This window comes from Streptomyces roseicoloratus (assembly GCF_004117935.1).
GTDB classification, from domain to species: domain Bacteria; phylum Actinomycetota; class Actinomycetes; order Streptomycetales; family Streptomycetaceae; genus Streptomyces; species Streptomyces roseicoloratus.
In genome coordinates, this window is sequence record NZ_SDOY01000112.1 from 56,333 (window position 1) to 112,183 (window position 55,851).

Below are 55,851 nucleotides of genomic sequence, written 5' to 3' on the forward strand. Positions count from 1 at the left end.
CTGCGTCGCGGCGAGGAGTTGCTGCACGCCTACGAGCAGCTGGCCGTCGACTGGCGACTCGCGCTGGCGAGGGAAGGGACGGACGTCCGATGAACGACCTGTCCGTGGGAGAGCTCGCGCTCACCGGAGGCGAGCCCGTGCTCGGAGAACTGGCCCCGGTGGGCTGGCCGCTGACGACCGACGCGGACCGGGCGGCGGTGCTCTCGGTCCTGGACTCGAACGTCTTCGTCTCCGACCGGCCGAACGAACCGACCGCGGTCGAGCGGCTGGAGAGGTCCTGGGCGGAGTACCTGGGCGTGCGGCGCTGCGTCGGCGTGAGCAACGGCACCACCGCGATCGAACTCGCCCTCCTCGCGCACGGAGTGGGCCCCGGCGACGAGGTCGTGGTCCCCGCCCTGACCTTCGTCGCGACGGCGATGGCCGTCGTGCACGTCGGAGCGACGCCGGTGTACGCCGATGTCGACCCGGTGACCTTCACCATGTCCGCGGACAGCCTGACCGCGCTGATCACGGAGCGCACGAAGGCCGTCGTCCCGGTCCACCTGCACGGCCTCAGCGCCGACATGGACGTGATCGACGGCATCGCGCGCCGGCACGGCCTCGTGGTGATCGAGGACGCCGCGCAGGCCCAGGGCGCCCGCTACCGGGGCACTCCGGTCGGCGCGTCCGGCAACACGGCGACGTTCAGCCTGCAGATGACCAAGAACCTCCCCACCTGCGGGGAGGGCGGTCTCGTCGTGACCGACGACGACGGCGTGGCCGACCGCATCGTGCAGCTGCGCCAGTTCGGCGAGACGATCCGCCCCGACCGGCCCCGGCGCTACGTGAGCCACCGGCTGGGCTTCAACGCGAAGCTCAACAACGTCCAGGCGGCCTACACCTCCAGCCAGCTGGAGCGTTTCCCCGAGTACCACGAGGCCCGGCGGGCCAACGTCGCGGCCTTCCTGGACCGGCTGCGGGACCTGGACGACCTGTTGTGCCCCTCGGAGCCGGACGGCTACGAGCACGCGTGGCACATCCTGCGCTTCGTCCCCGACCTCGACCGGATCTTCCCCGGCACGGACACCGCGTCCGCGAGGAACCTGCTGATCAGGGCCCTGCGCGCGGAGGGCCTGCCGGCGACCCGGTACCAGATGATGCCGCTTCCCGAGCAGCCCGCCCTGCGGTCGGTGTGCCGGCAGGAGCGGGGCTCGTGGCCGGTCACCCAGGACGTGGTCGACCGGAGCTTCACCCTTCAGCAGCGCCACCTGGCGCCGGACTCCGGGCCCCTGCTCCAGAGCTTCGCCGACGTCATCGAGAAGGTCTGGTCGCAGCGGAAGGTCCTGGCGGAACTCGCGGAAGGTGCGGACCGCTGACCAGGACCGTGGACAAGCCGACGCCCGGAGAGATGGAAGTCCACGCGCACCGCGTCCGCGAGCACATCGTCGACATGTGCTCGGGGCCCGAAGGCGGCCACCTGGGAGGCTCGCTGTCCGCCGTCGAGATCCTGGTGGCGCTGTTCTTCCACACCATGGACCTCGACCCGGCCGATCCGGAGTGGAAGGACAGGGACGCCTTCGTGCTCAGCAAGGGACACGCGGCGATGGCCCTCTACGCCACGCTCGCGGAACGGAACTTCATCGAGGCGGAGGAGATCGGCACCTTCTGCCGGACCGGCAGCCGACTGGCCACGCACGTCAACGTGGCCGTCCCGGGCGTCGAGTTCGCCACCGGATCCCTCGGCCACGGCCTGGCCCTGGCCAACGGCACGGCCTGGGCGCAGCGCCAGGCAGGCGGCCGGCCCGCGCGCACCTTCGTCCTCGTCGGCGACGGCGAGCTCCAGGAGGGCTCGGTCTGGGAGGCGGCCCAGGTGGGCCGGGCCCTGGACGCGGACAACCTCGTGGTGGTGATCGACGCCAACGAGTTCCAGCAGACCGGCGCCGTGCGCGACGTGAGCGACGGCGCGCCGATCGCCGGCCGGTGGGCCGGCTTCGGCTGGCACACCGTCGAGGTGGACGGGCACGACCTGGCGGCGCTCTGCGCGGCCTTCGACGAGGCGGCGCGGACGGAAGGGCCGACGGCGGTGGTCTGCCGGACGCAGAAGGCGAAGGGCGTGGGCGTGCTCGCCGGCCGGGCCGTCTCCCACTTCGTCCGTCTCGACGAGGCGAAGCTCCGGCGGATCAGGGCCGGCATGCGCCGCCCCGTCCAGCACGCGGCGACGACGGAGGAGACCGGCCGTGCCTGACATCGCACCGGAGCGGGTGAGCACGCGCGCCGCGTTCACCGACGCCCTGCCGGAACTCGCCGTACGGCACGGCGTGCTCGTCGTCGACACCGACACGGGAAGCATCAAGCCGACGCCCGGAATGGACTACCTCAACGTCGGCATCGCGGAGAACGCCGCCATCGGACTGGCCGCCGGTGCCGAACGCTGGGGACGGCGGGCCCTGGTCTGCACGTTCGCGGCCTTCTCGGTGAGCCGGGCGTACGAGTTCATCAAGCTCGACGTCGCCTACCCGCGGCGCCGCATCTGTGTCGTCGGCACCCACGGAGGCGCGAGCGGCGGCTGGCTGGGGCCGACGCACCACGCCACCGAGGACCTCGCGCTGATGAACGCGCTGCCGCACATGCGGGTGGTCGTCCCGGCCGACGCGCACCAGGCCGTGTCGCTGCTGGAGCAGTGCCTCCGGTACGACGGCCCGACCTACCTGAGGCTCGGGCGCAAGGATTCGCCGGTCTTCGGGGGACTGCCCGAACCGGAGCTCGGAATCCCGCAGGAGGTGCGCCCGGGACGGGACATCGCCCTGGTCGCCACGGGGCCCGAGATCCTGGCCACCGCACTGGAGGTGGCCGACCGGCTCGCCGGCGAGGGATACGACGCGCAGGTCGTCAACGTGCACACCGTCGACCCGGAGTCCGCCGACGCGGTCGGCCGGACGCTCGCCGGGTCGTGCCGGTGGCTGGTCACGCTGGAGGAGGCGTGGACCTCGGGCGGCATGGGCGCGCAGGTCGCCGCGGCGATCGGACACCGGGGCATCCCGTGGCTGCCGCTCGGCGTCAACGGCTTCCTTCCGCCGGGGACGCACGCGTCCCTGCTGGAAGAAAGCGGACTCACCACGGAGGCCGTGGTCGGCCGAGTGCTGAAGTTCGTCACCGCATCGCAGTGATCGAGAAAGGAAACGAGGACATGGATTCACAGTGCGTCAGCTGCTCCGGCGAGCTGCAGATAGCCGAGGACAGCTACGAGGGCGAGATCGTGAGCTGCCCCGGCTGTGCGGCGGAGCTCGAGATCTACTCGACGAACCCGCTGAAGCTCGTGATCGCCCCGGAGCCCGAAGAGGACTGGGGTGAGTGACCGGGGCGAGCGGAGGGGACGGCCGATGGGTCTCGGCATCCTCCTCTCCACCGTTCGCTACGAGGAGCGCCGGCTCCTGTCCGAGCTGGACCGCCGTGGTCTCCACGCGGTCCGGCTGGACCCCCGGACCCTCTCCTTCGGTCCGGAGGACACGGAGGGGTTCCGGGGCATGACGGTGCTCAACCGTGAGATCTCCAGCCAGCGGGCGGCGCTCGCGGCGGAGTCGCTCGAAGCCTTCGGCGCCCGTCCCGTGAACGACGCGTCGTCGACCCGGCTGTGCGGCAACAAGTGGTCCACGTACCTGCGGCTGAAGCAGTGCGGCGTTCCCACGCCGACCACGCTGCTGGCTCCGTCGGTGGAGGCGGGGACGAAGGCGATCGCATCGCTCGGCTACCCCGCCGTGGTCAAGCCGCTGAGCGCCTCCTGGGGCAACCGCGTCAGCCTGATCACCGATCGGCACGCGGCGGACGCCGTCCTGGAGCACTGCGCGGCGATGCCGTCGGCGGTCGCGAGGACCGTGATCGTCCAGGAGGCGATCCGTCCGGGTGCCCCGGACATGCGGGGGATCGTGGTCGACGGCGTCTGCGTGGGCGTCATCTCCCGGTCGGGCGGCGACTGGCGCAACAACGTGGCCAGGGGGGCGACGGTGGAGCACCTCGCGCCGGACGAGGAGATCCACGGGCTGTGTGTCCGGGCGGCGGTCGCCGTGGGCGCGCGGATCGCCGGCGTGGACCTGGTCCGGGACGCGGACGGAGGACTCATGGTGCTCGAGGTGAACTCCCGCGTGGAGTTCCAGGGATTCGAGGATGCGACGGGCGTCGACGTGGCCGCGAGGATCGTCGAGGCGTGCGCATCGGAAGCGATCGACGTGAAGGAAGCGATATGAAGCGCGTCGTAGTGGTGGGCGGCAGGGGTTTCGTGGGCGGTGAGCTGCTTCGCCTACTCGTCCACCACCCCGAGGTTCAGGTCACGGGCGTCACCTCCGACACCCAGGCCGGCCGCGCGGTGGAGAGCGCGCACCCCCCGCTGAGGGGAAGCGGTCTGCGGTACAGCCGACGGGCGGACCTGGAGCCGGCCGACCTCGTCTTCCTCGCCGGTGTCCACGGCTCCACGGCGGCGGTCCTCGACGAGATCGGCGCCCTCGCGCCGAAGCTCGTCGATCTGACCGCCGACTTCCGGATCCGGGATCCGGATCTCATGGAGCGCTATTACGGCTGGCGGCGCGAGGGGGAACGGGCCGAGGCGTTCGTCCGCGGTCTGCCCGAACTCCACCGCAAGGAGATCATCGACGCGGACCGGGTCGCCGTCCCCGGGTGCATGGCGACGAGCGCGATCCTCAGTCTCGCTCCGCTGGCCTCGCGAGGGCTGCTCCGCGAGGTCCAGGTCGACGCGCGGACCGGCAGCAGCGGCTCCGGCGCGTCCAGCGGCTCGGCCAACTCGCACGCCCTGCGCAGTGGGGTGATGCGGGTCTTCGCCCCGTTCGACCACCGGCACGAGGCCGAGGTGATGGAGGCGCTCGGCGTGGACGTGTCCATGACCGTCACCGCGACGCCGCAGGTGCGTGGCGTCCAGACGGTGACGAAGGTCGGCGTCGGTGAGGTGAGCGAGCGCGAGCTGCAGGCCATGTACCGCGAGGACTACGGAGCCGAGCCGTTCGTCCGCGTGGTGAACAGCCCGCGCGGCACGTACCGCTACCCGGACCCGAAGGTGCTGCTCGGTTCGAACTTCTGCGATGTCGGCATCGTCGCGGACAACCGCGGCAAGGCGCTCGCGATGGGCGGCCTCGACAACCTCGTGAAGGGGGCCGCGGGCGGCGCGGTGCAGTGCATGAACCTCATGCTCGGTCTCCCGGAGACGTGTGGACTCACGTTTCCCGGCCTGCATCCGGTGTGAGCATGATGAGAATCGTGGTGAAGTGGGGCGGCAGCCTCCAGGAGAACAGCAAGGCGATCGCGGACGACATCGCCGCCCTGTGCCGGGACCACCAGGTCACCGTGGTGCACGGCGGGTCCCGGGACATCGACGACACCATCCGTGAACTGGGCCTGCCGCGGCGGACCCTCCAGTCCCCGGACGGGATGGTGACCCGGTACACCGACGCGCAGACCCTGACCGCTCTCATGATGGCGATGCGCGGACGGACCCAGGCGCGGATCGTCTCGGAACTGGGCGCGCGGGGCGTCGTGGCCGTCGGACTGTCGGGCATGGACGGAGGACTGGTCCGCACCCGACGCAAGGCGGCGGTCCGCGCGGTCGTCGGCGACAGGGTCCGCGTGGTGCGCGACAACTTCGCCGGCAGCGTCGTCGAGGTGAACACGAGCGTCCTGGACGCCGTCCACGACCGCGACATGGTGCCCGTCGTCTGCCCTCCGGGCATGACGGCCGACGGGCAGGCGACCAACGTCGACGCCGACCGCATGGCCTGCGCGATCGCGGGGGCCTGGCGCGCCGACCGGCTGCTGCTGTTCACGGACACCCCCGGCCTGCTCGCCGACCGGGACGACCCCTCCTCGACCATCCGCTCGCTGAGCCGGGACGAGGCGGAGGAACTGGTGCCCCGCCTCAGCGGTGGCATGCGGATGAAGATCGCCGCCGCCGTCGAGGCGCTCGACAACGGCGCGCAGACGGTCCAGGTGTGCGACGGCCGCGTGGACTCGCCCCTCGCAGCAGCTCTGCGCGGGGCCGGCACCCTCATAGGAAAGGGCCTTGGCTCGCCGTGACGATCCGACATCTCAACGCTCCGGAGCAGGGGTTGACCGACGCCGAGGCCGTCGCGCTGCTCGCCGAGGTCGTGGCCATCCCCTCCGTCTCCGGCGGTGAACGGCAACTGGCCGAGCGGCTGCGGAACGTCGCTCTCGGCCTGGGCGCCGAAAGCCACCTCGACGAGGTGGGGAACGTGCACGTCGTCGTCGGGCACGGCGCGCACACGGTCATGCTGCTCAGCCATCTGGACACCGTGCCCGGCGCGGTGCCCTTCGAGCAGAGCGACCGGCTGATCCGGGGCCGTGGCGCCGTCGACGCCAAGGGGCCCCTGACGGCGATGCTCGTCGCCGCGCTGACCAGCCGCGACCTCGGCATCCGCATCCACTGGGTGGGCGTCGTCGAGGAGGAGGCGCTGTGGTCGCGGGGCGCCGAGCACGTCCGTGAGACCGTCCCCGTGCCCGACGCCGTGATCGTCGGGGAACCGAGTGGCGCGTCGTCGGTGACCCTGGGCTACAAGGGCATGGTCGAACTCAAGGTGACGTGCGACGTTCCCCGCACGCACACCGCGACCCCCGGGCCGAAGTCCAGCGAGATCCTGGTCCGGGCCCTCTCCGGGCTCCTCGACACCTACGCGGCCGACGGAAACGCGCACTTCAAGGACATCGGCATGATCATCAGGGACGGCCTGTTCGAGCCGTTCACGAGTTCGTGCTCGCTCACCTTCCGCACCCCTCCGGGCACGGACTCCGGCGAACTGCTCCGGAACGTCTCGGCGATCCTCGGCGGGGAGGTCGAGGTGGCGATGGTGTACGAGGTGCCGCCCGTCGTGGCCTCCCGGAGTTCCCTGTGCGTCCGCGCCCTGTCCCGCGCGATCCGGCTCGAGGGGTTCCAGCCCGGCCACAAGCTCAAGACGGGCACGAGCGACATGAACACCTTGAGCAGGACCTGGCAGGTCCCCATGGCCACCTACGGCCCCGGGGATTCCCACGAGGACCACACCGACAGCGAGCACATTCTCGTCCAGGAATACCTCGCCGGTATTCGCATTCTGCGAACAGCCCTGCGTGAAATCGAAACGTCTCTGAGGGGGACGGCTTCATGACGGAACAGCCGATGCTTCTGGCTCTGTGGTCCGTGCCGCGTTCACGTTCCACGGCATTCGAGCGGGCGATGTACGAACGCGGCGATTTCCTGGTGATCCACGAGCCGTTCTCGCGCGTGAGCGACTTCGGCGAGGTCGACGTCGAGGGCCGTACGTGCACGAGCCAGGAGCAGGTGATGGCCGCGCTCGTCGACCTGGCGGCCGGCCGGCCGGTCTTCTTCAAGGACACGACCGACTTCCGCATCGACCGCCTCGGCGCGAACCCCGGCTTCCTGGAGCGGTGCCGGCACGCGGCCATGGTCCGGAACCCCGGTGACACCGTGCGCTCGCACCTGGTGATGCAGGCCGACGCCCCGTCGGAGGCCATGGGGTTCGGGAACCTGTGGGACATCGTCTCGGCGGTGACGGACGCGGGCCTGCCGATGCACCTGGTCGACGGCGACCGGCTGGCCGACGACGCGGAGGCGGAGATGCGGCGGTACTGCGAGGCCGTGGGGATCGTGTTCATGGCCGAGTCCCTCGCGTTCCGGCGGGAACCCCCGGCGAGCTGGAAGGCCACCGAGCGCTGGCACGCCGGCGCCAGCGAGTCGAGCGCGCTGGGGGCGTCCCCCGCCGCGAGGAAGCGGCTGTCGGACGAGCTGGAGAACGTCGCCCTCGCCTTCGAGCGGGATCAGCTGCCGTACTACGAACGCATCAGGGAAACTCTCGGCGGAGTCGGCGTTTGACGTCCCGGGTCGCCGGTCCGGCACAGCGGAAACGGAATTGGCCGGTTTCCGAGGACCGCCGGGCGTCGTATGTCCCGGGACAGTAGGGTGCAGCGAGCGCCGAAGCTTATGGCATGGCGAGACGAATAACGCAGGAAAATGCGGGTCGAGGATGACAGGGGATCGGATATGACGTTGGGCCGGAATTTCACCAAACTCTGGTGGTCCCAGGGCCTGTCGAACCTTGGTGACGGTCTGGTGCTGGCCGCCGTGCCCCTCCTCGCCGTCACCATGACCCGCGACCCGTTGCTGGTCGCGGGGCTGAGCGTGGCGCAGTTCCTGCCGTGGCTCGTCTTCACCCTGCCGGCGGGGGCCCTCGCCGACCGCATCGACCGGCGACTCATCATGGTGGCGGGCAACCTGGTCCGTGCGGTGGGCTTCGGCCTGCTCGTCCTGACGCTCGTCGCCGACGTGCGCAGCATCGCGGTCCTCTACCTCGCGGTGTTCCTCGCCGGCACGGCCGAGACGCTCGTGGACAACGCGGCACTCACGGTGCCGCCGCGCCTGGTGCAGCGCGCCGACCTGGAGCGGGCGAACGGCCGGCTCTTCGCCACCCAGTCGGCCATCAACAACTTCATCGGACCCACCGCGGGTGCCGCCCTGTTCGCGATGTCGGCGGTCATGGTCTTCTCCTCCACGGCGGGGCTCTTCGCGCTCGGCGCGCTGGCCGCCTTCATGCTGCCGCGGATGATGCCGACCGCGACCGACACGAGTGGCGACAAGCACACGCCCGGCGAGGTCGTGCGCAGCATCAGGGAAGGCTGGTCGTACTTCTGGAACCACCGTCTGCTGCGGCGGGTGGCGTTCATCTCCGGTTCGATCAACCTGTTCTCGTCCGCCACCGGCGGTCTGCTCGTCCTCCTGGTGACCGGCCCCCTGGGCGTGTCCGCTTCGTGGTACGGCCTGTTCATCGCCATCCCGGCCGTGGGCGCCGTCCTCGGCTCGCTGATCGCCGCGCGGGTGGTTCCGGCCATCGGCGGCGGCCTGGTCACCTGGCTCGCCGCGCTCGTGCCCGCCGCCAGCTACGTCGTCCTCGGTCTCAGCGGCAGCATCGTCCTCTCCGAGGTCGTGATGTTCCTCGCCGCGGTCGCCACGGCCCTGAACCAGATCGTGGTCAGCACGCTCCGGCAGGCCGTCGTCCCCGACGGGCTCCTCGGCCGGGTCACCGCCGGCTACCGCCTGATCGTGCTCGGCGCGGTGCCGGTCGGGGCGCTCCTCGGCGGCGGCCTGGGGCGCTGGCTGGGCCCGGAGACCACGTTCGTCGTCTGCGGCGTCGGGCTGACGGCGGCGGCGGTCGTCTTCGCCTCCCGGGTCACGACCCGCGCCCTGCGCGAGGCGGAGGAGACCGCCCGGGCGGAGGCCTCCGAAGCGGTCGCCTGAACCCGAAGCCCGAACCGGCCTTTCCCACCGATCCCTTGAACAAGCCGGTCCTGAACAAGCCGGCCCCTGAACAAGCCGGCCCCCTCCCAGAAAGAGCACGCCCTGATGACCCTGATCCTGTCGCACACGACGGTCGACGCACGCGACCCCTACGCGCTGGCGCAATGGTGGTGCGAACTGGCGGAGTTCACCCCGCACGAGGGAGTGAGCCCGGGATCGGACGAGTGCTACGTGATCACCGGGACCGGACACACGGTGCTCTTCAACCTCGTGCCCGACGAGAAGACCGTGAAGAACCGCGTCCACTTCTGCCTGCGCCCCGACGGCCGCTCGCAGGACGAGGAGGTGGACCGTGCGATCGCGCTGGGAGCGAGCGTCGTCACCGACTTCCGCGGCTCGTACGGGTGGGTGGTCATGGCCGATCCGGAGGGCAACGAGTTCTGCGTCCTGTCCCGGAAGTAGAGGGGCCCTCCGCCCCGTGAGCCCAGTGAAGACCAACAGTCCAGAACAGGAGATCCCGTGACCGAGAACCACGGTGTGCGCGAGGTCGAGTACGAGCAGCCGACGAACGAGCTGGAGGAGGAGATCGCCGCCGTCATGGCGGAGGTCCTGTCCGTCGACCGGGTCGGCCGGCGCGACAGCTTCTACGACCTCGGCGGCACGTCGCTGTCCGCCATCCGCATCTGCGCCCGCATCGAGCGGCGGCTCGGTCTCCGCGTCGACCCCCTGTGGCTTCTCGACCACGACGAGCTGGCCGACTTCGCCGAGCAGATCCGGCTGGGTGCGGAATGACCGAGGTGAGGACTCCGCAGCCGCGCGGCGTGCACACCGCGGTGCTCCGGCACGCCGAGGCGTCCCCCGCCGCCCTCGCCCTGGTCCACGGAGACCAGCGCGTCGACTACCGGACGCTCACCGAGGCGTCGGCGACCCTGGCCGGCCGCCTCGTCGGATGGGGCGTGAAGCCCGGCGACATCGTCCCCCTCCTGGTGCCGCGCGGCGCCCACCTCGTCGCCGTCCAGCTCGCCGTGCTGATGAGCGGAGCCGCGTACGCCACCCTCGACCCGCGCTGGCCGGCGAGCCGCATCGAGGCGATCCTGTCCCAGCTCGACGACCCGGTCGTCCTCGGCCTGCCGGGCGGCGAGCCCCTCGGCGTCACCCGGACGATCGCCCCGGAGCCCCTGGCCGACCTGGCGCGGGCCGGTGCCGAGGACCGGTTCGAGCCGGTGTCCGTCGAGCTGGACGACCCGGCGATGGTGTTCTTCACCTCGGGCAGCACGGGCGTCCCGAAGGGGGTGCTCACCCCTCACCGCGCCGTCACCCGCATGTTCGGCCCGGGCGGACTGGACGGCTTCGGGCCGGGACGCATCGCCGCGCAGGTCGCGCCCGCGGCCTGGGACATGTACGCCTTCGAGCTGTGGGGCCAGCTGACCGCCGGCGGCGCCGTCGTCGTCGTCGACGACAACCACCTGATGCCCGGCCGGCTGCGCGCCCTCGTCGCCGACGACCACGTCGACACGATGTGGCTGACCACCTCCCTGTTCAACCTGATCGTCGACGAGGACCTCGACGCCTTCGAGGGACTGGAGACGCTCTACGTCGGCGGCGAGAAGCAGTCCCCGCGCCACGTCCGGATGTTCCTGGAACGCTTCCCCGGCCTGCCGCTCTGGAACGGTTTCGGACCGGCCGAGAACTGCATGCTGACGTCGGTGCACCGGATGGTGCCGGCCGACACCGACGTACCGTCGGGCATCCCCGTCGGCGTGCCCGTGCCCGGCACGACGGTGGTCCTCCTGCGGGAGGACGGCTCGCCCGCGGCACCCGGCGAGCGCGGCGAGATCGTCACCTTCGGGCCCGGAGTGGCCCTGGGCTATCTCCGCAACGAGCTGCTGACCCGCGAACGGTTCCCCGAGCTGGAGGTGGCGGGCGAGAAGCGCCGCGCCTACCGCACCGGCGACCTCGGGCTCTTCGACGACCGCGGGATCCTGCACTACCACGGCCGCGGCGACCGGCAGGTCAAGCTCAGCGGCAACCGGATCGAGCTGGGCGACATCGAGGCCGCCGCCGCGGCCACCCCCGGGATCCGCACCTGCGCCGCCGTCGCGCGCACCGACGAGGGCGGCACGGTCGACCACATCGCGCTGGTCTACACCCTCGTCGAGGGTCACTCGCCGACCCCGCGGGAGGTGCGCAGGCACCTCGCCACCCTGCTCCCGGCGTACGCCGTGCCCACCAGGTTCGAGCCGATGGACGAGCTGCCGCGACGCGAGAACGGCAAGGTCGACCTCACGGCTCTGGAGAGGCGCCCCGTCTGATGCGCGAATTCCCCCAGACCTTCGAACAGGAGGCGCTCTGGATCGCCGACCAGTTCATGGGCGCCCCCTCTCCGTTCCTCGAGACCTGGGCCCAGCACGTCACGGGCCCCCTCGACGTCCCCGCCCTGGAACGCGCCCTGAGCACCCTGGTGCGGCGGCACGAGGTGCTGCGCACCACCTTCACGCATGGCGAGACCGGCACGGTCCAGCGCGTCCACCCGGTCGGCGCCGTCCCCTTCGAACGGCTTCCGTGGCCCGGCGGGGACCTCCACGAGACCCTGCGCCGGGCCGGGCAGCGCCCGCTCGACCTCACCGAGTCGCCCGCCCGGATGACGGTGTACGACTACGCGCCGGACGAGTACGTGCTGCTGCTGCAGATCCACCACGTCGCCGTCGACGACGCCTCCCTGGCGCTGCTCGACCACGAGCTGTCCGCCCTGTACACCGAGGAGACCGGCGGCGAGCCGGCGAAGCTCACCCCGCCGGGAACGACGCTCGGCGCGTACGCCCTGCGGACGCGGGAGGCCGGGATCGCCCCGGAGGACCTGGCGTTCTGGGACGGTTTCCTGGACGGGGCGCCGCCCCTCACCCAGCTGCCGCCCCGGGCCCGCCCGCTGCCGGAACGCTCGGGCACCGCGTGCGACTGCGTCCGCGCCACCGTCCCCGACGAGCTCGGGCGGGCCGTCCGCGCGGCGGCCCGGTCGCTGCGCACCACCCCGAACGTCCTGATGAGCACCTGCCTGGCGGTCACCGTGGCGGCGGTGAACGGCGACGACGTCATCGTCTGCAGCCCCGTCTCCCGGCGCGGCGAGCCGGAGCTCGACCACGTCTTCGGCTGCCTCACCGACCTGCTTCCGGTGCGCTACCGGGTCCCCGCCGACGCCGGCTTCGCCGACGTGTGCGCCGCCGCGAAGCGCGTGTCCCTCGACGTACTGCGCCACCGCCACGTGCCGTTCACCATGGTCGGCGGCGTCAAGCGCGCGCGAGGCCTGACGTCCGGCACGCGCCTGAACCGGGTCGGCCTCGTGCTCGACGAGACCCCCGGCGACCTGTGCCTCCCCGGCCTGAGCTGCCGGCGCGTGCACGTCGGGGGTGCCGCGGCGAAGTCCGACTGGCTCCAGTACGTGGTCGCCGACGGCGACGGCTGGGACGTACGGGCCGACTACACCACCGCGTGCTTCACCGCAGACGAGGCGGCGGTGACGCTCCGGCAGTGGCTGACCGTGCTGGCGGCGGTCGCGGAAGACCCCCGGGTGCCGGTGCGCACCGTGTTCGGCCTGCTGGCCGGGACCGCATGACGCGGTGGGCGAACCGGCCGTGCGCCGGCCCGTGTGCGTCGCCCGTCGGCGACGCCCCTCCCCGATGTGAGCGGACGTCAAGAAAGAGAGCGACACGCCGGTGAAAACGGAACCGCGATCCCACCTGGCGACGCGCGACTGCGCGTGCGGTGCGACGGTATGGCTGACGGGCTTGCCCAGTTCAGGAAAGACGACGATAGCCAGGGCCGTGGCCGAGCGGCTCCGCGCCGAGGGGCACCGGGTGGAGGTGCTCGACGGCGACGAGTTCCGCGAGACCCTCTCGGCGGGGCTCGGCTTCAGCCGCGAGGACCGGCACACCAACGTCCAGCGCATCGGCCTGGTCGCGGAAGTGCTGGCCCGCAACGGCGTGCTGGCGCTGGTGCCCTCCATCGCCCCCTACGCCGACAGCCGGCGGGCGGTGCGGGAGCGCCACCGGGCCTCGCACACCCCGTACCTGGAGGTCCACGTCGCCACGCCGTCGAGCACCTGCTCCGAGCGCGACGTGAAGGGCCTGTACGCGAAGCAGGCGGCCGGTGAGATCTCGGGACTGACCGGGGTCGACGACCCGTACGAGGCACCCGACCTCCCCGACCTGCGCATCCCCGCACACGCGCAGACCGTCGCCGAGTCCGCCGCGTCCCTGCTGAGCCTCCTCGTGGAAAGGCGTCTGATATGAGTTCCCGCTCCCTCGACATCGTCGCGGACCACCGTTCCGCCCTCGGCCACCTGGACGTGCTCGAGTCCGAGGCCGTGCACATCATCCGTGAGGTGGCGGGCGAGTTCGCGCGGCCGGTGATCCTCTTCTCCGGCGGCAAGGACTCGATCGTCATGCTGCACCTGGCGTTGAAGGCCTTCGCACCGGCTCCCGTCCCGTTCGCCCTGCTGCACGTGGACACCGGGCACAACTTCCCCGAGGTCATCGAGTACCGCGACCGCGTGGTCGCCGAGCACGGGCTGCTCCTGCACGTCGCCTCCGTGCAGGAGTACATCGACCGCGGGGCCCTCAAGGAGCGCCCGGACGGCACCCGCAACCCGCTCCAGACCGTGCCGCTGACGGAGACGATCCGGCAGGAGAAGTTCGACGCCGTCTTCGGCGGCGGGCGCCGCGACGAGGAGAAGGCCCGCGCCAAGGAGCGGGTCTTCAGCCTCCGCGACGAGTTCTCGCAGTGGGACCCCCGCCGCCAGCGTCCGGAACTGTGGCGCCTGTACAACGGCCGCCACGCCCCCGGCGAGCACGTTCGCGTCTTCCCGCTGTCCAACTGGACCGAGCTGGACGTGTGGCAGTACATCGCCCGCGAGGGCATCGAGCTCCCGTCGATCTACTACGCCCACCGGCGGCCGGTCTTCCGGCGCGGCGGCATGTGGCTGACGGCCGGCGCATGGGGCGGCCCCACCGCGGACGAGCAGGTCGAGGACCGTCTGGTGCGGTACCGCACGGTCGGCGACATGTCCTGCACCGGTGCCGTGGACTCCGACGCGACCACCATCGGGAAAGTCATCTCCGAGATCGCCGCCTCCCGGCTGACCGAGCGCGGCGCCACCCGCGCCGACGACAAGATGTCCGAGGCCGCGATGGAAGACCGCAAGCGGGAAGGGTACTTCTAATGAGCACGACCACCGAGCAGCTCGCCGGCGCCCCGGCCACCACCCTGCTGCGCTTCGCCACCGCCGGCTCCGTCGACGACGGCAAGTCCACGCTCGTCGGACGGCTGCTGCACGACTCCAAGTCGGTGCTCGCCGACCAGATGGAGGCCGTGGAACAGGCGTCCCGCGGCCGCGGCGCCGAGGGCCCGGACCTCGCGCTGCTCACCGACGGCCTGCGGGCCGAGCGCGAGCAGGGCATCACCATCGACGTGGCCTACCGCTACTTCGCCACCCCGCGGCGGCGGTTCATCCTCGCCGACACCCCGGGCCACGTGCAGTACACCCGCAACATGGTCACCGGCGCCTCCACGGCCGAGCTGGCGGTCATCCTGGTCGACGCCCGCAAGGGTGTCGTCGAGCAGACCCGCCGGCACGCCGCCATCGCGGCCCTGCTGCGCGTCCCGCACGTCGTCCTCGCCGTGAACAAGATGGACCTGGTCGGCTACCAGGAGCCCGTCTTCGCCGCGGTCACCGAGGAGTTCACGGCCTTCGCGACGGAGCTGGGCGTCCCGGAGATCACCGCGATCCCGATCTCCGCGCTCGTCGGCGACAACGTCGTGGCGGCCTCCGCCCACATGGACTGGTACGGCGGCCCCACCGTCCTGGAGCACCTGGAAGGGGTGCAGCTGGCGGACGACGCGACGAGCGGGCCGCCCCGCCTCCCCGTGCAGCTGGTCATCCGGCACGACGGGGAACGCCATTACGCGGGGCAGCTGGTCACCGGCCGCCTGCGGGTCGGGGACACGGTGACCGTGCAGCCCTCCGGCCGCGTCACCACCGTCACCGCGATCGACGTCCTCGGACGACCGGCCGAGGTCGCGTCCGCGGGGGCGTCCCTCAGCGTCCGCCTCGCCGACCAGATCGACGTCGGGCGCGGCGACATGATCACCGCCGGCCCGCGAGCCCCCCGTCTCACCAAGGCCGTCGAGGCGACCGCGTGCCACGTCGCCGACACCCCGCTCACCGTCGGCCGGCGGCTGCTGCTCAAGCACACCACCCGGACCGTCAAGGCGATCGTCGAGGAGATCCCGTCGCGGCTCACGCTCGACGACCTCTCCCAGCACCCCGAGCCGGGTCAGCTCGTCGCCAACGACATCGGTCACATCAGGGTGCGCACCGCGGAGCCCCTCGCCCTCGACTCCTACGCCGGCTCGCGGCACACCGGCTCGTTCCTGCTGATCGACCCGGTCGACGGCACGACCCTGGCGGCGTGCATGGCGGGCGAGCCGTTCGGAGCCAGGACCGCCGAGCCGGGTGCCGCCGAGCCGGGTGCCGCCGACGACGGATGGGACTTCTAGGGCGATCCCGCGGCTCCGGCGGGAGCCGGCCGCTCCGGCCGGAGCCGGTCACCGAGGACGTGAAGGCCGGCGCGCGGATAGGGTGGTCGGGCATGGGCGTCAGGGGTCTTCCAGGAGGTTGTGCGTGGGGCCGGAGGCTCCGGCGGTTCGGGTGCCGGTGGGGGAAGGGGCCGGGCGGTGGACGAGCCGGGCCGCTCAGCGGCGCGTCCTGCTGGTGGTCCACAACGTCACCTCGGCCGGTCGGCTGCTCGACCTGCTCCCGCTGTTCCACGACGACTTCCGCGTCCAGGTGCTGGTCACCTCGACCGGCTCGTCCGCCTTCCAGGGCGGTATCCGGGAGCTCTTCCGCGATCTGGAGCTGCCCGAACTGCCGTGGAGCCAGGCGCTCTCCACTCCGCTCGACCTGGCGATCTCGGCGAGCTTCGGGGGCGAACTCGAGCTCATTCAGGGCAAGTTGAGCATCCTGTCCCATGGGGTCGGATACACTAAGAAACTGGGCAAGCCGGGAGCCGGGAGCCGGGAGCCGACGTTCGGGTTGTCGTCGGAGTGGCTGCTGGCCGGCGGGCGGCGCTTCGTCGACGGGCTCGTCCTCTCCCACCCCGAGCAGCTGGAGCGGCTGGCCCGCGTCTGCGCCGAGGCGACGCCCGCCGCCGTACTCGCCGGCGACCCCTGTTTCGACCGCATGCTCGCCGCGCGCCCGTACCGCGACCGGTTCCGGCGTGCGCTCGGCGTGCGCCGGGGGCAGCGGCTCGTCGTCCTGAACTCCACCTGGAACCCGGAAGGGCTCTTCGGCAACGGCGGCGGGCAGGACGTCCTGCCCGCGCTGCTTCCGCGCCTCGCCGCCGAACTGCCCGCTGACGACTACCGCCTGGCAGCCGTGCTCCACCCGAACATCTGGTACGGGCACGGCCCCGGCCAGATCCGCGCCTGGCTGGACCGGGCCCGGCGCGACGGACTGACGCTCGTCGACCCCGTCCACGAGTGGCGCCAGGCCCTGCTCGCCGCCGACCTCGTCCTCGGGGACTTCGGCGCGGTCTCGTACTACGCCGCCGCCCTGGGCACCCCCGTGCTCCTGGCCGCCGACGGAGCCGGCGTCCTCGATCCCGAGGCGCCGCTCGCGGAGTTCGTCCGTCGCGCACCCCGGCTCGAGCCGCGCGCTCCCCTGCTTCCCCAGGTACGGCGCGGCATCGACGCCCACCGCCCCGATCCCGCCCACGCCGGGTTCGTCACCTCGGAGCCCGGGCGGTCGGCCGCACTCCTGCGTCGGCACTTCTACGCCCTGATGGACCTGCCGGAACCGACCGGACCCGCCGCCCTGGAGCCGCTCCCGCTCCCTCCGTACCGCCCCGGGAAGGTGACCTCCCCGCTGCACGTGAGGACCCGCGTGGAGGGGACGGACGTCGTGGTCGAGCGGTCCACCGGGCACCCGCCCGGCGCCGCCGGCGACGCGCACCTCGCCGTGCACGAGGACACGCGCCATCCCGGCGACCTCGACGTGGCGGACCTGATCCTGCGCGACGCGGCCGCGGACGACCCCCGGCTGGGCGGCCCCGGCACGTGGACGGCCGAGGTGCTGCGCCTGCACCCGCACTGCTCGACGGCCGCGTACGTGACGGGGCCGCATGCCTGTGTCGTACGCAGCCGGGGGCGGCGCGGGACGTTCCGGCTGACCGCCGACACGGGCGCGGACGGCGGGGCCGGGGCGGGCGCCGGGGCCCGGGACCGGGCCCCGGGTGATGCCGACCCGGCCGCCTACGCCTCCGCGTTCCACGTCTGGCTGGCGTACGGCGGCACGGTCCCCGAGCGCGGGATCGTGCTCCGGCTGCACGGTGCCGGCGGCGTCCATCCGTTCCGGGTGGAGGCGGAGGGGTGAGCCGGGCCGGCGACCCGGTCCGGCGGCGCGGCTACCGGGCGGCCGTACCCGCCTCGCACCGGCGGCGCAGGCCGGCCAGGTACGCGCGGTGCGGAGCGGCCGAGGCGGGCAGCAGCGTCTCGGCCTCGGCGATCCTCGCCAGGGCCGCCGTGTCGTCGCCCGCGTCGTGGAGCGTCTCCGCCAGGTCCGTGAGGGCGCGGGCCTGGTTGTACGCCTCCGGCGGTGCTCCGGTGCGGCCCGCGAAGAAGTCCACGGCACGGTTCAGGCAGTGCGCGGACTCGTCCAGGCGGTCCATCCCGCGCAGGGCCCGTCCGCGGTGGCGCTCGATCAGGGCGAGGGCCCGGGGCAGGTCGGACGCGCCGTCCTCGTCCGGACCGATCCTCCGGTAGACGGACTCGGCCTCGGCGAACCTCTCGTGCGCCTCCTCGTACGCCCAGCGGTTGAGGCTCAGCAGGCCCAGCAGTTCCACGGCCGAGGCCTCGCCCCGGAGGTGACCGGCGGCCCGTTCGTACGTGACGGCCGCCCGGGCCGCCCGGTTCGCCCGCTCCCACTGCCCCGTCTCCCCCAGGCAATGGGCCAGCTGGAAGTGCAGGGCCGCCGCCATCCGCTCGTCCGCGCGGCTCTCCTCGGCCAGCCGTGCCGCGGCCCGCAGCGCCGGAAGCACCTCGTCCCAGTACCCCGCCTTGAGCTGCAACGGCCACAGCGAACGGGCCAGCCACAGCGCCGTGTCGGTCCGTCCGTGCTCCTCGGCGAGGACGACCGCCCGGGCCACGTCGGCGACCTCGGCGGCCAGGACGGCGATGCCGTCGACGGCGGAGGCGGAGGCGGAGGCGGAGGTGGAGGCCGAAGGCGAAGCGGGCTCGTGCTCCGCCGGCACCTCCGTCCGCCAGCTCTGCGGCAGGGCCGCACGGGCCGCGGGCAGCACCAGCGCGAGCAGCGCACCGAGCATCCGGTCCACGGCGTCCGCGCAGGCCCCGAGGCCGTACTCGGCGGCGGCGGTCTCGGCCAGCTGCCTCCTGATCTCGGGCCGGAAGCGGTACCGGTGGTCGGGCAGGGCGTCGAGCAGTCCGACGTCGGCCGCCTCGGCGAGCAGCCGCGCCGCCGTCGCCTCGTGCACCTCGGCCGCGGCCGACGCGATCCCGGCGCCGACGGACGGCCAGGCGCCGAGCGCCGTGAGCCGGCACAGCCGCAGCGCCTCCGGGCCGAGCCGCAGCGAGGCGAGGTGCGCGGCGGTGCGCACGGGGTGGTCCGCGCCGGCGTCCGGCCGCGCCCCGGGGCGGGGGGATCCGAGCGGGGGTACGGCGTGTGGTCCGGGCGCCCGTGCCGCTCCCGGCCCTTCGCCGTCGCCGTGGGTCAGCAGCCGCGCCTCCGCGTGGAGGGCGAAGGCGTTGCCCCGGCAGCGTTCGAGCAGCCCGGGCAGCCGGGCCTTGACCCGCGCCGCGTGCTCGGGCCCGGCCACCTTCCGTACGAGCTGCTTCGCGTGCCGGTCGGACAGCGGCGGTACGGCGACGCGCTCGGCCTCCAGCAGCAGCGGCGGTCCGGACACGACCACGACCAGCAGCACGTCGGGCGTCGCCGGCACGAGGGCGCGGACCTGCGCCGGCGAGGTGGTGTGGTCGATCACCACGAGCACCTTCCGCTCCGCGGTGAGCTGCCGGTACAGCCGCTCGCGGCCCGCCTCGGTCGCCGGGATCAGGTCCGGGTCCACGTCCATCTCGCGCAGCAGGCGCAGCAGGACGCCCGCGGGCTCCGGCCCGTTCTCCCCCGACGCGGCGCGCAGGTCGACGTAGTACTGCCCGTCGGGGAACCGGTCGCGCGTCTCCGCCGCCAGCCGCAGCGCCACCGACGTGGAGCCGCTGCCCGCGGGTCCCGACAGCAGGACGACCCGGGGCCGGCCCTCCCACGGGCGGTGCGCCTCCCGTACCAGCTGCTTGAGCACCTTCTCCTGGTTGGTGAACGCCCACGGGGCCGGTGGCATCGCGCCCTGGGACGGTTCGACGGCCCCGCTCGGCACGCCCGGCAGGCCGGTGACGCCCCGTCCGCCGGAGCCTCCGGACCCGCCGGTCCCGCCCTCCAGCATCAGCGCCCATTCGCCGGCCCGCCGCGGGTCACGGCCGAGCCGCGCGTGTACGCGTTCCGCCAGCGCGCGCCTCTCCTCCGCGCCGGCCGGCAACGGGGTCTCACGGCCGAGGGTCCGCCGCACCAGGGCGCCCGCGGACAGGGTCAGGTTCTTGCCGATCTCTCCGGCGGCGCCGTTTCCCACCCCGAGCAGGAACGTGGTCAGCGCACTGAGCGCCACGACCTCCAGCATGTCGGCCCCTCCCCCTGGTCGCCGGCCCGGATCCGGATGCCCGGTGCCCGATGCCGATCCTGCCGGACCCCGGCGCGCCGCGCCTGCGGATCACGGTATCGCCCGGGCCTCGTAACTCGCCTGTGCGAAGGGGTACATGTGACGTCGGGATGTCGTCCTTCCGGGCCGGGACGCACGGGGTCCGGCGCGCCGGGGCGACCGCCGCCCACGGACCCGAATGTGTCACCTCGCGGGCCAGTGCGGGTGCAGCACGTCGATGCGGAAGTCGTGCGTGTGCCTCCGGCCGGTGCCCGCCAGGTGGGGGTGGCCGTCCGGCAGTTCGGGATGGGCGTGCCGCAGCTCCGCGGGGTCCGTCCTCGGCCACAGGCGTGCGGCGGCGACGGACGCGGCGAGCGCGAGCGCCGTGAGCGCGCCCGCCGCGACGGCCGGGCCCGCGCGGGCGGCGAGCCAGCCCGCCAGTGGGTAGGTCACGAGCCAGCAGGCGTGGGTGAGGGAGAAGCGGGCGGCGAAGGCGGCGGGAAGGTCGGGCGTTCCGGCCGACCTCCGTACGAGCCGTCCGCCCGGGGTGAGGACCGCCGAGGTCGCCGCGCCGATGAGCAGCCAGGCCGCGAGGAGCGCCGCCCAGGCCCAGGTGCCGCCCGCACCCGGCCCCGCCGCGGTGCCGTGCCCCGCCGTTCCGCGTGCCGCTCCCGGTGCCGCCGCCGTCCCCGCCGCGAGGGCGCCGAGCACCGCCGTCGTCACGAAGGCGGCCGGCAGCATGAGCGTGCGGTCGCCGACGCGGTCCAGGACCCGGGGCAGCAGCAGGGCCACGGTCAGGGAACCGGCACCGTACGCGCCGAGGGCGAGCGCCACGTCACCGGCGGAGCGGCCGAGGGTGTCGCGGACGAGGACGACGGTGTCGACCAGGACCATCGACCCGGCCGCCGCGACCACGAGGTCCAGGGCGAGCAGGGCCCGGAGGCGTGGGGTGGCGAGGAAGAGGCGCGTCCCGAAGGCCGCCCTGGCGTACGGGCCGCCGGTGCGCTCGACCGGCCGGGGCCCGGGCAGGAGCACGGAGACGACGAGGGCGCCGGACGCGGCGAAGCCCGCGGCGGTGCCGGCGAACAGCCACGCGTACGGGACGAGGGTGAGCAGAGCGGCGGCGAGGGCGGGGCTGACGAGGCTCTCCAGGTCGTAGGCGAGGCGGGAGAGGGAGAGCGCTCGGGTGTAGTCGCGCTCGGCGGGGAGGACTTCGGGGATGGTCGCCTGGAAGGTGGGCGTGAACGCGGCGGACGCGGTCTGCAGCAGGAAGATCAGCACGTACACCTGCCACACCTGTGTGACGAACGGCAGGGCGGGCGCGACGACCGCGCGGCTCGCGTCCATGGTCACCAGCAGGGCCCGGCGGGGGACGCGGTCGGCGAAGGCGCCGATCAGCGGGGCCACGCCCACGTAGGCGACCATCTTGATCGCCAGGGCGGTGCCGAGGACCGCGGAGGCGTCCTCGCCGGCGATGTCGTAGGCGAGCAGGCCGAGGGCCACGGTCGCGAGGCCGGTGCCGACGAGCGCGACGGCCTGGGCGGCGAACAGACGGCGGTACGTGCGGTTCCGCAGGACGGACAGCATGCGGCATCCCTCGTCCCTCGGTCGGCTGCGGGCACACCTCACGACTCCTCCGCCACCGTAGCCGACGTGTGCATGATTGCGCATGTGTTGACGTATTCGGCAAGCAGGCGCCGACGTGACGGGAGGGGCCGCAGGGATCGGCGGGGCTTGGGGGTCGGGCGCGTCCGGAGAGGCAGGCGGGAGCGAGTGAGAGCGGGCATTAGACTCGGGCAACGTGGCGGACACCCAGTACGAAGATCTGTTGAGGCACGTGCTCACTTCCGGGACGGCCAAGGCCGACCGGACGGGGACGGGCACCCGAAGCGTGTTCGGGCACCAGCTGCGCTACGACCTCTCCCAGGGGTTTCCGCTGGTCACGACCAAGAAGGTGCACCTCAAGTCGATCGTCGTCGAACTGCTGTGGTTCCTGCGCGGCGACTCCAACGTCGGCTGGCTGCACGAGCACGGCGTCACCATCTGGGACGAGTGGGCCGACGAGAAGGGCGACCTCGGGCCGGTCTACGGCGTGCAGTGGCGGTCCTGGCCCGCGCCCGACGGCCGGCACATCGACCAGATCGGCGAGATCCTCGACACCCTGCGCCGCGACCCCGACTCGCGCCGGATGATCGTCTCCGCCTGGAACGTCGCCGAGCTCGACCGCATGGCGCTCGCGCCCTGCCACGCGCTGTTCCAGTTCTACGTCGCCGACGGCAGGCTCTCCTGCCAGCTGTACCAGCGGAGCGCCGACCTGTTCCTCGGCGTGCCGTTCAACATCGCGAGCTACGCCCTGCTGACCCACATGGTGGCGCAGCAGGCCGGGCTCGAGCCGGGTGACTTCATCTGGACCGGCGGCGACTGCCACATCTACGACAACCACGTCGAGCAGGTGGAGGAGCAGCTCTCGCGCACGCCGTACGCGTTCCCCGAGCTGAAGCTGCACGCCGCGGACTCGCTCTTCACGTACGAGCGCTCCGACGTGGAGGTGCTGAACTACCGGCACCACCCGGCGATCAAGGCCCCGGTCGCGATCTGATGGGCGCGCAGCGGGAGCCCGGCAGGGACGTCGTGGCGGCGGAGGCCCTCGCACGGGGTGCCGTCGTACGCGATGCCGTTACCCCGGACGCCGTCGCGCCGATCGGTGTCGGCCTGATCTGGGCGCAGGCCGTCGACGGCGTGATCGGCGCCGCGAACACCATCCCGTGGCGCCTGCCCGAGGACATGGCCCACTTCAAGGCCACCACGCTCGGCCGGCCCGTGATCATGGGGCGCAGGACCTGGGACTCGCTGCCCGCACGGTTCCGCCCGCTGCCCGGTCGGCGCAACATCGTGGTGACGCGTGATCCCGAGTGGGCGGCGGAGGGCGCCGAGCGCGCCGGATCCGTCCCCGAGGCGCTCGCACTCGTCGCGGAGCCCGCGACCACCGGTGCGTCGGCCGCCGCCGCGGACGTCCCGGCCGGCGCCGGACCCGCGGTGTGGGTGATGGGCGGCGGCGAGATCTACCGCGCCGCCCTGCCGTACGCCACGACGGTCTCGGTGACCGAGATCGACACGACCGTGGAGGGCGGCGACACGTACGCCCCGGCCCTCGACCCGACGACGTGGACGGTCACCGAGGAGAAGGCCTCGGACGCCGGCACCGGGACGGGCACCGGCGCGGGCCCGGGCTGGGCCACGTCGACGACCGGCCTGCGCTACCGCATCCGGACCTTCGTCCGCGGCTGAGAAACGGGGCGGCCGAGCCGTCCCCCGGCTCGTTCCCGGGCCGGCACCCGCGCGTCAGTCGTGCCAGGGCTCGCCCGTCACCTGGTGGTCGGCGTGGCTGATGGCCTCCACGACCAGGCGCTTCATGTGGCCGTCCGGCAGCGAGTAGACCACCCGGCGGCCCTCCTTCCTCGACTCCACGAGCCCGCCGAGCCGCAGCTTGGCCAGGTGCTGGCTGACGGCGGGCCGGGCCGCGCCGACCGTCTCCGCGAGTGCGCTGACGTCCGACTCGGCGCGCGACAGCAGCCACACCAGGTGGAGGCGGGTGGGATCGGCGAGCAGCGAGAAGACGCGGGCGGCCGCGTCGAGTTCGCGGGCGCCGGGGGTGCGCTGATGCGCACCGGGGGTCGCGTCAGGGGTGCCGTCGCGTGGGGCCATGGGGGAATCGTAGGCACATCCCGCCGGGCGCCCGGACCGACCGGGTCGATCCGCCGGGATCGGACGCGCCGCGACGCGCACGCGCGGTCCGTGGCGGAGCGGCTGCCGCCCGCGAGACGGTGGCACGGTCGTCGGGGCCGTCGTGCGGGTAGACACCTGAGGTGAACACGATCGTCGCCGCTTCGCGCATCGAGCGGCTCCTGGAGGACGGGGTCCGCGGGCAGGTGTATCCCGGGGCCGCGTGGGCCGTCGGTGACGCCGGCGGACCGCTGGCGGGCGGGGGCGTCGGCGCGCTCGCGCCCGGGGAGCCGCCCCTCCGGCCCGGCGACGCGCTGTTCGACCTCGCGAGCCTCACCAAGGTCGTCTCCGTGTGGCCGGTCGTCGGCACGCTCGTCGAGAGCGGCAAGCTCCGACTCGACGTACGGCTCGGCGAGTTCTGGCCCGAGGCCGCCCCGCACCCGGTGGGCGACGTCACGCCGCTCCAGCTGCTCACCCACACCGCCGGACTGCCGCTGCGCGCCAACCTCCGCGCCCTGTACGGGACGGATCCGCAGGACGTACGGGACGGGGTGCTGCGCGAGCGGCTGCGGCGGCGGCCGGGTGAGGCGGTGGAGTACACCGACCGGGCCGCGCTCGTCCTCGGCTATCTCTCCGAGTTCCTGACCGGACGCCCCCTGCGCGAGCTGGCCGCGACCCGGGTGTGGGAGCCGCTGGGCATGACGGAGACGCGGTACGGGCCGCTGCCCGCGCCGCTGGCCCGGCGGACGGCGCCGACCGAGTACGACGAGGAGACCGGCGCCCATCTGCGCGGCACCGTGCACGACTTCTCCACCCGGCTGCTCGGCGGCGCGTGCGGCATCGCCGGGACCTTCTCCACCGCCGGCGACCTGGGGCGCTTCCTGCGGCAGGTGCTCGACCCGGTCCGGCCGCCGTTCGGCGCCGGGTGGGTGGCCGCGTCGCTGCGCGTACGGACCGGTGAACTCGTGCCGGCCCGGGGCCTGTTCTGGCACCTCGCCCCGGGCACCTCGGCCCGCGACGACGTCTGGGTGCACTACGGCTTCACCGGCACCGGCATGTGGGTCAGCCCCGCGCGCGGGCGTTGGGCCGTCCTGCTCACCAACAAGCTCTACTTCTCCCGTGCGACGGGCCCGGTGACCGCCGTCCGCGACGCCTTCCGCGAGGCCGTGTTCCCGCCCCGCTGACCACCGATGACGGACAGTGACGACGGTGACCGGATCAGGCCGGAATCGTTGCACGCCGTAAACGATCACGCGGAGGTGTGGCGGTGGGAGATCAGCGGACGGCGTTGATGACGGGGGCCGGGACCGGGGCGGGGGCCGGGACCGGGGCAGCCGGAGAACCCGGGGACGCGGTCGAGGCGCCGGGATCGACCCCGGCCTCCGGAGCAGCTGCGGCCCCGGAGGCAACGGCGGCCCCCGGAGCAACGGCGGCTGCCGGAGCAGCTGTGGCCGCCGGAACGGCCGTGGCCTCCGGGGCGCCCGCGGCGCTCCTCCTCGGCGAGCCCTCCGGCGTACGCCGGGCGGCCGGCGAACTGGCCGACGGGCTCGCGGTGGTGCACGGCTTCGCGAACTTCTACGCCCTGACCGCCCGTCCCGATCCCGACGTCCTCGCACGGGTCGACCGGCTGAAAGGCCGGCCGGAGGGGCGGACCGGCAGCGTGACCACGGTGCCGTCACTGGTTCCCGGCCTCTTCGACTGGACCCTGCTCCCCGCCGAACTGCCCCGCAGACAGGTGTGGTCGCTGATGGAGGAGCTGTACGAGCTCGGGCCGTTCGGCTTCCGGGGGCCGGCAGCCGGCCGGCTGCCGGGGCATCTGACGGCGGTGGGCGACGGCGTGCGGACCGTGCAGGTCGTCGCGCCCGGCCGGCACTGCCCGTCGAACGAGTTCCTGGCCGCGGCCCTCGAACGCCTCCACTCCGGGGCCGCGCCCCACGCCGGGCCCGCCACCGGCCCTCACGCCGGGCCTCACGCCGGACCTCACGCAGGGCCTCCCGCCGCCGGCAGCGGCGGCTACCTGCTCGTCACCTCCGCCAACCGCTCCCGCGAGCTGCCCCACTGGCGCGGGGACGGCGCGGTACGGGACTTCGGGCGCGAGCCCGGCGTGCGGATCCTCGCGCATCAAGACGACGAGGCCGCGCGGCGGCGGTACCCGTTCCACGCGCCCGTGTCGGTGAGCGTCGTGTCCTTCCACCGTGCCGCCGGGCACGGCCGGTCGGGGCTGCCCGCGCTGACGCTGGAGCGGCCCGGCTCGCTCTCGGCCGAGCACATCCGGTCCGTGGCCGCGAACCACGGCTTCTCGCTCGTCCTCGCCCCGGCTGCCGCCGGTCCGGCGCCCGGTCCGCGCGTCTATCTGCCGCCCGTGCGCCGGTAGCCGTAGGCGCGCAGGAAGGCCGCGACGCCGCCGCGCAGCAGGCGCTCGGTCTCGGCCCCGGGGAGCGGCACGACGCCGTAGTGGGAGCGCTGGAGGACGGTGGCCGAGGTGAGGGCCAGGAAGTGGCCGCTCGCCAGCGGGGCGTCGCCGTGCAGGTCGAGGAGGCCGCCGTCGGCGAGCGCGGTGAAGGCGGCGGTGAGCGCGGCGGCGACCGGTGCCGGTCCCGCGTCCTGCCAGGCCGCGCGGACCTCGGCGGGGACGTGGTCGGCCTCGGCGGAGAGGTGGCGGACCAGGGCGAAGTGGTCCGGGTATGCGGCGATGAGGTCGGTGAACGCGCGGGCGAGGGCGACCAGATCGCGTTCGAGCGCGTCGGGGTGGGGCAGCCGCTCGGGGTCCACGAGGGCGTTCAGGCGGGCGAGTTGGGCGTCCCGTACCTGCTGGGACGTCCAGGTGACGACCGTCTGGAAGAGCTGGGCCTTGCCGCCCGGGAAGTGGTTGTAGAGCGTGCGCGTCGAGACGCCTGCGGCGGCGGCCAGCGCGTCGACGGAGGCGCGCGCGTAGCCCTCGCGGCCGAAGGTCGCGCAGGCCGCGCGAACCATCGCCATCTGTTTCTCCCGCTTGCGGGGCGGGACTTCGCTCCGGGCCGGCTCCGTCCAGGCGTCGTCGGTGCTGCTGCTCATGACAGCACTGTACCCACGCCCACCCGACCACGTACAACGCACGTTGCACTTTTTACAACGAGCGTTGTACCTTCCTGGTGTGCCGGACGCAGAAGGTGCCCGGCCGACTCGTCGAGGGGGAACAGTCATGTCCGGAACCACTGCGACCACGGCAACGGCGACGACCACCGCGGCCACCGCCGCGACGCACGCGCCGCTCCGCGTCGTCGTCCTGGTCGGCAGCGTCCGCGACGGCAGCACGGCGCCTGCCATCGCCGCCTGGTTCACCGGCGTCGCGGAGCAGTACGGCGGCCTGGAGCTCGACGTGCTCGACCTCGCCGGGGTCGACCTGCCGCTGGCCATGCCCGCCTGGGGCGGACTGCCGAGCGACCGTGCGACGGCCGCGCTCGACGGGGTCACGCCGCGGCTCGCCGCCGCCGACGCCTTCGTGGTCGTCACGCCCGAGTACAACCACAGCTTCCCGGCCGCCCTGAAGAACGTCATCGACTGGCACCGGCCCGAATGGCCGGCCAAGCCGGTCGGCTTCGTCTCGTACGGCGGGATAGGCGGCGGACTGCGGGCCGTCGAGCAGCTCCGGCTGGTCTTCGCCGAGATGCACGCCACCACCGTGCGCGACTCGGTGAGCCTGCACGGACCGTGGTCGGCGTTCGGCGAGGACGGCGCGCCGCGCGACGCGGCGGTCACGGAGGGCGCCGCCAAGGGCATGCTCGGCCAGCTCGTCTGGTGGGGACGGGCGCTGCGTACCGCCCGGGCCGCCCTGCCGTACCAGGCCTGAGGGGGACCCGGTCATGAGCAGGACGGACGTACGTGCCGGAACCTCCGCTTCCCCGGCCGCGGCTCCCACCGCGGCCCCCACCGCCGGGACGCCGCTCGACCGGGTGCTCGTCGTCACCATCCTGGGCTCCGTCATGGCCGTCCTGGACATGACGATCGTCAACGTGGCCCTGCGCAGCCTTTCCGAGGCCTTCCTCGCCCCGCTGGAGACCATCCAGTGGACCGCCACCGCCTACACCCTCGCGCTCGCCGCCGTCATCCCGACCGCCGCCTGGGCCATGGGCCGCATCGGCGCCAGGCGCACGTACCTCACCGCGCTCCTCCTCTTCACCCTCGGCTCGCTGCTCGCCGCACTCGCCTGGGACGCGGGCAGTCTGATCGCCTTCCGCGCCGTCCAGGGACTCGGCGGCGGACTGCTCATGCCGGTCGGCATGACGATGGTGATGAGGGCCGCCGACCCCGCCCGGATGGGACGGGCGATGGCACTGGGCGGACTGCCCGTCCTGGTGGGTCCGGTGCTCGGTCCCACCCTCGGCGGCTGGCTCGTCGACGTCGCCTCCTGGCACTGGATCTTCCTGGTCAACCTGCCGCTGGGCATGGTGGCCCTGGTGCTCGCCGGGCGGCTGCTGCGTCCCGACGCGCCGCGCGCCGGCGCCCCGGCGCCCTGCCTGGACGTCCCCGGGCTGCTGATGCTCTCCCCCGGCCTCGCCCTGCTCCTGTACGGACTCGCGCGCGGCGGCGAGGGCGGCCCGGCCGCCGGCGGGTTCACCGCGCCCGGCGCCCTGCTGCCCGCGGCGGCCGGAGTGCTCCTCGTCGCGGGCTTCGTACGGCGCGCCCTGACGGCGCGTGAGCCGCTGCTCGACCTGCGGCTGCTCCGCGACCGCACGTTCGCGGCCGGGATCGGCACCCTCGCGCTGTTCGCCTGCGGCTACTTCGGCTCGATGCTGCTCGGTCCGGTGTACTGGCAGGCGGCCCGCGGGTTCAGCGCGGGAACGGCCGGACTCCTCGCGGCCCCGATCGGGATCGCCGTCGGCGGGACGATGCAGATCGCCGCCCGCCGCGTCGACACCTCCTCGCCGCGGCGTCTGGTCCCGGCGGGCGCCGCCCTCGCCGCCTTCGGCATGGGACTCTCGGCCCTGCAGACCGGTGTCGAGGGCGTGGCGGTCTGGCGGGTGGTCGGCGCGGCGCTGGTGATGGGTGTCGGCGCGGGCATGGTCATGATGCCGACCATGACCACCGCGAGCCGGAACCTGCCGAAGGAGCGGATGGCGGCGGCGAGCACCGCGCTGAGCATCACCTCGCAGCTCGGCGCGTCGGTGGGCACGGCGCTGTGCTCGGTGGTCCTCGGCGCGGCGGGCACCGACCCGGCCGGCTTCCGGATCACGTACGCGGTCGCGGCGGCGCTGCCGGCCCTGGCGCTCGTACCCGCGCTGTTCCTCCCGGGCCGCCGGCCCTGAACGCCGCCCGGACGCCCCGAGTCCGGGCCGTCTCGGCCGGATCTCGGCCGACCCGCGTCAGCGCGCCCCCGCGAGGGTGACGCCCAGCCACACCGCGCCGAGTCCGGCCGCGACGCTCCCGAGGACGTTGGCCGCCGCGTAGCCGCGCGCGCCGGTCTCGTACAGCTTCAGCGTCTCGTACGAGAACGTCGAGTACGTGGTGAGCGCACCGCACAGACCGGTGCCGAGGAGCAGCCCCGCGCGGGTGGAGGCGACGCCGGTGAGCAGGCCGAGGACGAACGAGCCGACGACGTTCACCGTGAACGTGCCCCAGGGGAAGACGGAGTCGTGGCGGGCCTGGACGGCGCGGTCGGTGAGGTAGCGCAGCGGCGCGCCGACGGCGGCGCCCGCGACGACGAGCAGCCAGTTCACCCCCGCGGCTCCCGGCCACCGCGAGCGGGCCCGTCGCCGTCGCCGCGCCCGTACCGGTCCGCGTCCGCGGCTCCGGGCCCGTCCGGACGCCGCGGCGGGGCGGCCGGCCCGTACCGTACGACCTCGCAGGGGTCGAGCAGGACGAGTCCGCCGTCCGTGAGGAGCTCGTCCAGCTCCGGCAGGAAGGCCCGTACGCGCTCCTCCGTGTCCACGACGAGGATCGCGACCGGCAGGTCGTCGCCGAGCGAGAGCAGCCGGGCGGTGTGCACGAGTGCGGAGGAGCCGAAGCCCTCGACGCCGTGGAAGACGGAGGCGCCGGCGAGCCCGGCGGCGTGCGCGCGGTGCACGATCTCGGTGGACAGCGGCCGGTGGTGCCAGGTGTCGTTCTCGCCGACGAGGACGGTCAGGCGCAGCGCGGGGCCCGAGAGGCGGGTCATGACGGTCTCCTTCCTCCGGCGGCCCGGGCCGCGACGACGCCCGCCCAGACGGCGGCGAGCGCGGCGACCGCGGTGCCGCCCAGGTAGAGCAGGGCACGCGGGGCGTCACCGCCGGCGAGCAGCCGCTGGATGTCGAGCGTGTACGTCGAGAAGGTGGTGAAGCCGCCGCAGACGCCGGTGCCGAGGAAGGGCCGCAGCAACGGGTGCGGCGGGGAGGCCGTCTCGGTCGCGAACACCATCAGCGCGCCGAGGAAGGCGCACCCGGCCGCGTTGACGGTGAGGATCGTCCAGGGGAAGGCCCCGGCCGGGGTGGACCAGGCGAGGGTCGCCGCGTAACGGGCCGTGGCACCGAGTGCGCCGCCCGCGGCGACCGCCCCGACGACCGGTAGCTGCGCGCGGAGTCCCATGAGGCCAGATTAGGGCCGTGCGGCCGCCCACCCGGCGCGGGGCTCGGGACACGGGCGGGAGGAACGAGGCGCACAGGCACGGTCTCCGGCCTGGGGCATTAACCGGAGTCCGGCCCGTGCTGCCTCACGTTGATGTTCCGGGCGGGGCGTCGCACCGGTCAAAGCCCGTGCGGCGAGTCTGTCAGATCCCCCCACGGGGTATGACGGCCCCGGATCGGACCGGTGCGGGGCCGGTGCGGGGGCTCCGGAGAGGGGTTCCCGCCAGGGGGGTGTGGTCCGGCCACCACCAGGCGGCTCAGACGGGTGCCGGCTACACCTCCTCCTGGCGGCGCGGAGAGGAGACCGTGGAGGTGCAGCGGGAGGGAGCTGCACAACCCCCCATGGCAGGAGTGTCGTGAGTACATCCGTCGCAACCAGGTTCAGGACCGTCACCGCGCACCGGGACGCGGCCGGCGAGGACGTGTACGGCGAACTCTGCGCCGCGCTCTTCTCCGGTTTCCCGCGCCGCGACCAGCGGATGAAGGCCGAGCAGTACCTGAGCGGTCTGCTGACCGCGCAGGGCCGCAAGTCCATCCGCAACATCGCCGCGCAGATCGGCGGCCCGGCCGCCGAGCAGAGCCTGCACCACTTCATCTCCAGTTCCACCTGGGACTGGCGGCCGATGCGGGCGGAGCTCGCCCGGTTCGTCCAGCGGACCGGCTCGCCGCAGGCCTGGGTGGTCCGGCCCATGCCGATACCGAAGGCCGGGCAGCACTCGGTCGGCGTCGACCGGCGCTTCGACCCCGAGCGCGGCCAGGTCTTCCGCGGCCAGCAGGCGTTCGGCGTGTGGTTCGCCTCCGAGGAGACCAGCGTCCCCGTCAACTGGCGGCTGTTCCTGCCCGATCCGTGGGTCAAGGACCCGACGCGGCGCGACCGCGCCGAGGTGCCCGAGGGCGCGGCGGAGGAGACGCTCGAGGAGTGCGCGGTCAACGCGGCGCTCGACACCGCCCGCTGGCCCGAGGTGGCGCGCAAGCCGCTGCTGCTCGACATCCGCGGCGGCGCCGGCCGGGCGGCCCTGCACCGGCTGGCGCTCGCGGGCGTCCCGGTGGTGGCCCGGATCGGCACGGGCTGCCGGCTGACCGTCGCGGACCGCTCGCTGCCGGGCTTCGGCGCCGGGCCGCTCACCGCGCTGCAGATCCTGGAGTCCCTGAAGGGGCTGCGCCGCCCGGTCAGCTGGGTGGACTCGGCGGCCGGTGTGCGCACCTCGCGCACCTCCCTCGCCACGGCCGTTCGCGTCACCCTGCCCGTTCCGGCGGGCGAGCGGCAGCGGCCGCTGCTCCTGCTCGGCGAGTGGGACGACCCGCGGCGCGCCCCGGCCCGGCTGTGGATCACCGACCTGACCGGTTCGGCGGTCGGCCCGCTGCTGCGGCTCACCAAGCTGTCGCGGCGGGTGGAGCGGGACTTCCGGTCGGTCGGCGAGGGCGCGGGCCTGCGGGACTTCGTGGGCCGCTCGTTCCGCGGCTGGCACCGGCACATCACGCTGGCCTCCGCGGCCCACGCGGCGACCGTGCTGGCGACGGCCGACCAGGGCGCCCCGTACGCGACGGTTCCCGCCCGCTCGGCGGGCTGAGGCGGCGTCGGGCCCGCGAGCGACAGGCGGGCCGGGGCCCAGGTCCAGCCGGCGTCGGCGCCTGGTGACAGACGGCGGCGCGGACCGAGCCGAGGCGGCGGCCTCGCACGACGGACAGGGTCGGGGACGGGGCCGGGAACGCTCCGTTCCCGGCCCCGTCCCGCCGTCCCTCCGGACCGCCGTCCCGCCGTCCCTCCGGACCGGGGTCCGGGAGTTGGGGCTCCCGGACCCCGTACTCATGCCCCGTACGCCTCTGGCAGACCTCCGCCGCCCCTCCCGTGCCCGGCGCCCGCGCGCCGCATCCGGCGGCGGAACCACGCCGTTCCTCCGGACGCGGACCGCCCTACGGGGCGTCCTTGCCCGGCCCCGTCTGGCGGGTCTCGCCGAGGGCGGCGCGGCGGCGGGCGAGGACCTCGCGGGTGCGCTGGAGACGCAGCGCCAGCTGCACCTCCAGGACCTGGCCGGGCTTCTGCCACTCCGGGCCCAGGAGCTCGCCGATCCGCTCCAGGCGGCGCGAGACCGTGTTCGGGTGGACGTGCAGGGCCTCGGCCGCGTTGGTGGGACTGCCGCCCGAGGCGAAGTACGCCTCCAGGGTGTGGGTGAGGTCCGTGAACCGCTCGGCGTCGTAGTCCAGGACCGGCCCGATCGCCGACTCCACGAAACCGTCCACGTCGTGGTCGTCGGACAGCAGCAGTCCGAGGAAGCCCAGGTCCTCCACGGACGCCGCCGCTCCCGTGCCGCCGAGGGCGCTCATCGCGTCCAGGCAGCGCATGCCCTCCTGGTAGAGCCGTCCCACGCTGTCCGGGCTCCAGCCGGGGCCGGCCGCGCCCACCGAGACCGGGTGGCCGAGCAGCGGGGCGAGTTCGCCGGAGACGGCCTTCGCGGCGGCGGACGCGTCCACCCCGGGCAGCAGCAGCACGATGCAGCCGCCCTGCACGGTCTTCAGTCCCGCCATCCGGTACGCGTACGAGGACGCCCAGACCACCGCGCGGCCCTGTTCGCCGCCCTCGGGGCGGGCCACCACCAGGACGTGCGGCTTGCGCAGGTCGATGCCGAGGCGGCGGGCGCGCTGGGCGATCTGCTGCGGGGCGTGCTGCGGCTCGGCGAGCAGGTCGTCGAGGAGCTCGTCGCGGACGGGGCCCTCGGCGACGGCGGTGGAGCGCTGCATGAGGAGCAGGAAGGCGACGGACTGGGCGGCGAGTTCGAGCAGCCGCTCGTCCTCGCCGGTGAGGCCGGTCGTGGCGCGTACGACGAGGACGCCGAGGTCCTCGGAGCCGGCGATGACGGGCGCGACCCACGTCTGCTCGGCGCCGTCGTCCACCCCGCTGCCGCCGGACTCGTCGGCGCGCACCGGGCGGCGGCCCGCGTGCGCGTCGAGCGAGGCCTTCGCCACGGCGTCCTCGTCCAGGCCGGTGATCTCGCCGGTGGCGGCGAGCGTGCGACCGCCGGTGTCGCGGACGAGGACGCACGCGTCGAGGGCGTCACCGGCGGCCTTGGCGACGCCGAGCAGATCGCCGCCGGACAGCACCAGGTTCATGATCCTGCGATGAGCCTCGCCGATGTAGCGCATGCGCGTGAGCGCGGTGCGGGCGCGGGAGCTGTCCTCTTCGAGTTCGGTGACCTCGGCCGTGGTCTGGGCGAGGAGTCCGGCCTTCTCCGTGGCGACGGCGGCCAGGTCGGCGAGCGGGACGAGCAGTCCGAGCTCGCCGTCCGCGAACCTGCGGGCCCGGCGGTCGGCACCGTACAGCAGGCCGAGGACGGTGTCGCCGATCCGCAGCGGCACGGCGAGGACGGAGCGCAGTCCCTCCGTACGGACGAGCTCGTCGACCGGGGCCAGGTGCGGGAAGCGGTCGTCCGTCAGATAGTCGTCGGTCCAGGCCGGTCCGCCGGTCGCGTGGACGAGTCCGCCGATGCCCTCGGTGTCGAGGGCGCCGGAGCAGGCGGCGGCGTCGAAGGCGGTGAGGCCGCCTTCGGCGCTGTGCAGCACGCGGACGCCGCGCGCGTCGCGGAGGGTGACACAGGCCACGTCCAGGTCCAGCAGCCGCCGGGCCCGGCGGACGACCAGGCGCAGCAGCCCGTCCAGGTCGTACGGGAAGGTGAGGTCGCGGGCGGTGTCGGCGAGGACGTCGAGCCCCGCCTCGCGCTGCTCGCGGCGGGCGAACGAGCGGCCGATGCCGGTGGCGAGGTGCACGGCCCTTTCCAGACGGGCGAGTTCGGCCGGCGGCGGGCCGGTCACACGGGCCTCGTCGAGCAGTTCGGCGAACCGCTCGGTCGGCGCCTGCTGGGCCAGCAGCTCCAGCACGGAGAGCGCGTCCACGCCCCCGCCCCCGTCCGTGCCGTGGTCGGACATGTCTCAACTCCCGCTGTTGAGCAGAACCGGGTGTCGCCGTCCGCACCCGTACCGCTGGCCGAAACTAGATCGGACGTGCACGGCGGTCAACGGTGAGATCGACTGCTTCATTCCCGTTCGTTCCTCTTCCGCCCGATTGCACCCGCTCCAGTGTGCCGGTCCGCTGCCGCGCGCCTTCCCGGGGGCGGGCCATCGCCACGCCCACGCGGGCGCCGCACATGTGAGCGCGTGTCAGGCGGGCGCGCCCGCGACGGCCGGTACGAGCCGGAGGGGGCGCAGCCACGCCGCCTGCGCCTGCCACTGCGCCGGGGCCGGCACCGGCACCTGCGTGGGCACGCGGGGCCGGGGGACCTCCCGTACGGTCAGCAGCGAGCGGTGCAGCCGGCGCAGGCGCGCCGAGGGTTCCCGGCCGCCGTCGGCGCTCAGGGCCGCGCAGAGCCGGTGGTAGACCTCCACGGCGTCGTCGGTGCGGCCGGAGCGCAGCAGGGCGACCATGAATTGGGCGTGCAGCGACTCGTTGACGGGGTGGCGGGCGACGAGCACGGCGAGTTCGGGCACCAGCTCGGCGTGCCGGCCGAGTCCCAGTCGGGCCTCGACCCACTGGTCGAGCACGCTGAGCCGGGATGCCTCGAGCCGCTCGCCCTCCGCGCGCAGCCCGGGGCCGGCGTCGACGCCCGCGTACGGCTCGCCGCGCCACAGGGCCAGGGCCTCGCCGAGCCGGAGCGCGGCGCGCGCGAGGTCGCCCGTCTCCATGGCGCGGTATCCGGCGCCGGCCGCGCGCTCGAACTGCCGGACGTCGTGGGAGCCGCCGCCGGTGTCGAGCCGGTAGCCGCCGGACTGGGCGGCGAGCACGGTCTCGGCGGTGCGTCCGTCCGCCGCCGGCCGGTCCTCCGCGCCACGGCCGGCGCCCCGGCCGTCGTTCAGCGCGGCGGCGATCAGCGAGCGCAGCCCCAGGATGTGGGAGTGGAGCTCGGCGCGCGCTCCGCGCGGAGCGCCCGACGGCCACAGCTCCTCCATGAGGACGGAGACCGGGACGACCTGGTCGGCTCGGGCGGCGAGCAGCGCGAGCAGTTGTCGCGGTGCGGCGGCGGTCGGGGTGATCGACACCCCGTTCTCGCGCACCGAAAGTCCCCCCAGGATCCGGACGTCCACGTTGCCCCCTCAGCATCTGCGCACGGGATGACCCTCGACGATTAGAAAAGAGACCGCGCGGCATGTCAATAAGAAACCGGACGGTATGGAATCACTGGACCCTGCGGACGGCTTTTTTGCCCGTTTTGCACCGTCTTGCGGCCATGGAAAGGTCGTCAAGCGCTCAAGAAACGTACCCCTGGATCCAGTTACTGGACCCTGGGGTATGCTTTGGCGCTGATTTTCAGGCAACGGCGCAGGTGCCTTCCGGCCAGCGGTGCCCTGAAAACCGGCACAGCGGTTTCGTTTGAGATCATGATGACGCGCCGGGAGCGCGGAGGGAAGGCGGCGTCGAGGACGCGCCCGGACACACGAAAGCCGCGCGGGAGACCGCGCGGCGTCGGGCGTCGGGATCCGACCGGATCAGGGAGTGGCGCCCTCCGTCACGGTGACGGCCTCCGTCACAGTGGCGCCCTCCGTCACACCGAGCGCGCGGGCGCCGCGGCCGGGCTCCAGGTCCAGCATGGTCAGCACGGACGGCACCACGATGCTGGGCAGTAAATGGTGATAGAGCGCCGAGGCCCAGCGCTCCATGGAGGAGCGGTCGCCCTCCAGCGCGTGGGTCATCAGGTTGAGCCCCGCGTAGGCGCCGACCACGAGCGGGGCCACCTCCTCGGGCACGGCGTGCGGCAGCAGCTCACCGCGCTCCTTCGCCTCCCGGAGCAGGGCCAGGTTGATCTCGGTCCACTCGCGGTAGGGGCCGCTGCGGTTGAGCTCGTGGCCGCCCTGGTCGAGGGTGAGCCGGACGCTCCCGCTCAGCACGCGGTCGACGGTGAGGCGGTGCGCGAACACCATGCCGACGTCCACGAACTCCTGCACCTTGCAGGTCTGCGGCGGCGCCGTGGGCACCACCGACACCTGGGCGTCGATCACGGCGTGCGCGAGGTCTTCCTTGGAGTCGAAGTGGAAGTAGAGCGCGCCCTTCGTCACCCGGGCGAGCGCCAGGATGTCGGAGAGCTTGGCCGCCTCGTAGCCCCGCTCGTCGAAGACGGCGGCAGCCGCCTCCAGGATCGCCCTGCGCGTGCGAATCGCCCGATCCTGCTTCGCCATGGGAGTCACGTCCCTCTCATCGCGCCCGAACCGGCATCCCGGTGGCCCGAGAAAACAAACCTTGGGGTACCTATTTTCCGGCAGGTGGAAGATACCCGAAGCCTTGTTCGCAGTGAACCCGCAAGCCCGGCCACCCGCTTGCGCAAGCCACTGACCAGCGGAGTTGCGGACAGCGGCAAGTAAGAGAACGTCAGGTCGGCGAACGTCGCACCAACCTGACGCACCGCCACCGACCGCCCGATGTCACTCAGGGCGACGGAAAAACCGACCCTCCGGTCCTGTGTCGCGGACGACCGCCCGGAACACCGGCTCCGGCCCGTACTCGTTGATCCGCCGCATCGCGCTCACGAACTCCTCGTCCGTGAGGCGGGCCAGGCCGGCATCACGCCGGTCCGGAAGATCCGCGGGAAACCGGCGTGGAGACCGGTGGAGACGGCTGCGAGGGCGAGCGGCAGGGCGGCCACGGGGTCCCTCATGACGCTCACCCCGTGGAGACGGCTGCGAGGGCGAGCAGCAGGGCGGCCACGGGGTCCCTCATGACGCTCACCCCGCGTACGGGTCGGACGAGCCGGAGCCGGAGCCGGAACCGGAACCGGTGAGCCCGTCGGCCCGCCGGATGGCCTCGGCGAGCTCCCGTACGGACGCGGAGTGCGCCCGCTCGGCGAGCGCGCCCGCGCGGGCCGCGAGGACGGACAGCGGCGGCGCGCCCGGCAGCCGTCCGCCGCGCAGCCGGTCGGCGAAGTAGCCGGCGATGGCGGTCAGCTGGAGGCTGTCGTGGCCGTCGCCCCAGACCGGTGCGGTCAGCGCGGCGGTGTCCACGGTGCCCGCGCGCTCGTGCGGGGCGCGGGTGGCCGGGTCGAGCCAGCGGACGGTGGCCGTCGCGACCGTGCCCTGCCGCCCCGGCCGCAGCTTCACCGCGTACAGCGCGGTCACGGTGTGCCCGGCGCCGATCTCGCCGCCGTCGACCCGGTCGTCGCGGAAGTCCTCGTCGGCGACCTTCCGGTTGTCGTAGCCGACGAGCCGGAAGTCCGCCACCGTCCCCGGGTCGAAGGCGACCTGGGCCTTGGCGTCCCGGGCGCGGAGTTCTACATGGCCGGGCAGCTGGTCGACGAAGACCTTGCGGGCCTGCTCGGGCGTGGCGACGTAGGTGGTGTGGCCGTCGCCCTTGTCGGCGAGCTTCTCCATGAACGCGTCGCCGTAGTCGCTGCCGACGCCGACGCCGAACAGGGTGATCCCGTACGCGCGGCGCTCCTTGTCGACCCGCTCCAGGATGCCTTCGGCGTCGGTGTCGCCGGTGTTCGCGAGGGCGTCGGAGAGCAGCACGACCCGGTTGGTGGCGCCCTTGCGGTGGCCCTCGACGGCGACGTCGTAGCCGGTGCGCACGCCGTCCTCCACGTTGGTGGAGGAGCCGGTCCGCAGGCCGTCGACGACGTCGTGGATCCGGCCGCGGTGGTCGCCCACCCGGGTCATGGGGAGCCGGACCTCGGCCTCGGAGCTGAAGGTGACGAGGGCGACGGAGTCGTCGTCGCGCAGCCGGTCGGTCATCAGCCCGAGGGACTCCTTGGCGAGGTCGAGCCGGCCGGGCTCGCCCATGGAGCCGGACACGTCGATGACGAACGTGAGGGCCGCGGGCGGCCGTTCGGAGTCGCCGGGGCGGGTCGCGAGGCCGACCCGGAGCAGCGACCAGCCGTCCGCGTCGGAGCGGGCGCCGTCGAGGGTGACGCTGAAGCCGTTGTCCTTCGGCCGCGGATAGTCGGGCCGGAAGCTGTTGACGAACTCCTCGGGCCGTACGTCCTCGGGGTCGGGCAGCCGGCCCTCGCCGAGGGTGCGGCGGGCGTAGCCGTACGAGGCGGTGTCGACGTCGAGGGCGAAGGTGGAGAGCCGCTCGGGAGCCTCGGGCCCGGCCGTCCCGGGCGACTCGGGCGCGCCGGAGGGCCGCCGCGTGTCCGGGGCGCCGGGCGCGGGCGCCGGCGCGCCGCGCCCCTTCGACGCGGAGCCGTGGGCACCCGTACGGGTGGTTCCGTCGGAACCGGCGGCGCATCCGGTCAACAGCAGGGCGCCGCCCAGCAGTCCGGCGAGCACTCCCGTCGCGGCCCGTCGCCGCGTCCTCCGCCTCATGGTCGTCTCCCCCATGGCGTCGTCACCCATCTCTTCTTCCGTGTCCGGCACTGGTGAATGTGACGTGCGCGGGGGCTCGACGGACCGGACGAAGGAGTTGCGGAAGGATCTCAATGCGGCAACGGCGGCGGAGACGCGCCGCCGTGGCAGGGACTCGCCATCCTTGTCAACAGGGGTTGTCACCGTACGCAGTCGCGTGCGTACATGGAGTGGCACACCGGTCGGGCGGGGGTGGTCAGCGGTGGCAGAGAGCGCGGGCTCCGTGATGCTCGCCCGTTCGGCGATGGGCCGTGCCGGTCCGGAGCCCCAGCGTCCTCCCGCGCGTCCGGTCCGCGGCACGCGCCGGGTCAGCGCGGCGCTCGCGGGTCTCGCGGCCTCGGCGCGGCACGAGCTGCTGACCTTCGACGACCCCGCGGTCTCCGCCGCGCGCGCGATCCCCGAGCCGTTCCTTGAGCTGGCGGGAGCGTGCATGCGCGCGGCGGCGGAGCGGGCCGGCGAGGTCCGCCGGATCGTCCCCCGCCACGCCCTCCCCCAGGTGGCGGGGGCGGTCCGGGTCCCGGGCCGGGCGAGGGTCGCGGACTCGATCCCCTTCAAGATGATCGTCGTCGACCGCACGGTCGCCGCGGTCCCGCTCGACCTCGAACTCCTCTACAACGGCCTGCTCCTGATCCGCGACCCCGTCGTCGTCCAGGCCCTGGTCCGCGCCCACCACGCCTCCTGGGACACCAGTCAGGAACTGGCAGGTCTCACCCCGCCCGCCCGTGACCTCCCGCCGCAGCTCCGCCCGGTCCTCGACGCCCTCCTCGCCGGCCTCACCGACGAGACCGCCGCGGCCCGCCTCGGCATGTCCCCCCGCACGTACAGCCGCCGCGTGGGCGAACTGATGGCGGCCCTGGGCACGACGAGCCGCTTCCGCGCGGGGGCGGAAGCGGCGAGGAGGGGGTGGGTTTAGCGGCGCGCGGGGTCGCTAGGACACGATGTCCTTGCGGGCGAAGCCGCGGAAGGCGAGGGCGAAGAGGATCAGGGCGTAGGTGACCGAGACGGCCGCGCCCTTGACCATGCCCGTCCATTCCAGATGGGGCTGGAGGGCGTCCGCCCAGGCGAACTGCCAATGGGCCGGCAGGAACGCCCGCCAGTCGCCGAGGGCGGTGACCGCGTCGAGGACGTTGCCGATGATGGTGAGGCCGACGGCGCCGCCGACCGCGCCCAGAGGCGCGTCGGTGCGGGTGGAGAGCCAGAAGGCGAGTCCCGCGGTGACGAGTTGGGACACGAAGACGAAGGCGACGGCCACGCCGAGGCGCAGCAGCGCGTCGCCGGCCGGCAGGACGCCGCCGGTGGGGAGCTTCAGCGGACCCCAGCCGTACGCGACGGTGCCGGCGGCCAGGGCGACCAGAGGCAGCAGGAGCATGGCCGCCGCGCTGAAGCCGAGGGCGACGACGAGCTTGGACCGGAGCAGCCGGGCACGCGGAACGGGCGCGGCGAGCAGATAGCGCAGCGAGGACCAGCCGGCCTCGGACGCCACCGTGTCACCGCAGAACAGCGCCACCGGGATCACCAGCAGGAAGCCGGCGGAGACGAAGAGGCAGGTCGCGGCGAAGTTGGCGCCCGAGGCGGTCGCCGTGTCCATGAGGGTGATCCGGTTGTTCCGCGCGCCGTCCGGGGTGCCGCCGATGGCGAATGCGGCGATGAGGACGAACGGGAGGGCGGCGAGGATCCCGGCCATGACGAAGGTACGGCGGCGCTTCAGCTGGCGCACGGCCTCCACGCGCAGCGGCAGGGTGCGGCCGGGCGTGTAGCCGGGGGCGGCCGGGGCGGCGGATCCGGGCGTGCGGCCGGGAGCGGCCGTGTCTGCGGATCCGGGCGTGCGGCCGGGGGCGGTGGCGGTCATGCGGTCTCTCCTCCGATCAGCGTCAGGAACGCGTCCTCCAGGCGCCGGTGCGGGCCCACCCCGGTCACCGGCACGTCCAGGCGGACGAGTTCGCCGATGAGGAAGGTGGTGCTCCTGCCGTCGAGGCGGACGAGCAGGCCGGACTCCGTGCGCACGGCCCCCAGCTTCTCCACCACCGCGTCCGGCACCGGGCCGTCCAGGGTGACGAGGAGGGTGTCGCCGGATCCGGTGATCTCCTCGACCGGGCCCGCCTGGACGAGGCCGCCGCGGTCCATCACCACGAGGTGGGTGCAGGACTGTTCGACCTCGGAGAGGAGGTGGCTGGACACGATGACGGTGCGGCCGCCGGCCGCGTAGCGGATCATCACCTCCCGCATCTCGCGGATCTGCGGCGGGTCGAGGCCGTTCGTCGGCTCGTCCAGGATGAGCAGGTCCGGCAGGCCGAGCATGGCCTGCGCGATGGCGAGCCGCTGCCGCATGCCCTGCGAGTAGGTGCGCACGGCGCGTTCCAGGGCGCCGCCCAGGTTGGCGATCCGCAGCGCCTCGTCGATGTGGGCGTCCTCGGCCGGGCGGCCGGTGGAGGCCCAGTACAGCTCCAGGTTCTCGCGTCCCGACAGGTGCGGCAGGAAGCCCGCTCCCTCGACGAAGGCGCCGACCCGGGACAGCACCGGGGCGCCGGGGCGGACGGCGTGGCCGAAGACGCGGATCTCGCCCTCGTCCGGGCCGATCAGGCCCATCAGCATGCGCAGGGTGGTGGTCTTGCCCGCGCCGTTGGGGCCGAGCAGGCCGAGGACCTGGCCCTGTTCGACCCGGAAGGACAGGTCGCGGACGCTGTACCGGTCGGTGCCCGCGTACTTCTTGGACAGGCCGGTGATCCGGAGCGGGACCTCGGCGAGCGCCGGGTCGGGTGCCGGTGCGGCGGTGCGGCGCCGGGCGGTGAGCAGCAGTCCGGCGGCGACGGCCAGGGCGAGCAGCGGCAGGCCCCACACCCACCAGGGCAGCCCGGCCGCCTGGGTGGTCACGGCGGGCGCGGTCGGCAGGGTCAGCGGGCCCTGGACGGCGGCGGTGTACGTGGCGGGGGTGACGGGCGAGGCGTAGCCGAGGTCCGTCGCGGCGAGCACGAGCCGCAGCCGGTGCCCGGCCGGCACCTCGTGGTCGACGGCGGGCAGGGTGAGGTCCACGGTGCGGCCCTCGCCTGCGGCGCCCTCGACCCGTACCGGGGTGACGAGCTGGGCGGGCAGCACCTGCTGCCGGCCGTCCGGGCCCACGTCGTACACCTTGGCGAAGAACACCGCCGAGCCGTCGGGCGCGGTGGAGGTCACCCTGACCCGGACGGTCGGGGCGCCGGTGATCCGCAGCGGCACGGACTGCGGCCGGGCGTCGAAGGCGGCGAACTGGCCGGGGAAGTCGAGGGTCAGCCCCACGCCGAGCGACGAGAACTGCGAGAGCCCGCCACCGAGGCCGGGCACGGCGGAGAGCGCGGGCGGGTTGGCACCGGCGGGGTTGGAGAAGGAGCGGGCGGCGGAGGCGGCGGAGGGTGCGGGTACGGGTGCGTTGGAGGCCGCCGGACCGGAGCCGGCCGGTACGGGGGTCGCGGGGCTCGCGGAGGCCGCGGGGGCCGCGGGGCTCGCGGGGGCCGGCGGGCCGGCGGGGGTGAGCGCCACCCGGACGGGGCCCGCGGCGAGGCCCGGGTAGTGGTCGGCGGTGGCGCCGCGCAGGGTGGCCCGTCCGTCGGTGGAGTCCACTCCTCCAGTACGACTGACCCGGAAGGCGGGTCCGGTGTCGGCGGAGGCGTCCCGCTTGAGGTGGCGGTCGAACCACGCGGTGATCCTCGCCTGGACCCGGTCCGTCTCGCGGTCGCCGCCGTCGTGGCCGCCGGACGTCCAGTCGACGGCGACGGGTGCGCCGTTGGCGGCGATGGCCCGCGCCATGGCGTCGGACTGGCCGAGGGTGAAGAGCGAGTCGGCCTGGCCCTGGACGATCAGCGCGGGCACCTTGATGCGGCTGCCGACGGCGGAGGGGCTGCGGGCCTCCAGGAGCGCGCGGGCGGCGGCGTCGGGGCGGCCGGTGACGGCGACACGCTGGTAGAGGGCGCAGACCTCGGGGCTGAAGCGACCGCATGCGGCGGGGTCGGCGGCGGTGCTGCCACCCGGGCCGGAGGCCCCGGAAGCACCGGCGCCGGAGCCCCCGGAAGCACCGGCCGCACCGCCGCCCGGCGCACTGGCGCCCGCCCCGGCGCCGGGGCCCGTCCCCGTACCCGCCGAGAAGAAGATGCCGGACCAGAGCTTCTTGAAGACGCCGTTGGGGAACAGCGCGTCGGCCAGGTTCCAGTACGTGATCTGCGGGGCCACGGCGTCGACGCGCGGGACGTGGCCGGCGGCGAGCAGCGAGACGGCACCGCCGTAGGAGGCGCCGGTGACGCCGACGCGCGGGTCGCCGGCCTTGTCGAGGAGCACCTCGGGGCGTGCGGCGAGCCAGTCGACGAGTCCGCTGACGTCCCTGACCTCGCGCTCGGGGTCGTTGAGGCCGATCTGCCCGGTGGAGGCGCCGAAGCCGCGGGCGGACCAGGTGAGCACGGCGTAGCCGTCGCGGGCGAGCTGCTCGGCCTGCGCGCGGACGTCGTCCTTGGAACCGCCGAAGCCGTGGCCGAGGAGGACGGCGGGGCGGCGGCCGTCGCCGCCCGAGGTGAAGTAGGAGGTGTCGAGCCGTACGCCGTCGAGGTCGAGCATCCGGTCGGCGCGGCGCACGGGCGCGGCGTCGTCGGAGGCGACGGCGGTCCAGGTGCCGGTGCCGCCCGCGAGCACGGCGAGCACGGCGCCTGCCGCGGCCCATCGCGGCAGGCCCCTCCGGGGAAGTCGCAGCTGCATGCGTCGAGCCTAGGCCCCCGGACGGGGCGGCTCGCGTGCCCAGGGGCGGAACTCTCCGGCCTTCTCCGGTCGTACGCGCTACGGTCGTCGTACACCAGACGCGGTACGGCGCGGGGGGACGGGATGGAGATCCGGCGGGCGACGACGGTGGCGGAGCTGCTGGCGGCGGGGCACCTGTACGACGCGCCGCCCCGGGAGGACTGGGCCGAGGCCTTCCTGGCCGCGCCCGGTCACGTCCTCCTGATCGCGTACGCGGACGACGGCTTCCCCGCCGGTTTCGTCTCCGGGATCGAGATGCGCCACCCCGACAAGGGCGTGGAGCTGTGCCTGTACGAACTGTCGGTGGACGAGGCCCACCGCCGCCGCGGCATCGGCCGCGCCCTCACGGAGGCCCTGGCATCGGAGGCCCGGGCGCGCGGCTGCTACGGAATGTGGGTGGGCGTGGACACGGACAACGAGGCGGCCCTGCGGACCTACGCGTCGGCGGGTGCGGCCGACGAGGGGCTGTTCACGATCCGGGGCTGGCCGTTCGAGGACGACCGCGGCCGGCCCTGAGCCTGGTGCCCGCGCCTCGGGCCATCCCTCAGGCCTCGTCTCGGACCTCGTCTCGGGGCACGTCTCGGACCTCGTCTCGGGCCTCGTCTCGGGGCACGTCTCGGCGCGCTTCGCCCAGGGCCACGATCCGTCCCAGGAGTCCGGCGCCCGCCGGGTACGGCCGTTCCTCGGGCAGCAGTGGCCGGGCCCGCTCCGGGCGGCCCTCGCGTACGAGGCCGTGGATCTCGCGGGCGAGCGGGGTGACGTCGCGGATGCCGACGGTCCACTCGTCCGCGTAGCGACGGGAGGCCTCTCCGGCCAGGCCGAGCTGCAGCGAGCGGTACGGCAGCGGCCGGAGGTGCAGGTCGCGCTCCGGGTCCCACTGGACGCGGGCCGGCGAGCGCTTCAGCTCGCGCTGCCAGGCGGCGCGGTCCTCGTGGAAGCCGCGGACGTAGTGGGAGAGGCTCGCGTGGCGCAGCGCCCACTCGAAGCCCTCGCGGGCGATCTCGACGGCCAGGACGGTCTCCTGCCCCTCCTTCAGGCCCCAGCCGCAGCGGTAGGCCATCCACAGGAACGAGGGCTTGATCCAGGTCATCCGGTCCCGCTTCCACGACTCCGGGAAGCGTCCGTCGCGGGCGGCCGGGAGACCGATCTCCGGCCGGTAGGCCTGGTAGACGGTCACGGTGGTGTCGGTGTGGACGGCTCTGATCTGGTACTTCGGCGGCTGTGCGGGAACGGACATGGCCCCAGGGTGCGCCGGAACGAGCCCGCGGGGCCACCGGTTTCCCCGGCCCTCGGCGGTTCAGCCGCGGCCGTTGATCATCGTCAGCAGCCGCTCGTGGGTCCCGGCGTCGGCTGCGGCGACGAGGCCTCTGGCCGGTTCGTCCGGCGGGGTGCCGTCGATGCCGGTGACCACGCAGCCGGCGGCTCGGCACAACGCGATGCCGGCGGCGAAGTGGACGGTGGTGGAGAGGTCGGTGCCGTCGGTGACGTAGGCGGCGCGGCGGCCGGCGGCGACCCAGGCGAGGGCCAGGCTCGTCGACACGACGCGCGGCCGGAAGTGAGCGGTGAAGGCGGGGTGGGCCAGGAGGTCGACGGGCCGGAACGCGGGTGCGCTCGGGAACGGCGGGTCCAGGTTGACGTCCACGAGCCGGGTGGCGGGCGTGGGCGTCAGCGGGGTGTCGTCGGTCCCGTCCTGCCGTAGCCATGCGGTCCGCCCGTCGGTGAAGAAGACCTCGCCGCTGAACGGGTCGGCCACCGCCGCCGCTCCGTCCCGCAGCGCCACGTTGACCGCGACCAGCATGTTCCCGGTGGCGTAGTTGAGGGTGCCGCACAGGGGGTCGACCAGCCACTGGCGTGCGCCGTCGGGGGCGCCCTGCCGTCCGCCCTCCTCGCCGAGCACCGCGTCGGCGGGCCGTGCGGTGCGGATGACGCCGAGGATCGCCTTCTCCGCCGCGACGTCGGCGGCGGTGGCGAAGTCGCCGTCGCCCTTGTCGATGCGGTCGAGCCGGCGGCCGTACAGGCCGCGGACGATGTCCGCGCCGGTCCGTGCCGCGGCCAGGGCGACTTCGGCGTCGGTGGCGTTCGCGTCCGGGGTGATCACGACGGGCAGGCTACCGGGAACGGCCGTCGACGGGACGGCCCCCGCCGGCGGTGCTCGGCGGGGGCCGGGGTGTCAACGGGCGTCGGGTGCTCAGTGGTTGCGCGGGAAGCCCAGGTCGACGCCGGCCGGGGCCTCGGAGGGGTCCGGCCAGCGGGTGGTGACGACCTTGCCGCGGGTGTAGAAGTGCACGCCGTCGTTGCCGTAGATGTGGTGGTCGCCGAAGAGCGAGTCCTTCCAACCGCCGAAGGAGTGGTAGCCCACCGGCACCGGGATCGGCACGTTCACGCCGACCATGCCGGCCTGGACCTCCAGCTGGAAGCGGCGGGCCGCGCCGCCGTCGCGGGTGAAGATCGCGGTGCCGTTGCCGAACGGCGAGGCGTTGATGAGGGCCAGGCCCTCCTCGTACGTCTCGGCGCGCAGCACGCAGAGGACCGGGCCGAAGATCTCGTCCTGGTACGCCTTGGCGGTGGTCGGGACGTGGTCCAGGAGGGACAGGCCGATCCAGTGGCCGTTCTCGTGGCCGTCCACCGTGTAGCCGGTGCCGTCGAGGACGACCTCGCAGCCCTCGTCCGCGGCGCCGTGCACGTAGGAGGCGACCTTGTCGCGGTGGACGGCGGTGATGAGCGGGCCCATCTCGGAGGTCGGGTCGTTGCCGGGGCCGATCTTGATCTTCTCGGCGCGCTCGCGGATCTTCTGCACGAGCTCGTCGCCGATCGCGCCGACCGCCACGACCGCGGAGATGGCCATGCAGCGCTCGCCGGCGGATCCGTACGCCGCCGAGACCGCCGCGTCGGCCGCCGCGTCGAGGTCGGCGTCGGGCAGCACCAGCATGTGGTTCTTGGCGCCGCCGAGCGCCTGGACGCGCTTGCCGTTGGCGGAGGCGGTGGTGTGGATGTGGCGGGCGATCGGGGTCGAGCCGACGAAGGAGATCGCGGAGACGTCCGGGTGCTCCAGGAGCCGGTCGACGGCCACCTTGTCGCCGTGGACGACGTTGAAGACGCCGTCCGGCAGCCCCGCCTCGGCGAGCAGCTCGGCGATCTTGAGGGACGGCGAGGGGTCCTTCTCGCTCGGCTTGAGGACGAAGGTGTTGCCGCAGGCGATGGCGAGCGGGAACATCCACATCGGCACCATCGCCGGGAAGTTGAACGGCGTGATGCCGGCGACCACGCCCACCGGCTGGCGGATCGTGGCCACGTCCACGCGGTTGGACACCTGTGTGGACAGCTCGCCCTTGAGCTGGGTGGTGATGCCGCAGGCCAGGTCGACGATCTCGAGGCCGCGGGCGACCTCGCCGAGCGCGTCGGAGTGCACCTTGCCGTGCTCGGCGACGATCAGCTCGGCGATCGCGTCGCGGTTGGCGTCGAGCAGCGCGCGGAAGCGGAAGAGGATGGTGGTGCGCTGGGCCAGCGAGGAGGTGCCCCAGGTCGCGAAGGCGGCCTTGGCGGCGGCGACCGCGGCGTCGACCTCGTCGACGGAGGCGAGCGCCACCTGCGTGGTGACGGCGCCGGTGGCCGGGTCGGTGACCGGGCCCCAGTTGCCCGACGTGCCCTCGACGCTCTTGCCACCGATCCAGTGGTTGACGGTCTTCGTCATGACGGAATGCTCCTTCTGGCTGCTACAGGTGGCGGCGTCGGGCGGTGACGTGCCGGTCGTACTCCTCGCGGGCCTTGACCGCCGACGGGCGCGTCGAGGTCTCGGCCACGGGCACATCCCACCACGCCTGGGCCGGGGGCGCGCCCGACACACTGTCTGCCGTTTCGGTCTCCACGTAGACACATGTGGGAACGCTCGCCCGGCGGGCGTCGGCGAGGGCTTCCCGCAGGTCACGTACGGTACGGGCGCGCAGCACCCGCATGCCGAGCGAGGCGGCGTTGGCGGCGAGGTCGAGGGGCAGCGGCGGCCCGGTGAACCGGCCGTCCGGGTCGCGGAACCGGTAGTCGGTGCCGTACCGCTCGGCGCCCACGGCCTCGGACAGGCCTCCGATGGAGGCGTAGCCGTGGTTGTCGAGGATCACCAGCTTGATCGGCAGTGCTTCCTGGACGGCGGTGACGATTTCGGTGGGGTTCATGAGATAGGTCCCGTCGCCGACGAGCGCCCAGACGGGCCGGCCGGGCGCGGCGAGGGCGACGCCGAGGGCCGCGGGGATCTCGTAGCCCATGCAGGAGTAGCCGTACTCGACGTGGTACTGGTCGGACGACCGGGTCCGCCACAGCTTGTGGAGGTCGCCGGGGAGGGAGCCGGCCGCGTTGATCAGGATGTCGTCCCCGGTGACCAGAGTGTCGAGTGCGCCGAGCACCTGGGCCTGGGTGGGGCGGGCGTCGTCGCTGTCGGCGGCGTAGGCGGCGTCGGTGCGCCGCTGCCAGTCGGCCTTGGCGGCTTGCCACCGGCCGGTGTCCCGGGGGTGTCCGTCCAGCGCCTCGGTGAGCGCGGTCAGCGCCTCGCGGGCGTCGGCGACGAGGGTCCGGGCCGACTGTTTGTGGGCGTCGAAGGCGGTGATGTTGAGGTTGAGCAGGCGGGTCTCGGGGCGGAAGAGGGTGCCGGACGCGGTGGTGAAGTCGGAGTGGCGGGTGCCGACGCCGATGATCAGGTCGCTGCCGCGGGCGAGCTCGTTGGCCGTGGCGGTGCCGGTGTGGCCGATGCCGCCGACCTCGCAGGGGTGGTCGTACGGCAGGACGCCCTTGCCGGCCTGGGTGGTGGCGACGGGCACGCCGGCCCGTTCGGCGAAGGTGCGCAGGGCGTCCTCCGCGCCGCTGTGTCTCACTCCGCCGCCCGCGATGACCAGCGGCCGTTCGGCGGCCCGGAGCGCGTGGACCGCCGCGTCGAGTTCGGCCGGATCGGGGCGGGGCCGGCGCACGGTCCAGGTCCGTTCGGCGAGGAACTCCTCCGGCCAGTCGTACGCCTCGGCCTGCACGTCCTGCGGCAGTGCCAGGGTGACGGCGCCGGTCTCGGCCGGGTCGGTGAGCACCCGTACGGCGGCGAGCGCGGCCGGGATCAGGGCCTCGGGGCGGGTGACCCGGTCGAAGTACCGCGACACCGGGCGCAGACAGTCGTTGACCGACACCTCGCCCGCGTACGGCACCTCGAGCTGCTGGAGCACGGGGTCGGCGGGGCGGGTGGCGAAGGTGTCGCCGGGCAGCAGGAGGACGGGCAGGCGGTTGACGGTGGCGAGCGCGGCACCCGTGACGAGGTTGGTGGCACCGGGGCCGATGGAGGTGGTGACGGCGTGGATCCGGAGCCTGCGGGACTGGCGCGCGTAGCCGACGGCCGCGTGCACCATGGCTTGTTCGTTGCGGCCCTGGTGGTACGGCATGAGGTCGGCGTGCTCGACGAGCGCCTGGCCGATCCCGGCGACGTTGCCGTGGCCGAAGATGCCCCAGGTGGCGGTGACGAGCCGCTGCCGCACGCCGTCGCGCTCGGTGTGCTGCGCGGCGAGGAAGCGCACCAGGGCCTGGGCGACGGTGAGCCGGACGCTCATGCGTATCCCTCCGTGTGGTCGGGGTGGAAGCTGATCCGCCACTCCCGCTCGGGGCCGGGTCCTGCCATGACGTTGAGGTAGTAGAGCGGGTGTCCGGGCTGGGCGACGGACGGGCCGTGCCACCCGTCGGGGACGAGGACGGCGTCTCCGGTGCGCACCTCGGCGAGGAGTTCGGCGCCGCCGGTGCGGGAGGGCGTGATCCGCTGGTAGCCGTAGCCGTCCGGGCCGCCGGGTGGCGCGGCGACCTCGTAGTAGTAGATCTCCTCGAGGACGGACTCCGTGCCGGGGCGGTGCTCGTCGTGTTTGTGCGGTGGATAGGACGACCAGTTCCCGCCGGGCGTGACGACCTCGACGGCGATCAGCCGGTCGCAGGCGAAGGACCCGGCGGCGGCGAAGTTGCGCACCTCACGGGCGCGGTTGCCGCTGCCGCGGGTCTCGACGGGAACCTCCGGCGCGGGGCCGTAGCGGGCGGGGAGTCTTCGCTCGCATTTCGCTCCTGCCAAAGCGAATCGGCCTCCCGCACCGGAGGCGATCTGGGCGTGGGAGTCCCTGGGCACGTAGGCGAAGTCCGAGACCCCGTCGAACGGGCTGGCGCGGCCCACGAGTTCGAGGTTTTCCCCCTCGACGCGCACCGTACCGCCCCCGGACAGCGGAAGCACCACCCATTCGCTGTCTCCTGTCCGGAACTCGTGGCTCCCGCCGGGCGGGAGGTCGAGCACGCGCAGCGAGCTGTGGGTCCAGCCGGCCCGCTCGGGGTCGATGTCGACGGCGTACGGGCCGCGGCCGGCGGTCCCCGCGGGGACGTGGAGGTCGAGCGTCGAGTCCATGATCTGTCCCTACCCAGGGTCCCGCGGCCTCACCGCCGCGTCCGGGTCGTCTCCGGGTCCGGTCGGGGTCGGGTGCGGGTGGTGTTCGAGGCGTCCCGGAGGGTCATCGCGGGCGGTCCGGGATCGAGGCGTGGCCGGTGTCGAGGGCGAGGGCGATCTCGTCGGCGTACGGCATCGCGGGCGAGCAGGCGAGCCGGCCGGCCACGATCGCGCCCGCGGCGTTGGCCCGGCGGAGCAGGGTCTCCAGGTCGAGACCGGTGAGCAGGCCGTGGGCGAGCGCTCCGCCGAAGGCGTCGCCCGCGCCGAGGCCGTTCACGACGTCGACGGGCAGCGGCGGCACCTCGGCGGAGGTGCCGTCGGCGGCGAGCGCGAGCACGCCCTTGGGGCCCTGCTTCACGACGGCGAGCCGCACGCCCGCGGCGAGCAGGGCGCGGGCGGCGGCGTACGGCTCGCTCTCGCCGGTCGCGACCTCGCACTCGTCGAGGTTGCCGACGGCGACGGTCGCGTGCCGCAGCGCCTCCCGGTACAGGGGGCGGGCGTCGGCGGCGGTGCCCTCCCACAGGGTCGGGCGCCAGTCGAGGTCGAAGACGGTGATGCCGGGAGCGGGTGCGGGGCCTCCGGCGCGGAGCGCGTCGGCCCGTTCCCGCAGGGCGGCGAGGGTGGCGGTGCGGCTGGGGTCGGCGCTCAGGCCGGTGCCGGTGACCCACAGGGCGCGGGCGGCGCGGAGGGCGGGGATGTCCAGTTCGTGGAGGTGGATCTCCAGGTCGGGGGCCTTGGGGCGGCGGTAGAAGTGGATCGGGAAGTGGTCGGGCGGGAAGATCTCGCAGAAGGTGACCGGTGTGGGATACGCGGGCACGTCGGTCACCCAGCGGTCGTCCACCCCGAAGGCCCGCAGCTCGCGGTGCAGATACGCGCCGAACGGGTCGGCCCCGGTCCGGCTGACCAGCGCGGTGCGGCTGCCCAGGCGCGCGGCGGCGACGGCGACGTTCGCCGGGGAGCCGCCGAGGAACTTCCCGAAGGTCTCGACCCGTGCCAGCTCCACCCCGCTCTGCAGCGGGTAGAGGTCCACGCCGAGACGGCCCATCGCGATCAGGTCGTAGGCCCGCGTCCGCGGCCTTTCCTCCGGTTCCGGCGTCATGCCACGTCACCTCTCGCCTGCGCCCTGCCGGGCCCACGTCCCAGGTCTATCCACGGCCCCGGGCGGTGTCAACGACCCGTCCGGGCAGGCGGAGGTGCGCCGGACCGGCCGGGTCGACGTCTTGACGCCCCTCGGAGTCCGTCGGAAGGTGGCATGCATGACGAACCTGACGAACCGGTCGCCGTCGTCCCGCATCCGCATCGGTTCCGCCCCGGATTCCTGGGGCGTCTGGTTCCCCGACGATCCGCGGCAGGTGCCGTGGCAGAGGTTCCTGGACGAGGTGGCGGGCGCCGGTTACGAGTGGATCGAGCTCGGCCCGTACGGCTATCTGCCGACCGATCCGGCCGTCCTCGCCGAGGAGACCGGGCGCAGGGGGCTGCGGGTCTCGGCGGCGACCGTGTTCACCGGGCTGCACCACGGTCCCGCCGTGTGGGACCGGACCTGGGCCCATGTCGCCGAGAACGCAGCGCTCGCCCAGGCCATGGGCGCCCGGCACCTGGTGGTGATTCCCGCCTTCTGGCGCGACGACCGCACGGGCGAGGTCCTGGAGGACCGCACCCTGACCGCCGGGCAGTGGCGGCAGCTCACCGGTCTGACCGAGCGGCTCGGCCGCGAGGTCCGGGAGCGCTACGGGCTGCGGCTCGTCGTCCATCCGCACGCCGACACCCACATCGACGGCGAGGAGAACGTCACCCGTTTCCTGGACGCCACGGATCCCGATCTGGTCGCGCTCTGCCTGGACACCGGGCACTACGCCTACTGCGGCGGTGACAGCGTCAAGCTGATCGAGACCTACGGCGAGCGGATCGGCTACCTCCATCTCAAGCAGGTCGATCCCGCCGTGCTGGCCCGGGTGGTCGCCGAGGAGATGCCGTTCGGTCCGGCGGTGGCCGCCGGCGTGATGTGCGAGCCGCCCGCCGGGACGCCGGCCCTGGAACCGGTGCTCGCCGCCGCCCGGGCCCTGGACGTGGACCTGTTCGCCATCGTCGAGCAGGACATGTACCCGTGCGACCCGGACGCGCCCTACCCCGTCGCGGTGCGCACGCGCGGCTTCCTCCGCTCCTGCGGCCTGTGATGACCAGGCGTCACGTACCGCTTGGACCAATGCATCACTTACGTCACATCCGTCGCTCCTTCGTCACACATTTCTCCGTTACGCGGGTTTTCCGTCACAGCCGATCGACAGCCTCGCTCCTCCTGTCGGAAGGAGGGCGCGGGCCGGGCACAGGCTCTGTGATCACCAGCGATCACCAGTGAGGTCCGGCAGCTCCCCCGACGGCGTCCCCGCCGCCGCTGCCGGGCACGCAGGAGAGGTGCCACGCCATGACCGACAGAAGGCTCTGGTCGTACAAGGACATCGCCGCGCACATCAAGGTGCAGCCGGACACGGTCCGCTCCTACCGGAAGCACGGGCTGCTGCCGTCACCCGACCACGTGGAGTCGGGCAAGCCCTACTGGTACCCGGACACCATCCGCGCCTGGGTCGCCAGCCGGCCGGGAAACCGGAGCCGCCGGGAGTGACCTTCGGGGTCCTGTCCGGCGGATCCGGCCGGACCGGACCTAGACCTGACCGACCTTCTCGGGCACCCGGTCCGGCCCCGCCGCGCCGGGTGCCCCGGCTATGCCGGGGGCGGTGACGGTGGGCCGTTCCCCGCCCTCGCTGATGCCGAAGCGGCCGTGGAGCCGGCGCAGCGGTCCCGGGGCCCACCAGGTGAGGCGCCCGGTCAGCTTCATGACGGACGGAACGAGCAGGCTGCGCACCACCATGGCGTCCATGAGGACGGCGAGGGCGACGCCGAGGCCCAGCATCTTGGTGTTGGTGACCCGGGAGGTGCCGATCGCGACCATCACCACGGCCAGGATGACGGCCGCCGCGGTGATCAGCCCGCCGGTGCGGCGCAGTCCGTGGCGGACGGCGCCCTCGTGGTCGCCGGTGGCGTCGTACTCCTCCTTGATGCGGGAGAGCAGGAACACCCCGTAGTCCATGGAGAGTCCGAAGGCCACGCAGAACATCAGGACGGGCAGGGTGGTCTCGATGTCACCGGTCGCGGTGAAGCCGAGCAGGCCGGAGAGGTGCCCCTCCTGGAAGACCCAGACGACCGCGCCGAACATCGCCGTGAGGCTGAGCGCGTTGAGCACGACGGCCTGGAGCGGTATCAGGACGCTGCCGGTGAGCAGGAAGACCAGGACGAGGGTGACGACGACGATGATGGCGGCGGCCCAGGGCAGCCGCTCGCCTATGGCGTCCTTGGAGTCGACCAGGACGGCGGCCGCGCCGGTCACGGCGGTGTCGAACGGGGCCTTCTCGGCGCGCAGTTCGCCGACGACGCGCTGGGCGCCGGCGCCGACGCTCTCGCCCTCGGGCACGACCGTGTAGTACGCGTGGGTCCGGCCGCCGGTCCCGGCGGCGACGGGTCCGTCGACCCGGGCGACGCCGTCGAGCGCCTCGATCCGCTCCCGGTAGGCGGCGTACTGCGCGGGTGTGGCGGGGCCTTCGGCGAGCACGGTGAGCGCGCCGCCTGGGCTGCCGGGGAAGCCGTCACGGAGCTCGTCCTGGACGACGCGGGACTCCGCGACGGCGGGCAGCTGACGGTCGTCGGCGGTGCCGAACTTCACGCCGAGGAAGGGCAGTCCGAGCAGGACGAGCCCGGCGGCGGTGGCGACGGCGAACCACGGCGCCCGGCGCATGACCAGACCCGCCGTCCGCGCCCATCCGGCGCCTTCGGAGACGTCGTCCGTCTCCGCGCCCACCGGGTCACCCGCCCGGCCCTTGCGGCGCGGGCGCAGCAGCGTGCGCAGGTCGAGGGCGTTGACCCGGTCGCCGAGCAGCAGGAGGGCGGCCGGCAGCAGGATCAGCGCGGCCGCGGCGGCGAGCAGCACGACGGCGATGCCCGCGTAGGCGAAGGAGCGCAGGAAGTACTGCGGGAAGACCAGCATCGCGGCGAGCGAGACGGCGACGGTCAGCGCCGAGAAGAGCACGGTCCGCCCGGCGGTGCGCAGGGTGGTGCCGACGGCCGTGCGGGGGTCGGCTCCCGCGGTCAGTTCCTCGCGGAAGCGCCGTACGACGAACAGGGCGTAGTCGATGGCGAGGCCGAGGCCGAGGGCGGTGGTGAGGTTCTGGGCGAAGACGGAGACGTCGGTGAACTCGGTGATGCCGCGCAGCACGGCGTTGGTACCGAGGATGGCGACGATGCCGATGCCGAGCGGGAGCAGCGCGGCGACGGCGCTGCCGAAGACCATGACGAGCAGGACGAGGGTGATGGGCAGGGCGATCAGCTCGGCTCTGACCAGGTCCTCCTGGATGATCGTCTGCATCTCGTGGCGCACCGCGAGCGGGCCGCCCACGGAGACCTCGACGGGGCCGTGGCCGCCGCGGAACTCGGGCGCGAGGCGCTGGAGCACCTCGCCGGCGGCCTTCTCGTCGCCGGCGATGCGGGCGGCGATCACCGCCTGCCGCCCGTCCTTGGACCGCAGCGCGGGGGAACCGGTCCGCCAGTAGGAGCCGGCGCCGTCGACGCCGTCCCGGGCGTCGAGCCGCTCGGCGAGGCGGCGGCCCTCGGCGGCGACCGCCGGATCGTCGACCCCGGCGGGCCCCGCGTCGACGAGGAGCAGCAGATTGGGCTGGGAGCCGGGGAACTCCCGTTCCAGGACCTCGATCGCGTACGTCGACTCGGCGTCGGGGTCCTCCCAGCCGCCGCTGCCCATCCGGTCGGCGACACCGCCGCCGGCCATCACGGCGAGCGCGGTGAGCACGAGCGCGACCAGCAGCGTCAGGCGCGGCCGCGCGGTGACGAACCGCGTCCAGGCCCCACCGCCACCCCCCGTGGGCTGGGCTTTCTTGACTTCGGCCTTCACGCGGTGTCCCCTTCCCCCTGACCCGTGCGCTCGCTTCCCGGCAGGCCGCATGGGTCACCCATTGCCCGTAGACTGGCAAACACGAGCGATCACTCGCGTTCCCCCAGAATGCGAGCGACCTCTCGCGTTTGTCAATCGTGTTCAGAGAGCCGGGGGACAGCCATGTCCGAAGAACCGAAGCCGCGCCGTCGCCAGGCCCGCGGCGAGCGCCGCATCGCGCAGCTCCTCCAGGCCGCCGCGAAGGTCTTCTGCGCCAACGGCTACACGGCGACCAGCACGAACGCGATCGCCCGCGAGGCGAGCGTCTCGCCCGGCACGCTCTACCAGTACTTCCCGAACAAGGAGGCCATCGCCATCGAACTGGGCGACCGGCTGCTCACTCAGATGCGGGAGTACCACGGCCAGGCGTTCACACCCGAGAACTTCGCGCTGCCGCTCCCCCGGCTGCTCGACGCCGTCCTCGACCCGCTGATCGCGTTCAACGTCGAGAACCCGGTCTTCTTCGCCCTGATGCACGGCTCCGAGATCCCGGGCCGCATCGCCGAGGAGCACGACGCACTGCACGCCTCACTGCTCGCCAGGGTCGGCGAGCTGCTCGGCCACTACCTGCCCGACGGCGATCCCGCCCAGCACTCCCGGACCGCCGACATGACCTTCGCCATCGTGAAGTCAGGCCTCGCCCTGATCCTGGCCGCCCCCGAGGGCGCGGAACGGGACGCGGTGATCAGGGAGACCAAGACGGCACTGCTGCGCTATCTCGACCCGGTCATAGGCGAGGTGCTCACCGGGGCACCGACTCCGGCACCGACTCCGGCACCAGCTCCGGCTCCGACTCCGGCCCCGACTCCCACCCCGGCACCGGCACCGTGAGACCCGGCACCGCGAGACGGCACGACCGGGGCCCGACAGCCGTTTGATACCCCCTAGGGGTACAGTGGATGGTATGACGGCGTGACGGTGCACGGACCGGCGCACCGCCGGGCCTCCGCACCACCCCACGCACCATGTGCACCAGCGCACCGCCCTCGAAGAGGAGACCGACATGT

Annotated in this window: 53 protein-coding genes (2 of these 53 only partly in view); 32 read left to right on the forward strand and 21 right to left on the reverse strand. The window is 73.7% G+C overall.

The genetic code is table 11. From position 1 onward, the window contains the following. The 19 genes from ESG85_RS34980 to ESG85_RS13710 all read left to right on the forward strand — a co-directional run. Positions 1-93, forward strand: partial view of a BtrH N-terminal domain-containing protein gene (locus ESG85_RS34980; RefSeq protein ID WP_164986236.1) — the final stretch only. 984 nt of this gene lie to the left of the window's left edge; only the last 93 of its 1,077 coding nucleotides appear in the window; its start codon lies off the left edge, out of view; its stop codon occupies positions 91-93. Further along, the gene (locus ESG85_RS13625) at positions 90-1,355 is read left to right on the forward strand and encodes a DegT/DnrJ/EryC1/StrS family aminotransferase (RefSeq protein WP_128978939.1); all 1,266 of its coding nucleotides are present in this window, start codon (positions 90-92) and stop codon (positions 1,353-1,355) included. Before ESG85_RS34980 ends, ESG85_RS13625 begins: the two co-directional genes overlap by 4 nt. Before the next feature lie 32 nt (positions 1,356-1,387). Next, positions 1,388-2,224: a transketolase gene (locus tag ESG85_RS13630; protein WP_128978941.1), complete on the forward strand. Its 837-nt coding sequence runs from the start codon at positions 1,388-1,390 to the stop codon at positions 2,222-2,224. Continuing rightward, positions 2,217-3,146: a transketolase family protein gene (locus ESG85_RS13635; protein ID WP_128978943.1), complete on the forward strand. Its 930-nt coding sequence runs from the start codon at positions 2,217-2,219 to the stop codon at positions 3,144-3,146. Before ESG85_RS13630 ends, ESG85_RS13635 begins: the two co-directional genes overlap by 8 nt. Positions 3,147-3,166: 20 nt before the next feature. Next, positions 3,167-3,334: a lysine biosynthesis protein LysW gene (locus tag ESG85_RS13640; protein WP_128978945.1), complete on the forward strand. Its 168-nt coding sequence runs from the start codon at positions 3,167-3,169 to the stop codon at positions 3,332-3,334. A 25-nt stretch (positions 3,335-3,359) separates the two neighbouring features. Then, positions 3,360-4,220: an ATP-grasp domain-containing protein gene (locus tag ESG85_RS13645; RefSeq protein WP_128978947.1), complete on the forward strand. Its 861-nt coding sequence runs from the start codon at positions 3,360-3,362 to the stop codon at positions 4,218-4,220. Further along, positions 4,217-5,227 (forward strand): N-acetyl-gamma-glutamyl-phosphate reductase, encoded by a 1,011-nt coding sequence (gene argC, locus ESG85_RS13650; protein WP_128978949.1) that lies wholly within the window; start codon positions 4,217-4,219, stop codon positions 5,225-5,227. Before ESG85_RS13645 ends, argC begins: the two co-directional genes overlap by 4 nt. Before the next feature lie 2 nt (positions 5,228-5,229). Next, positions 5,230-6,054 (forward strand): [LysW]-aminoadipate kinase, encoded by an 825-nt coding sequence (locus tag ESG85_RS13655; RefSeq protein WP_128978951.1) that lies wholly within the window; start codon positions 5,230-5,232, stop codon positions 6,052-6,054. Further along, a complete protein-coding gene (locus ESG85_RS13660) occupies positions 6,051-7,139 on the forward strand; it encodes a M20/M25/M40 family metallo-hydrolase (protein WP_164986237.1) in 1,089 nt (362 codons plus the stop codon). Before ESG85_RS13655 ends, ESG85_RS13660 begins: the two co-directional genes overlap by 4 nt. Before the next feature lie 11 nt (positions 7,140-7,150). Next, on the forward strand, positions 7,151-7,864 hold the full coding sequence (locus ESG85_RS13665) for a sulfotransferase family protein (RefSeq protein WP_128978955.1): 714 nt from the start codon (positions 7,151-7,153) through the stop codon (positions 7,862-7,864). Positions 7,865-8,032: 168 nt separating this feature from the next. Further along, complete coding sequence (locus tag ESG85_RS13670; RefSeq protein WP_128978957.1) at positions 8,033-9,283, forward strand: MFS transporter; 1,251 nt, start codon at positions 8,033-8,035, stop codon at positions 9,281-9,283. A gap of 105 nt (positions 9,284-9,388) precedes the next feature. Continuing rightward, positions 9,389-9,745, forward strand: a complete 357-nt coding sequence (locus ESG85_RS13675; RefSeq protein ID WP_128978959.1) for a VOC family protein — start codon at positions 9,389-9,391, stop codon at positions 9,743-9,745. A 57-nt stretch (positions 9,746-9,802) separates the two neighbouring features. Further along, entirely contained in the window at positions 9,803-10,075 is a 273-nt protein-coding gene (locus tag ESG85_RS13680) for a phosphopantetheine-binding protein (protein ID WP_128978961.1), read from the forward strand. Then, complete coding sequence (locus ESG85_RS13685; protein WP_128978963.1) at positions 10,072-11,595, forward strand: amino acid adenylation domain-containing protein; 1,524 nt, start codon at positions 10,072-10,074, stop codon at positions 11,593-11,595. The genes ESG85_RS13680 and ESG85_RS13685 overlap by 4 nt, the downstream gene beginning before the upstream one ends. Further along, positions 11,595-12,893 (forward strand): condensation domain-containing protein, encoded by a 1,299-nt coding sequence (locus tag ESG85_RS13690; protein ID WP_128978965.1) that lies wholly within the window; start codon positions 11,595-11,597, stop codon positions 12,891-12,893. Before ESG85_RS13685 ends, ESG85_RS13690 begins: the two co-directional genes overlap by 1 nt. 124 nt (positions 12,894-13,017) lie before the next feature. After that, positions 13,018-13,569 (forward strand): adenylyl-sulfate kinase, encoded by a 552-nt coding sequence (gene cysC, locus ESG85_RS13695; RefSeq protein WP_128979156.1) that lies wholly within the window; start codon positions 13,018-13,020, stop codon positions 13,567-13,569. Next, complete coding sequence (gene cysD / locus ESG85_RS13700) at positions 13,566-14,498, forward strand: sulfate adenylyltransferase subunit CysD (RefSeq protein ID WP_128978967.1); 933 nt, start codon at positions 13,566-13,568, stop codon at positions 14,496-14,498. The genes cysC and cysD overlap by 4 nt, the downstream gene beginning before the upstream one ends. After that, on the forward strand, positions 14,498-15,835 hold the full coding sequence (locus ESG85_RS13705; protein WP_128978969.1) for a sulfate adenylyltransferase subunit 1: 1,338 nt from the start codon (positions 14,498-14,500) through the stop codon (positions 15,833-15,835). The genes cysD and ESG85_RS13705 overlap by 1 nt, the downstream gene beginning before the upstream one ends. A gap of 124 nt (positions 15,836-15,959) precedes the next feature. Next, positions 15,960-17,708 carry a hypothetical protein gene (locus ESG85_RS13710; protein WP_246094992.1) on the forward strand — a complete coding sequence of 583 codons (1,749 nt, stop codon included), beginning with the start codon at positions 15,960-15,962 and terminating at the stop codon, positions 17,706-17,708. 31 nt (positions 17,709-17,739) lie between these two features. Here the strand turns inward: ESG85_RS13710 and ESG85_RS13715 are convergent, their stop codons facing one another. Further along, positions 17,740-20,019 carry an ATP-binding protein gene (locus ESG85_RS13715; RefSeq protein ID WP_128978971.1) on the reverse strand — a complete coding sequence of 760 codons (2,280 nt, stop codon included), beginning with the start codon at positions 20,017-20,019 and terminating at the stop codon, positions 17,740-17,742. A 222-nt stretch (positions 20,020-20,241) separates the two neighbouring features. Continuing rightward, a complete protein-coding gene (locus ESG85_RS13720) occupies positions 20,242-21,624 on the reverse strand; it encodes an MFS transporter (RefSeq protein ID WP_128978973.1) in 1,383 nt (460 codons plus the stop codon). Between the two features lie 214 nt (positions 21,625-21,838). Between ESG85_RS13720 and ESG85_RS13725 the strand changes: the two genes are divergently transcribed. After that, positions 21,839-22,636 (forward strand): thymidylate synthase, encoded by a 798-nt coding sequence (locus ESG85_RS13725; RefSeq protein ID WP_128978975.1) that lies wholly within the window; start codon positions 21,839-21,841, stop codon positions 22,634-22,636. Between the two features lie 101 nt (positions 22,637-22,737). Beyond that, positions 22,738-23,325, forward strand: coding sequence for a dihydrofolate reductase (locus tag ESG85_RS13730; protein WP_128979160.1), 588 nt, complete (start codon positions 22,738-22,740; stop codon positions 23,323-23,325). A gap of 54 nt (positions 23,326-23,379) precedes the next feature. Here the strand turns inward: ESG85_RS13730 and ESG85_RS13735 are convergent, their stop codons facing one another. Then, positions 23,380-23,742, reverse strand: a complete 363-nt coding sequence (locus ESG85_RS13735) for an ArsR/SmtB family transcription factor (protein ID WP_128978977.1) — start codon at positions 23,740-23,742, stop codon at positions 23,380-23,382. 161 nt (positions 23,743-23,903) lie between these two features. Between ESG85_RS13735 and ESG85_RS13740 the strand changes: the two genes are divergently transcribed. Then, positions 23,904-24,944, forward strand: a complete 1,041-nt coding sequence (locus tag ESG85_RS13740) for a serine hydrolase domain-containing protein (RefSeq protein WP_246094994.1) — start codon at positions 23,904-23,906, stop codon at positions 24,942-24,944. 263 nt (positions 24,945-25,207) lie between these two features. Beyond that, on the forward strand, positions 25,208-26,134 hold the full coding sequence (locus ESG85_RS13745; RefSeq protein ID WP_246094996.1) for a hypothetical protein: 927 nt from the start codon (positions 25,208-25,210) through the stop codon (positions 26,132-26,134). Here the strand turns inward: ESG85_RS13745 and ESG85_RS13750 are convergent. After that, the gene (locus ESG85_RS13750) at positions 26,110-26,814 is read right to left on the reverse strand and encodes a TetR/AcrR family transcriptional regulator (protein ID WP_128978979.1); all 705 of its coding nucleotides are present in this window, start codon (positions 26,812-26,814) and stop codon (positions 26,110-26,112) included. The genes ESG85_RS13745 and ESG85_RS13750 overlap by 25 nt on opposite strands. 127 nt (positions 26,815-26,941) lie before the next feature. Here ESG85_RS13750 and ESG85_RS13755 point away from each other — a divergent pair, with 127 nt between their 5' ends. Then, entirely contained in the window at positions 26,942-27,589 is a 648-nt protein-coding gene (locus ESG85_RS13755; protein WP_128978981.1) for an NADPH-dependent FMN reductase, read from the forward strand. A gap of 13 nt (positions 27,590-27,602) precedes the next feature. Then, positions 27,603-29,045: a DHA2 family efflux MFS transporter permease subunit gene (locus ESG85_RS13760; protein ID WP_128978983.1), complete on the forward strand. Its 1,443-nt coding sequence runs from the start codon at positions 27,603-27,605 to the stop codon at positions 29,043-29,045. A 57-nt stretch (positions 29,046-29,102) separates the two neighbouring features. Here ESG85_RS13760 and crcB read toward each other — a convergent pair whose 3' ends face one another. Genes crcB through ESG85_RS13775 form a run of 3 tightly spaced genes read right to left on the reverse strand, consistent with a single transcriptional unit; the run spans position 29,103 to position 30,300 of the window. Then, positions 29,103-29,456 carry a fluoride efflux transporter CrcB gene (gene crcB / locus ESG85_RS13765; RefSeq protein WP_128978985.1) on the reverse strand — a complete coding sequence of 118 codons (354 nt, stop codon included), beginning with the start codon at positions 29,454-29,456 and terminating at the stop codon, positions 29,103-29,105. Further along, a complete protein-coding gene (locus ESG85_RS13770) occupies positions 29,453-29,893 on the reverse strand; it encodes a DUF190 domain-containing protein (RefSeq protein ID WP_128978987.1) in 441 nt (146 codons plus the stop codon). The genes crcB and ESG85_RS13770 overlap by 4 nt, the downstream gene beginning before the upstream one ends. Continuing rightward, a complete protein-coding gene (locus ESG85_RS13775; protein ID WP_128978989.1) occupies positions 29,890-30,300 on the reverse strand; it encodes a FluC/FEX family fluoride channel in 411 nt (136 codons plus the stop codon). Before ESG85_RS13775 ends, ESG85_RS13770 begins: the two co-directional genes overlap by 4 nt. A gap of 394 nt (positions 30,301-30,694) precedes the next feature. Here ESG85_RS13775 and ESG85_RS13780 point away from each other — a divergent pair, with 394 nt between their 5' ends. Next, entirely contained in the window at positions 30,695-31,909 is a 1,215-nt protein-coding gene (locus ESG85_RS13780; protein WP_128978991.1) for an IS701 family transposase, read from the forward strand. A 343-nt stretch (positions 31,910-32,252) separates the two neighbouring features. Here the strand turns inward: ESG85_RS13780 and ESG85_RS13785 are convergent, their stop codons facing one another. The 5 genes from ESG85_RS13785 to ESG85_RS13805 all read right to left on the reverse strand — a co-directional run bounded on the left by ESG85_RS13785 (position 32,253) and on the right by ESG85_RS13805 (position 38,618). Next, complete coding sequence (locus tag ESG85_RS13785; RefSeq protein ID WP_128978992.1) at positions 32,253-34,259, reverse strand: helix-turn-helix domain-containing protein; 2,007 nt, start codon at positions 34,257-34,259, stop codon at positions 32,253-32,255. A gap of 231 nt (positions 34,260-34,490) precedes the next feature. Further along, positions 34,491-35,411 (reverse strand): AfsR/SARP family transcriptional regulator, encoded by a 921-nt coding sequence (locus ESG85_RS13790; protein ID WP_128978994.1) that lies wholly within the window; start codon positions 35,409-35,411, stop codon positions 34,491-34,493. Positions 35,412-35,813: 402 nt separating this feature from the next. Further along, positions 35,814-36,500, reverse strand: a complete 687-nt coding sequence (locus ESG85_RS13795) for a ScbR family autoregulator-binding transcription factor (protein ID WP_164986238.1) — start codon at positions 36,498-36,500, stop codon at positions 35,814-35,816. A gap of 344 nt (positions 36,501-36,844) precedes the next feature. Next, positions 36,845-36,976, reverse strand: a complete 132-nt coding sequence (locus ESG85_RS36610; RefSeq protein ID WP_281288037.1) for a hypothetical protein — start codon at positions 36,974-36,976, stop codon at positions 36,845-36,847. A gap of 67 nt (positions 36,977-37,043) precedes the next feature. Then, complete coding sequence (locus ESG85_RS13805) at positions 37,044-38,618, reverse strand: vWA domain-containing protein (RefSeq protein WP_246094998.1); 1,575 nt, start codon at positions 38,616-38,618, stop codon at positions 37,044-37,046. 241 nt (positions 38,619-38,859) lie between these two features. Between ESG85_RS13805 and ESG85_RS13810 the strand changes: the two genes are divergently transcribed. After that, complete coding sequence (locus tag ESG85_RS13810) at positions 38,860-39,570, forward strand: helix-turn-helix transcriptional regulator (RefSeq protein ID WP_128978996.1); 711 nt, start codon at positions 38,860-38,862, stop codon at positions 39,568-39,570. Positions 39,571-39,585: 15 nt separating this feature from the next. Here the strand turns inward: ESG85_RS13810 and ESG85_RS13815 are convergent, their stop codons facing one another. Continuing rightward, positions 39,586-40,506, reverse strand: a complete 921-nt coding sequence (locus tag ESG85_RS13815; RefSeq protein WP_128978998.1) for an ABC transporter permease — start codon at positions 40,504-40,506, stop codon at positions 39,586-39,588. Further along, positions 40,503-43,373, reverse strand: coding sequence for an alpha/beta fold hydrolase (locus ESG85_RS13820; RefSeq protein ID WP_128978999.1), 2,871 nt, complete (start codon positions 43,371-43,373; stop codon positions 40,503-40,505). Before ESG85_RS13820 ends, ESG85_RS13815 begins: the two co-directional genes overlap by 4 nt. 123 nt (positions 43,374-43,496) lie before the next feature. On the opposite strand from ESG85_RS13820, the gene ESG85_RS13825 reads away from it, so the two are divergent. Then, the gene (locus tag ESG85_RS13825) at positions 43,497-43,928 is read left to right on the forward strand and encodes a GNAT family N-acetyltransferase (RefSeq protein WP_128979001.1); all 432 of its coding nucleotides are present in this window, start codon (positions 43,497-43,499) and stop codon (positions 43,926-43,928) included. A gap of 28 nt (positions 43,929-43,956) precedes the next feature. On the opposite strand, the gene ESG85_RS13830 is transcribed toward ESG85_RS13825, so the two are convergent. From ESG85_RS13830 to iolC, 6 genes are all read right to left on the reverse strand, one after another. Further along, positions 43,957-44,649 carry a DUF4291 domain-containing protein gene (locus ESG85_RS13830; RefSeq protein ID WP_128979003.1) on the reverse strand — a complete coding sequence of 231 codons (693 nt, stop codon included), beginning with the start codon at positions 44,647-44,649 and terminating at the stop codon, positions 43,957-43,959. Between the two features lie 60 nt (positions 44,650-44,709). Beyond that, the gene (locus ESG85_RS13835) at positions 44,710-45,510 is read right to left on the reverse strand and encodes an inositol monophosphatase family protein (protein WP_128979005.1); all 801 of its coding nucleotides are present in this window, start codon (positions 45,508-45,510) and stop codon (positions 44,710-44,712) included. 90 nt (positions 45,511-45,600) lie between these two features. Next, positions 45,601-47,103 carry a CoA-acylating methylmalonate-semialdehyde dehydrogenase gene (gene mmsA / locus ESG85_RS13840; RefSeq protein ID WP_128979006.1) on the reverse strand — a complete coding sequence of 501 codons (1,503 nt, stop codon included), beginning with the start codon at positions 47,101-47,103 and terminating at the stop codon, positions 45,601-45,603. 22 nt (positions 47,104-47,125) lie between these two features. Beyond that, positions 47,126-48,985: a 3D-(3,5/4)-trihydroxycyclohexane-1,2-dione acylhydrolase (decyclizing) gene (gene iolD / locus ESG85_RS13845; protein ID WP_128979008.1), complete on the reverse strand. Its 1,860-nt coding sequence runs from the start codon at positions 48,983-48,985 to the stop codon at positions 47,126-47,128. Beyond that, positions 48,982-49,812 (reverse strand): 5-deoxy-glucuronate isomerase, encoded by an 831-nt coding sequence (gene iolB, locus ESG85_RS13850; protein ID WP_128979010.1) that lies wholly within the window; start codon positions 49,810-49,812, stop codon positions 48,982-48,984. The genes iolD and iolB overlap by 4 nt, the downstream gene beginning before the upstream one ends. Positions 49,813-49,915: 103 nt before the next feature. After that, entirely contained in the window at positions 49,916-50,950 is a 1,035-nt protein-coding gene (gene iolC, locus ESG85_RS13855; RefSeq protein WP_128979011.1) for a 5-dehydro-2-deoxygluconokinase, read from the reverse strand. 157 nt (positions 50,951-51,107) lie between these two features. Here iolC and ESG85_RS13860 point away from each other — a divergent pair, with 157 nt between their 5' ends. Beyond that, on the forward strand, positions 51,108-52,025 hold the full coding sequence (locus ESG85_RS13860; protein WP_128979013.1) for a sugar phosphate isomerase/epimerase family protein: 918 nt from the start codon (positions 51,108-51,110) through the stop codon (positions 52,023-52,025). A gap of 248 nt (positions 52,026-52,273) precedes the next feature. Further along, positions 52,274-52,471: a helix-turn-helix transcriptional regulator gene (locus ESG85_RS13865; RefSeq protein WP_128979015.1), complete on the forward strand. Its 198-nt coding sequence runs from the start codon at positions 52,274-52,276 to the stop codon at positions 52,469-52,471. A 39-nt stretch (positions 52,472-52,510) separates the two neighbouring features. On the opposite strand, the gene ESG85_RS13870 is transcribed toward ESG85_RS13865, so the two are convergent. Continuing rightward, complete coding sequence (locus ESG85_RS13870) at positions 52,511-54,805, reverse strand: MMPL family transporter (RefSeq protein ID WP_425471220.1); 2,295 nt, start codon at positions 54,803-54,805, stop codon at positions 52,511-52,513. Positions 54,806-54,967: 162 nt separating this feature from the next. On the opposite strand from ESG85_RS13870, the gene ESG85_RS13875 reads away from it, so the two are divergent. Together ESG85_RS13875 and ESG85_RS13880 are read left to right on the forward strand one after the other, a co-directional pair. Then, positions 54,968-55,675 (forward strand): TetR/AcrR family transcriptional regulator, encoded by a 708-nt coding sequence (locus ESG85_RS13875; protein ID WP_246095000.1) that lies wholly within the window; start codon positions 54,968-54,970, stop codon positions 55,673-55,675. A 172-nt stretch (positions 55,676-55,847) separates the two neighbouring features. Next, positions 55,848-55,851, forward strand: partial view of a heavy-metal-associated domain-containing protein gene (locus tag ESG85_RS13880; RefSeq protein WP_128979021.1) — the beginning only. It continues 215 nt past the right edge of the window; 4 of the gene's 219 nt are visible here — the first part of the coding sequence; the start codon lies at positions 55,848-55,850; the stop codon falls past the right edge of the window.

Excerpts from the sequence above, each read along its gene's own strand:
- ESG85_RS13625 (WP_128978939.1), top strand. The coding sequence starts at position 90 with ATGAACGACCTGTCCGTGGGAGAGCTCGCGCTCACCGGAGGCGAGCCC.
- ESG85_RS13630 (WP_128978941.1), top strand. The coding sequence starts at position 1,388 with ATGGAAGTCCACGCGCACCGCGTCCGCGAGCACATCGTCGACATGTGC.
- ESG85_RS13640 (WP_128978945.1), top strand. The coding sequence starts at position 3,167 with ATGGATTCACAGTGCGTCAGCTGCTCCGGCGAGCTGCAGATAGCCGAG.
- ESG85_RS13645 (WP_128978947.1), top strand. The coding sequence starts at position 3,360 with ATGGGTCTCGGCATCCTCCTCTCCACCGTTCGCTACGAGGAGCGCCGG.
- argC (WP_128978949.1), top strand. The coding sequence starts at position 4,217 with ATGAAGCGCGTCGTAGTGGTGGGCGGCAGGGGTTTCGTGGGCGGTGAG.
- ESG85_RS13655 (WP_128978951.1), top strand. The coding sequence starts at position 5,230 with ATGATGAGAATCGTGGTGAAGTGGGGCGGCAGCCTCCAGGAGAACAGC.
- ESG85_RS13665 (WP_128978955.1), top strand. The coding sequence starts at position 7,151 with ATGCTTCTGGCTCTGTGGTCCGTGCCGCGTTCACGTTCCACGGCATTC.
- ESG85_RS13670 (WP_128978957.1), top strand. The coding sequence starts at position 8,033 with ATGACGTTGGGCCGGAATTTCACCAAACTCTGGTGGTCCCAGGGCCTG.
- ESG85_RS13675 (WP_128978959.1), top strand. The coding sequence starts at position 9,389 with ATGACCCTGATCCTGTCGCACACGACGGTCGACGCACGCGACCCCTAC.
- ESG85_RS13685 (WP_128978963.1), top strand. The coding sequence starts at position 10,072 with ATGACCGAGGTGAGGACTCCGCAGCCGCGCGGCGTGCACACCGCGGTG.
- ESG85_RS13690 (WP_128978965.1), top strand. The coding sequence starts at position 11,595 with ATGCGCGAATTCCCCCAGACCTTCGAACAGGAGGCGCTCTGGATCGCC.
- cysD (WP_128978967.1), top strand. The coding sequence starts at position 13,566 with ATGAGTTCCCGCTCCCTCGACATCGTCGCGGACCACCGTTCCGCCCTC.
- ESG85_RS13705 (WP_128978969.1), top strand. The coding sequence starts at position 14,498 with ATGAGCACGACCACCGAGCAGCTCGCCGGCGCCCCGGCCACCACCCTG.
- ESG85_RS13715 (WP_128978971.1), bottom strand. The coding sequence starts at position 20,019 with ATGCTGGAGGTCGTGGCGCTCAGTGCGCTGACCACGTTCCTGCTCGGG.
- ESG85_RS13720 (WP_128978973.1), bottom strand. The coding sequence starts at position 21,624 with ATGCTGTCCGTCCTGCGGAACCGCACGTACCGCCGTCTGTTCGCCGCC.
- ESG85_RS13735 (WP_128978977.1), bottom strand. The coding sequence starts at position 23,742 with ATGGCCCCACGCGACGGCACCCCTGACGCGACCCCCGGTGCGCATCAG.
- ESG85_RS13750 (WP_128978979.1), bottom strand. The coding sequence starts at position 26,814 with ATGAGCAGCAGCACCGACGACGCCTGGACGGAGCCGGCCCGGAGCGAA.
- ESG85_RS13755 (WP_128978981.1), top strand. The coding sequence starts at position 26,942 with ATGTCCGGAACCACTGCGACCACGGCAACGGCGACGACCACCGCGGCC.
- ESG85_RS13760 (WP_128978983.1), top strand. The coding sequence starts at position 27,603 with ATGAGCAGGACGGACGTACGTGCCGGAACCTCCGCTTCCCCGGCCGCG.
- ESG85_RS13770 (WP_128978987.1), bottom strand. The coding sequence starts at position 29,893 with ATGACCCGCCTCTCGGGCCCCGCGCTGCGCCTGACCGTCCTCGTCGGC.
- ESG85_RS13775 (WP_128978989.1), bottom strand. The coding sequence starts at position 30,300 with ATGGGACTCCGCGCGCAGCTACCGGTCGTCGGGGCGGTCGCCGCGGGC.
- ESG85_RS13785 (WP_128978992.1), bottom strand. The coding sequence starts at position 34,259 with ATGTCCGACCACGGCACGGACGGGGGCGGGGGCGTGGACGCGCTCTCC.
- ESG85_RS13795 (WP_164986238.1), bottom strand. The coding sequence starts at position 36,500 with ATGGCGAAGCAGGATCGGGCGATTCGCACGCGCAGGGCGATCCTGGAG.
- ESG85_RS36610 (WP_281288037.1), bottom strand. The coding sequence starts at position 36,976 with ATGAGGGACCCCGTGGCCGCCCTGCCGCTCGCCCTCGCAGCCGTCTCC.
- ESG85_RS13805 (WP_246094998.1), bottom strand. The coding sequence starts at position 38,618 with ATGAGGCGGAGGACGCGGCGACGGGCCGCGACGGGAGTGCTCGCCGGA.
- ESG85_RS13815 (WP_128978998.1), bottom strand. The coding sequence starts at position 40,506 with ATGACCGCCACCGCCCCCGGCCGCACGCCCGGATCCGCAGACACGGCC.
- ESG85_RS13820 (WP_128978999.1), bottom strand. The coding sequence starts at position 43,373 with ATGCAGCTGCGACTTCCCCGGAGGGGCCTGCCGCGATGGGCCGCGGCA.
- ESG85_RS13825 (WP_128979001.1), top strand. The coding sequence starts at position 43,497 with ATGGAGATCCGGCGGGCGACGACGGTGGCGGAGCTGCTGGCGGCGGGG.
- ESG85_RS13830 (WP_128979003.1), bottom strand. The coding sequence starts at position 44,649 with ATGTCCGTTCCCGCACAGCCGCCGAAGTACCAGATCAGAGCCGTCCAC.
- mmsA (WP_128979006.1), bottom strand. The coding sequence starts at position 47,103 with ATGACGAAGACCGTCAACCACTGGATCGGTGGCAAGAGCGTCGAGGGC.
- iolD (WP_128979008.1), bottom strand. The coding sequence starts at position 48,985 with ATGAGCGTCCGGCTCACCGTCGCCCAGGCCCTGGTGCGCTTCCTCGCC.
- iolB (WP_128979010.1), bottom strand. The coding sequence starts at position 49,812 with ATGGACTCGACGCTCGACCTCCACGTCCCCGCGGGGACCGCCGGCCGC.
- iolC (WP_128979011.1), bottom strand. The coding sequence starts at position 50,950 with ATGACGCCGGAACCGGAGGAAAGGCCGCGGACGCGGGCCTACGACCTG.
- ESG85_RS13860 (WP_128979013.1), top strand. The coding sequence starts at position 51,108 with ATGACGAACCTGACGAACCGGTCGCCGTCGTCCCGCATCCGCATCGGT.
- ESG85_RS13865 (WP_128979015.1), top strand. The coding sequence starts at position 52,274 with ATGACCGACAGAAGGCTCTGGTCGTACAAGGACATCGCCGCGCACATC.
- ESG85_RS13875 (WP_246095000.1), top strand. The coding sequence starts at position 54,968 with ATGTCCGAAGAACCGAAGCCGCGCCGTCGCCAGGCCCGCGGCGAGCGC.